Origin of the sequence: Euryhalocaulis caribicus (assembly GCF_000412185.1) — a bacterium.
GTDB lineage: Bacteria > Pseudomonadota > Alphaproteobacteria > Caulobacterales > Maricaulaceae > Euryhalocaulis > Euryhalocaulis caribicus.
Genome location: NZ_ASJA01000011.1, coordinates 1 through 55,734, shown reverse-complemented (window position 1 = coordinate 55,734; position 55,734 = coordinate 1). Strand labels below are relative to the sequence as shown.

Here is a 55,734-nt window from a genome sequence, read left to right as displayed (position 1 = left end):
CGGCGCTGGGCGCAACGGTGCCATCGCCCGGCGCTCCGGCTGCGCCGTCACCGCCACCCGACTGGCGCGAGGCGCCGCTGTTCGTCCCGCGCTCGGTTGACCGCCGGACGGTCGCGTACCGCGCCATAATCAAGCAGACGGATGGCGCCTCTGCTTCCGTGCCGGTGCAGCGCGATACCGAGGATCATTCCCACCCGAAGACCATCTTCATTGCGCAGGATGATACGGGGGCTGACCCATGACGCGTTGCAGTCCTCATCGCAGGATCTCGGGCTCTGGCGTGTCATGTAGGGCGCGAAGGGGAGTCGCAGGAACCACAACCGACCGATGGCAGGATAAAAGGGCGCACTTTGCGTGCCGGTCGGTCGGTTGTTTTTGCAGGTTTTTTTGGCGCGTTCCGCACATTGCCCAGCCTCGCCGCAATGTGCGCGGAGTGCTCAACTTCACGGATTTTCTGTCTTTTCTGCACATTGCGGAGCGATGCCATGGCCGATGATCACGAGTTCCGCGTTCGCCCTGGTCGCATCCGCTCGACCCGTGCGCAGCAGGCGCGTCCCTTCATCGCCCAGGCGCTGGCGGCCGCGAAGAAGGCGGGCGGCGGCGTGTCGCGATCCGGGCGCATCACCTCCGGCAACCGCTCGCGGTTCGGCCACGGCCAGCGCGCCAGCATCCAGGCCAATCGCCTCATCTCCGCGCGCTCGCGCGGCGCGGTCATTAAGGCGCGCGTGGTTCGCCATTCCGCCCGCGCCGCGCCGCTGGGCACCCATATCGACTATCTACGCCGCGACGGCGTCACACGGGACGGGGAGAAGGCGAGCCTGTTCGGGCCGGGAGAGGAAGAAGCCGACGGCAGGGCATTCACCGAACGCTGCGATGACGACCGGCATCATTTCCGCTTCATCGTCTCGCCCGACGACGCGCTGGAGATGTCCGACCTCAGATCCTTCACCAACGATCTGGTCGGGCAGATGGAGAAGGATCTCGGCACCGAACTCGACTGGGTGGCCGTCGATCACTGGAACACCGAACACCCGCATGTCCATCTGATCGTGCGCGGCAAACGCGACGACGGCGAGGACCTCGTCATCGCTCGCGACTATATCAAGGAAGGCATGCGCGACCGGGCGCGCGATCTCATCACCCAGGAGCTAGGCCCGCGCACCGATCTCGATATTCGCCGCACCCTCGAAAGCCAGATCGAGACCGAGCGCTGGACCCAACTCGACCGTCAACTCGTGCGCGACGGCCGGCGCACCGGAATCATCGACCTCGCCCCGCAGCCGGGCGAACAGCCCGACGCATTCCATGCGCTGAAGGTCGGGCGGCTGCGCAAGCTGGAGACGCTGGGCATTGCCGAGCAGGTTGGCCCCGGTCAATGGATGATCGGTGACAGGGCCGAGGCGACGTTGCGCGAACTCGGCGAGCGCGGCGACATCGTCAAGCGCATGCATCGCGCCCTGACCGATCGCGGCATCGAGCGCGCCTCGACGCATTACGTGCTGGCGGCCGAAAGCCTCGACGCGCCCATCGTCGGGCGTCTGGTCGAGCGCGGCCTCGACGACGAGCTCAAGTGCACAGCCTATGCCGTGGTCGATGGCGTTGATGGACGGAGTCACCACATCAAGCTCGCCGATCTCAATGCCGCCGGCGACAGCACGCCGGGCTCGATCGTCGAGCTGCGCGCCTATGACGATTCCCGCGGGAACCGCCGCGTCGCCCTCGCGGTGCGTTCCGATCTCGACATCGAACGCCAAGTGACCGCGTCTGGGGCGACCTGGCTCGACCGGCAGAACATCGCGCGCGAGCCCGCTGCGCTCTCCGAAAGCGGCTTCGGTGCCGAAGTGCGCGGTGCTCTCGACCGGCGGGCGGACCATCTAATCGGGGAAGGCTTCGCCGAGCGGCAGAGTCGGCGCATCGTCTTCAGTCGCAATCTCATTGACACGCTGCGCCGGCGCGAGGTGGACGAAGTCGGCGAGAAGCTGGCGGCGAAGACCGGGCAACCGTTCCAGTACGCCGGGAACGGCGAACACGTCGCCGGCGCCTATCGCCAGCGTCTGACGCTCGCCTCGGGCCGCTTCGCGATGATCGACGACGGTCTCGGCTTCCAACTCGTGCCCTGGACGCCGTCGATGGAGAAACATCTCGGTCGCCACATCTCCGGCGTCGCGCGCGGCGACGGCGGCGTCGACTGGAGCTTCGGCCGCAAGCGGGGGTTGGGGAGGTGAACACAACAAACCGAGCTGTGCCAGCAGTTGAGCAATCGGCGCACCGCGCCCGTTCGGGACCTTGCCGCCTACTCTAAAGTTCTCTCCCTGCTCTCCTGCCTTAGGCTCTCGAGAAACAACGAGAAGGCGCGGGTCGGCTGGCGTCGGCTCGAATAGAAAGCATGATAGCCTGGAAACCGGGGACACCAGTCGGGAAGGACTTCAACAAGACGACCATCTTTAAGGGCGGGCGCGGCGAGGTCCTCAAGCATGTAGGCCAAGCCCATCCCCATGAAGGCTGCCGCCACAAGTGCGTCACCATCGTTGACGATAACGGACGGCGAGACCTTCACTGTCTCCGCATGCCCATCCTTTTCGAACGACCACTGCGACAGGGTGCCTCCGGCATTTCTGTAACCTATGCAGCGATGCGCCGAGAGCTGGCGCGGCGCGCGCGGTGGATCGCAGGTATCCAGATAACCCGCCGCCCCCACGACGACTGCTCTCAGGGGAGGACCCACGGGCACCGCGATCATGTCCATCTCCAGATCCTCGCGCAGACGTATCCCGATGTCGAACCGCTCTGCGACGATATCGACATACCGGTTCTCCACGCTCAGTTCTCCCTCGATCTCGGGATGCGCCGCGATCAGCCGTGAGAAGGCCGGCCAGACGAGCGTATCGGCAGCGTGTTTGCCGCAGGTCACCCGCAGACGTCCGCCAGGTTGCTCGCGCAACTGTTCCAGATCCTCGATCTCTGCATCGATCTCCGCGATCACCGGGGTGAGCGTGTCCAGCAGCCGCTCTCCCGCCGCGGTCGGGGTAAGGCTGCGTGTCGAGCGGGACAACAACCTGATCCCCAGATCGCCCTCGAGACGCTTCACCGTCTGGCTGACGGCGGACTGGGTCACTCCGAGGGTGCGTGCCGCGGCGGTGAAACTGCCCTCAGCGGCGACGCGATGGAAGATGACGAGATCGGAGAACTTACGAGGATCCATTCAGTAGCTCTACTACTTGATCTAATAAATTCCCAAGCACTAATCGCGCACAGCATCGATGAGCTAATATCAGATCGGCAAGCCAAGAGGAGGTTACAGTGACTGAGAAGGTATGGTTCATCACCGGGGCCGGCAGAGGCCTGGGATATCTGCTCGCCCGCGATGCACTGCGCGCTGGCGACAAGGTCGTGGCGACCAGCCAGACCGTAGACGGGCTCGCAGAACGCCTCTCCGCTCCAAATGATAGCCTGCTCGTGCTGCCGCTCGACGTGACCGATGCCCGGGCAGCGTCGGCTGCGCATGACGCGGCCATTGATGCATTCGGGCGGATCGACATATTGGTCAACAACGCCGGTCGCGCGCAGCTCGGATGGTTCGAGACGATCCAGGACGAGGACGTGCGCCGACAGTTCGAGATCAACCTCTTCGGGGCGATGAACGTGGCGCGCGCGGTGCTGCCGACGATGCGCCGGCAGCGCTCGGGCCTCGTGGTCACTATCTCCTCGGTGAACGGCCTCGTCTCAAACCCCGGCGGATCGGTCTACTCGGCGTCCAAGTTCGCGCTCGAAGGCTGGATGGAAGGCGTCGCCGAAGAGATCGCACCGCTCGGTATCCGCTCTCTCATCGTGGAGCCGGGGATGATGCGCACGAACTTTCTCGATCCGTCCACGGCTCGGCAGGGCGCGGAAGACATTGCGGACTATGCTGAGGCGGTGGCCGCTTTCCGAACCTTCATCACGCAAGCGAACGGCGCGCAGCAAAACGACCCCGAGGCGCTCGCGGCCCAGATCATCGCCGAAGCGGCGGTTCCCGACCCTGCGCGGCGACTCCTGTTCGGCGCCGATGCGCACGAATGGGCAAGCGCCAAGTGCCAACAGCTAGCAGCGGAGATCGACGCCTCGAGAGCGCGTAGCTGAGCGCCAGAGGTCGCGGCATTGTCGGCATAGCAGACGATCCCTTTTGTGGGTCTCTTCCCGACTTCACTACGCCGTTGTTTAACCAAGAGCCGCCGTTCCTGCGACCGACGGCGGAACCATCTTGTTGGTCCCGTTCGCGCCCCTCAGCCTACCCGTATTTGCATGGATCTTGAGCTATGTCGGGTACGAAAATCCTATGGGGACAAATCCTCATCGTTTTCACGATCGTCCTCATCACCACTTGGGCGGCGACGCAGTGGACCGCCTGGCGTCTCGGCTTTCAGCCGCAACTCGGCACGCCTTGGTTCGATATATCGGGCTGGCCGATATACTATCCGCCGGCCTTCTTCTGGTGGTGGTATTTCTACGATGCCTATGCGCCGCCGATCTTCATCGAGGGCGCCGTCATCGCAGCGTCCGGCGGCTTCATCGCAATCGCAACCGCAATCCTCATGTCTGTCTGGCGTGCTCGCGAGGCGCAAAGTGTCGATACCTACGGATCAGCGCGTTGGGCGAAACCCGATGAGGTGAACGCCGCCGGCCTGCTCGGTCCCGACGGTGTGGTGCTTGGCAAGCTAAAGGGAGACTATCTACGCCACGACGGCCCCGAGCATGTTCTGTGCTTCGCGCCGACCCGCTCGGGTAAGGGCGTCGGCCTTGTTATACCCTCGCTGCTGACCTGGCCGGGCTCGGCCATCGTCCACGACATCAAGGGCGAGAATTGGCAGCTCACGGCAGGCTTTCGAGCCCGGCACGGCCGCGTGCTCCTGTTCGATCCAACCAACCCCGAGTCCTCCGCCTACAATCCGTTGCTCGAAGTTCGCCGCGGTGAATGGGAAGTCCGCGACGTCCAGAACATCGCCGACATCCTCGTCGATCCTGAAGGCTCGCTGGAAAAGCGCAATCACTGGGAGAAAACCAGCCACGCGCTCCTGGTCGGCGCCATTCTCCATGTCCTCTATGCCGAGAAGGACAAGACGCTCGCCGGCGTCGCAGCCTTCCTGTCCGATCCCAAGCGCCCCATCGAATCCACGCTCGCCGCCATGATGAAGACAGCGCATCTGGGCGAAGCCGGTCCACACCCGGTCATCGCCAGCGCGGCCCGTGAACTCCTCAACAAGTCGGACAACGAGCGCTCCGGTGTCCTCTCCACGGCAATGTCGTTTCTCGGGCTCTACCGCGATCCCGTTGTCGCCAAAGTGACGCGCCGCTGCGATTGGCGCATCGCCGATATGGTCGCCGGCAAGCGCCCGGCGACGCTCTATCTCGTCGTACCGCCCTCCGACATCAATCGCACCAAGCCCCTCATCCGTTTGATCCTCAACCAGATCGGCCGGCGTCTGACCGAAGACCTGCAGGCCAAGACCACGCGGCACAAGCTACTGCTGATGCTGGACGAGTTTCCCGCGCTCGGCCGCCTCGACTTCTTCGAAAGCGCGCTCGCCTTCATGGCAGGCTACGGGCTCAAGAGCTTCCTGATCGCGCAGTCGCTGAACCAGATCGAGAAGGCCTACGGGCCGAACAATTCGATCCTCGACAATTGCCACGTACGGGTGAGTTTCGCGACCAATGACGAACGCACCGCCAAGCGCGTGTCCGATGCGCTCGGCACGGCAACCGAAATGCGGGCGATGAAGAACTATGCCGGACACAGGCTCTCGCCCTGGCTCGGTCATCTTATGGTATCACGCCAGGAAACCGCGCGGCCGCTTCTGACGCCCGGTGAGGTCATGCAGCTTCCGCCGGCAGACGAAATCGTCATGGTCGCCGGCACATCGCCGATCCGCGCCAAGAAGGTTCGCTACTATGAGGACCGGCGTTTCCAGAACCGGATTCTGCCCCCACCGTCCAGAGCAGAGTCTGCCGAGACCGAAAAAGACGAATGGAGCACGCTGCCGTTGCCGCCTAAGCCGACGCTTCACGCCAGTAGCGCTGGCAGCGCTGGCGACGAGGAGGACACCACCGATTCCGAACGGCGGCGCCAGCCGGAGCTTAGCCGCACCCAACCCGTTGAGAAGAAGGAGCCCATCGAAAACGAGTTCGAGATCGATCCCCTCGATGACGATCAGGAAGAAGCCGCGTGCAACAGCCGGATGAACCGCACGATGCAACGGGTGGCGCGGCAGGTCTCGCTCGACCCGAAGGACGGAATGGATCTTTAGCCCATGCCCGGCCGCAGGAAAAAGACACAGATCTCCGTCTATCTCGATCCGGACATAATGACGATGCTCGCGGACTTTGCGGCGCGTCGCGAACAATCGCAGTCGACGATCGCTGAGGCGGCGATCGCGTCCTTCCTCTCGCCGGACGATGCCGAAAGGCGTGAGGCCGTCCTCGCCAAAAGGCTGGATCAGATTGATCGCCGCATGACCCGTCTGGAACGCGATCTTGGGATTTCCGTCGAGACGCTTGCCGTCTTCATTCGGTTCTGGCTGACCACGACGCCGGCCCTGCCTGAACCAGCTGCCCAGGCTGCCCGTGCCAAAGCCGCAGAACGCTACGAGGCGTTCATTACTGCGCTTGGCCGCCGCCTAGCGAAGGGACCGAAGCTCCGGCAGGAGATATCGGAGGACATGCCGGGACACGATACTCCGGCGTCCTTCGGCAGGTCGAGCATGGAGTCAGATATTTAGGTCAGCCCATAAGGCTGCGTGATCGGAGCCTGCGTCTCTCGGCCGTTCCAGTTCCGAATAGGTGTCCCATCGCTTTGGTCGTGACCCCGGCCACATGCCTTTGCGAAATACGCCACCCTTCTCAACCTTTGCCAGGAGCGCGGGCGAGAGGAGCATGTAGTCAATCTTGTTTGAAGCATTGCACAAGCCGTAAGTCCCGCTGTAACCGCCATCGTCGAACGCGTCATGCTCGAAGATGTCAGTTAGCGATGATTCTCCGACGAGGGGAGCCAGTGGACTGCTGTCGGGCGTGTCATTGAAGTCACCTACGACAGCGACGTATTCAACACCTTGATCGATCAAGCTGGTGTAGATCTGAGCGACCCGCTCAGCCTGCAGGCGGCGACGGGCATCCGATGCAGCTTTCCCACCATATCCCTTGCTCTTGAGATGATTGACCATGACGACCAGTCTCGCTCCCGCGGGCGTCGTCACCTCGAACTCCGGACAGTCTCGCGAGAAGATTGTTTGACCATCCGGAGTGCGGTCATCGACATGGCTGCGCATGGACCCGATTGGAAAGCCCTCACGACACATCAGCCCAACGTCAATGCCCCGTTCGTCATTGCCGTCAATGACCATGACGTGTCGAAATGGACTACCATCCACCGCGGGAAGAATCTCTCGATTGAACGCGGAAAGCACTGGTCGACTCTCGGCTTCCACCACGCCCAACACGTCTGCCTCAAGATCGCTCATGACCCGTGCAGTGTTGCGCATGGCGTGCTCGTTGATAGGTTCGTCCCGCAGTTCCAGAGTCCCAACCCAGTCGGCGCGGCCATCAGCAGTAATCTCAACGCCACCCGATTTCGGGCGCTTTAGCAGTCCACCTCTATTTCGGCGCAAAAGGACGAACGGACCGGTGTCGGACTTTTCCATTCCAAGCTCAATGATTAGCTTGGCCATCTTCCCTTTATCTGCCGCGCTGTACGCTACTTGGCCGAGCAAGCCGTTCAATGCGGCAAACCTCTCGAGAACCGGACGACCTTCGGCCCATGTGTCCAGGTTCATCGCCTTCGCACGGTCGAAAAGGTTCTCCACATTGTAGACGGCGAGTCGCATTTCATCCCCGTTCGACAAACAGAATGGAAGTTACAGAGTATAGCAGCATCCCGCACCGCCGTGTCCCTGTCATTGCACGCTACACTACGACGCTGCTAATTCCTTGTTGAATCAGCCCTAAATGCGGCTCTTTTAATCATCCCCGCATGGGGATCGTTTGTTTGTCCCCGTTGGAATCGGGGATCGGATGGCAGCCTCACATCACAATTCGGAAGGGATCGCTCGAGGCGCGCGGATGCTGCGCACCGCGCTCGGTCCGGCCATCGCGGGGTTTCTCGAAGACCCGGGCGTCGTCGAGGTGATGCTGAACCCGGACGGGCGCCTCTGGATCGACCGCCTCTCCGAAGGCCTGTCGGATACGGGCGAGCGGCTGGCACCGGAGGACGGTGAACGCATCATCCGGCTGGTCGCTCACCATGTGGGTGCCGAGGTCCATACGGCGAGCCCGCGCGTCTCGGCAGAGCTGCCCGGAACGGGGGAGCGGTTCGAGGGGCTTCTGCCGCCGGTCGTGGCGGCGCCGGCTTTCGCGATCCGCAAGCCCGCCGTGGCCGTGTTCTCCCTCGATGACTATGTCGTCGCCAGCATAATGACGGCCACGCAGGCATCGGCCCTGCGCGACGGCGTCACCGCGCGCGCCAACATCCTCGTCGCCGGCGGCACCTCCACGGGCAAGACCACGCTCACCAATGCTCTGCTGGCGGAGGTCGCGAAGACCACCGATCGCGTCGTTATCATCGAGGATACGCGCGAGTTGCAATGCGCCGCGCCGAATCTCGTCGCAATGCGGACGAAGGACGGCGTCGCTTCGCTCTCCGATCTCGTCCGCTCGTCCCTGCGCTTGCGGCCAGACCGCATCCCCATCGGCGAGGTCCGCGGTAGCGAGGCGCTCGATCTTCTTAAGGCCTGGGGCACCGGCCATCCCGGTGGCGTCGGCACGATCCATGCCGGCACAGCGCTCGGCGCGCTGCGCCGTCTCGAACAGCTCATTCAGGAAGCCGTCGTCACCGTCCCGCGCGCTCTTATCGCGGAGACGATCGATCTCGTGGCCGTGCTGTCGGGACGCGGCTCCGCGCGCCGCCTCGCAGAGCTCGCCCGCGTCGAGGGCCTCACGCCCGACGGCGATTATCGCCTCGCGGGAGCGATCGCCGCTCCGGACGCACCTCTTCCCACAGCAACCGCAAAGGACAGCTCCCATGAAGCAGATTCTGCATAACACGCGCCAGAGACTGGCGACCGCCGTATTGGTGGCGGTCATCGCCGTAATGATGGCGCCCGCCGCGCATGCCTCCGGCTCCTCTATGCCCTGGGAGGCGCCGCTTCAGTCCATCCTCGAATCCATCGAGGGTCCGGTCGCCAAGATCATCGCCGTAATCATCATTATCATCACCGGCCTGACGCTCGCTTTCGGCGACACGTCCGGCGGGTTCCGGCGCCTGATCCAGATCGTTTTCGGCCTGTCGATCGCCTTCGCGGCGAGTTCCTTCTTCCTCTCCTTCTTCTCCTTCGGCGGCGGGGTGCTGGTCTGATGGCTGGCGCCTCCGACCAGGGCGGAGAACTGCTCGGCTTTTCCGTGCCGGTTCACCGGGCGCTGACCGAACCGATCCTGCTGGGCGGTGCGCCGCGCGCGATCGCCATCATGAACGGCACGCTCGCCGGAGCGGTCGGCCTCGGCCTGCGGCTCTGGCTGGTCGGCATTGCGATCTGGGCAATCGGTCATCTCGTGGCGGTCTGGGCCGCCAAGCGTGACCCGCTCTTCGTCGAGGTCGGTCGCCGCCATCTGCGCATTCCCGCGCATCTGGGAGTCTGAGCGATGCCACGAGCGATCAGATCACTCTTCGTCGAACTCCTTGTCGTGCACCGGCGCATCGGCCAACTCACGCGCGAGCGCTTCGCGATAGGCGACGCAGCCCCGCATGAACTTCGGCCAGGGCGGGACGGCAACGTTCGGATCGATCGGCTCGGGCAACAGTCCCCAGAGCTGGGGATGGTGCCAGCACAGATCGTGGCCGGAATTGTCCCGGTGCGCCCGGATACCGGCCCGCAGTTTCTTCACCTCCGCGATCAGGGCATCGCGGTCCATGTCTTCGAGATCATCATCCATTCGATGCTCCAGTCTGTTTGGTGGCGGGGAGTTCAAGCATGATGAACCTTGCCGAATACCGCAATCGCAACACCCGGCTCGCCGACTATCTGCCCTGGGTGGCGCTGGTCGGCCAAGGCACCGTCCTCAACAAGGACGGCAGCTTTCAGCGCACGGCGCGGTTCCGGGGTCCGGACCTCGACTCCGCAGTTCCCGCAGAGCTCATTGCTGTTGCCGGCAGGCTGAACAATGCTTTCCGCCGTCTCGGTTCGGGCTGGGCGATCTTTGTCGAAGCGCAGCGCCACCCCTCGAACCTCTATCCCGACAGCCACTTTCCTGATGCAGCCTCCGCATTGGTCGATGCCGAGCGCAAGGCGAGCTTCGAGGAAGCCGGGGCGCATTTCGAGTCGAGCTACTTTCTCACTTTCACCTATCTGCCGCCCGCCGAGGATGCCGCACGCGCCGAGAGCTGGCTCTATGAAGGCCGCGAGACCAAGGGCATCGATCCGCATGAGATCCTGACCGGCTTTGCCGACCGCACCGATCGCGTGCTCCGCCTGGTCGACGCCTTCATGCCCGAATGCCGCTGGCTCGATGACGCCGACACGTTGACCTACCTGCACGGTTGCGTCTCGACGAAGCGCCACCGTGTTCGCGTCCCCGAGACGCCAATGTATTTGGACGCGCTACTCGCCGATCAACCACTCGCCGGCGGATTGGAACCACGGCTCGGCGACGAGCATCTGCGCGTCCTGACCATCACAGGTTTCCCGACGGCGACCACGCCCGGTCTGCTCGACGAGCTCAACCGGCTCGCCTTTCCCTATCGCTGGTCGACCCGCGCCATCCTCATGGACAAGACCGAGGCGACCAAGCTGCTGACCCGCATCCGGCGCCAGTGGTTCGCCAAGCGCAAGTCGATCGCTGCGATCCTCAAGGAGGTGATGACCAACGAAGCTTCGGTGCTGGTCGACACCGATGCATCGAACAAGGCCGCCGATGCCGATCTCGCCCTGCAGGAGCTCGGTGCGGACTATGCCGGTGTCGCCTATGTCACCGCGACGGTGACGGTGTGGGACGCCGATCCGCGTGTCGCCGACGAGAAGCTGCGTCTGGTCGAGAAGGTCATCCAGGGCCGCGACTTCACGGCAATGCCGGAGACCATCAACGCCGTCGATGCGTGGCTCGGCTCGCTGCCCGGACATGTCTACGCCAATGTCCGGCAGCCGCCGATCTCCACGCTCAATCTCGCCCACATGATCCCCCTCAGTGCCGTGTGGGCGGGGCCGGAACGGGACGAGCACCTTGCCGCGCCCCCGCTGCTGTTCGGCAAGACCGAGGGCTCGACCCCGTTCCGGTTTTCCCTTCATGTCGGCGATGTCGGGCACATGCTCGTCGTCGGCCCGACCGGCGCGGGCAAGTCCGTCCTGCTGGCCCTGATGGCGCTGCAGTTCCGCCGCTATGCCGGCGCCCAGGTGTTTGCCTTCGACTTCGGCGGCTCGATCCGCGCCGCCGCTCTCGCTATGGGCGGCGACTGGCATGATCTGGGCGGCGGCCTGACCGACGGCGATGACCAGAGCGTTTCGCTGCAACCGCTTTCGCGCCTCGAAGAGGCGGCCGAGCGGGCCTGGGCGGCAGACTGGGTCGCGGCGATCCTGACGCGCGAAGGCGTCGAGATCACACCGGAGGTGAAGGAGCGCCTCTGGACGGCGCTCACTTCGCTCGCGTCGGCCCCTGCCGGGGAACGCACGATCACCGGCTTGGCCGTGTTGCTCCAGTCCAACGATCTCAAACAGGCGCTCAGGCCCTATTGCGTCGGCGGCGCCTACGGACGGCTGCTCGATGCGGAGACCGAGCACCTTGGCGAAGCGACCGTGCAGGCCTTCGAGACCGAGGGGCTGATCGGCACCGGCGCGGCGCCCGCGGTCCTCGCCTATCTCTTCCATCGCATCGAGGACCGGCTCGACGGCTCACCGACGCTCATCATCATCGACGAGGGCTGGCTGGCGCTCGATGACGAGGGATTTGCCGGCCAGCTTCGCGAATGGCTGAAGACGCTGAGGAAGAAGAACGCCTCGGTCGTCTTTGCCACGCAGAGCCTCAGCGATATCGACGGTTCGGCGATCGCGCCGGCCATCATCGAGAGCTGCCAGACACGGTTGCTCCTCCCGAACGAGCGCGCGATCGAGCCGCAGATCACCGCGATCTATCGACGCTTCGGCCTCAATGACCGCCAGATCGAGATCCTCGCGCGGGCCACGCCCAAGCGCGACTATTACTGCCAATCGCGGCGCGGCAACCGGCTGTTCGAGCTCGGCCTCAGCGAAGTGGCGCTGGCGCTCTGCGCCACCTCCGCCAAGACCGACCAGACCGCTATCGCGCGCATCTTTGCCGAACATGGCCGCACGGACTTCCTCGCCGCCTGGCTGCGCGAGCGCGGCGTCGACTGGGCGGCCGATCTCATTCCCGATCTCAGCAATCTCACCCCCCCAGCCCAAGAAGGAGACTGACCATGAAGACACGTAAATCCCGTTCGCGCGCGGCACGATTTGCCGCCGCGCTCATCGCCGCACCGGTGGCGGTCCTGCCGATGGTGCTAGCGCCACCGGCCTCGGCGGCATGGATCGTCTATGATCCCACCAACTATGCGCAGAACGTGCTGCAGGCGGCCCGCGCGCTCGAGCAGATCAACAATCAGATCACACAGCTTCAGAACGAAGCCCAGATGCTCATCAACCAGGCGCGCAATCTCGCCAACCTGCCGTACTCGTCGCTCCAGCAGCTTCAACAGGCCGTCGGCCGCACGCAATCCCTGCTTCAGCAGGCCCAGAACATCGCCTTCGACGTCCAGCAGATCGACCAGGCCTTCCAACAGAAATACGCCAATATCGACATGAGCGCTTCCGAGCAGCAGCTCGTCGCCGATGCCCGCTCGCGCTGGGAAAACACCGTTGGCGGTCTGCAGGACGCGATGCGCGTCCAGGCCGGCGTCGTCGGCAACATCGAGACCAACCGCGCCCAGATGGAAGCGCTGGTGGACCAAAGCCAAGGCGCGACTGGCGCGCTGCAGGCGACCCAGGCCGGCAATCAGCTCCTCGCATTGCAAGCACAGCAACTATCCGACCTCACGGCCGTAATTGCCGCCAATGGCCGCGCCCAGGCGCTGACCGACGCCGAACGCGCCGCCGCTGCCGAACAGGGGCGCGTCCAACGCGAGCGCTTCCTGACGCCCGGCAGCGGCTACCAACCTGGCAACGCGCAGATGTTCAACACAGGCGGCAACTGACGCGGCCAATGGCCGGAAAGGAGGGAGCGATGGAGGGGAAGACGCTGGCGCGGATCGGGGCAATCGTCTTCGTCACCTTCGCCATGACGGCGACAGTGATCGAATTGACGCGCGAGGACGAACCCGCGCGACTGGCTCCCGCGCCAGCGTTTGCGCCCTCCGCCGACCCGCTGCGCGCGGAACAGCGCCGCTGCCAGCAACTCGGTGAGGCCGCTGTTCGCGACGCCGAGTGTCTCGCGGTCTGGGCTGAGACCCGCGACCGTTTCCTCGGCCGCGCACCGTCCGGCGCCACATCCAGAGACGAGGAATAGCGATCCATGGGCGGCACCGGCGTCATCGACAATTTCCTGGGGGTCTTCACCAGCTATATCGACAGCGGCTTCGGTCTGCTCGGCGGCGAGGTCGCCTTCATCGCCACCACGCTGATCGTCATCGACGTGACGCTCGCCGCGCTCTTCTGGTCGTGGGGCGCCGACGACGACATCATCGCACGGCTCGTCAAGAAGACCCTCTTTGTTGGCGTCTTCGCCTACATCATCGGCAACTGGAACAATCTCGCCCGCATCGTCTTCGAGAGCTTCGCCGGCCTCGGCCTGATGGCGTCCGGCACCGGCTTCACCGCCGCCGATCTGATGCGTCCGGGTCGTGTCGCGCAGACCGGGCTCGATGCGGCCCGGCCCCTGCTCGAATCCATCTCAGACTTGATGGGCTGGGTCGCCTTCTTCGAGAACTTCATCCAGATCGCCTGCCTGCTTTTTGCCTGGGCGCTGGTCCTGCTCGCCTTCTTCATCCTTTCGATCCAGCTCTTCATCACCCTGATCGAGTTCAAGCTGACGACACTCGCCGGGTTCGTCCTCATTCCCTTCGGCCTTTTCGGCAAGACCGCCTTCATGGCCGAGCGGGTGCTCGGCAACGTCATCTCCTCGGGCATCAAGGTGCTGGTCCTTGCTGTCATCATCGGCATCGGCTCGACCCTGTTCTCGCAGTTCACCGCCGGCTTCGGCGGCGTTACCCCCACAATCGACGAGGCCATGGCCGTGGTGCTCGCGGCGCTGTCACTGCTTGGCCTCGGAATTTTCGGGCCGGGCATCGCCAACGGCATCGTTTCCGGAGGGCCGCAACTCGGCGCGGGTGCTGCGGTCGGAACCGGGCTTGCCGTGGGTGGCGCTGCCCTGGCGGGTGCCGGTGCCGCGGGTCTCGCAGCGAGAGGCGGCGGCATGGCGCTCTCCGGTACGGCCGCCGCCGCGCGCGGCGGCGCATCGGCCGCAGGTGGAGCCGCAACTGCCTATAGCCTAGGATCGGCCGGTCAGTCCGGCGCTGCCGGCGTTGCTTCCGGTCTCGGCGCGGTGGCGAGCACAGGCGCGAAGGCCGCGACGTCGCCGTTGCGGCGCGCCGCGTCCAGCGCTTCGGGCAGCATGCGACAGAGTTTTCAGTCGGGCGCTCGATCGGCCTTTGAAACCACCGGCGGGACACTGGGCGGCGGAGCCAGCACAGCGGGTTCCACCGCAGCTCCATCCACACCAACCGATGGTGCGCCTGACTGGGCGAAGCGCATGAAGCGCTCGCAGCGTCTCTCCCACGGCGTCCAGGCCGCTGCGCATGCCGTGCGCTCCGGCGACAGCCACGGCGGCGCCAGTTCTGTCAATCTTTCTGAGGGAAATCGCTCATGAGCTTCTTCAAACGATCCACCACCCACTACGGCAAAGCCCCCGAACCGGAGACGCCATATCAACGAGCGGCGCAGGTCTGGGACGAGCGCATCGGCTCGGCGCGCGTGCAGGCCCGCAACTGGCGTTTGATGGCGTTCGGCTGCCTGATCCTCTCCGGTGGCTTCGCAAGCGCCCTGGTCTGGCAATCCACGACCGGCACCGTCGTGCCCTGGGTCGTCGAGGTCGACAATCTCGGTGAGGCGCACGCGGTCGGCCCTGCCGAGGCCAGCTTCGAGCCGAGTGATCCGCAGATCGCATTCCATTTGGCGCACTTCATCGAGCAGGTGCGCGCGATCCCCGCCGACGCGATCATCGTGCGCCAGAACTGGCTGCGCGCTTACGAGTTCACCACCGATCGCGGCGCGCTGGCGCTCAACGACTATGCCCGCGCCAACGACCCGTTCACACGGGTCGGGCGTCAGCAGATCGCCGTGGAGGTCTCCAGCGTCATTCGTGCCTCGCCGAATTCCTTCCGCGTGGCATGGACCGAGCGGCATTACGAGAACGGCCAGCTTTCCGCGACGGAGAGATGGACCGCAATCCTGACCATCGTCATCCAGCCGCCGCGCGACGTCGAGAGGCTGCGCGCCAACCCGCTCGGGATCTACGTCAACGCCATCAACTGGTCGCGGGAGATGGGTCAATGAGCGTAGTTATCCGCAGACCCGCGCTTCCGGTTCTCCGTAAAGCCGCGTTGCCGCTTGTGCTGATTTCCGCATCCGCGCTCGCCGGATGCGCCACCTATCGCCCGCCGGAGATCAGCTATGACAACAGCGTGCCGCCGCTGCCGAGAGTCGAGCGACCCGCGGTCGATGAACGGCCGAGGCCGCTCCACACGCCGCCGGCCTGGACGGTCGCGCGAGGTGGACAGGCATCTTCCACACCAACGGGACAAGTCGAGAATGCCAATGTGGCCGCTCGAGTCGAGCCTCGCCGGGAGGGCTATTACAACGCCATCCAGATCTACCCCTGGAGCGAGGGCGCGCTCTATCAGGTCTATGCCGCGCCCGGCCAGATCACCAACATCGCGCTCGAACCGGGCGAAGCGCTGACCGGCGCCGGGCCGATCGCGGCTGGCGATACCGCTCGCTGGATCATCGGCGACACGGAGAGCGGTTCGGGAACGTCCCGGCGCGTCCATATCCTCGTCAAGCCGACAAGACCCGACATCGTGACCAATCTCGTCATCACCACAGACCGCAGGACCTACATGATCGAGTTGCGGTCGCGCGACGATCCCTACATGCCAGCGGTCGCATGGGCCTATCCACAGCCCCCGGCCACGCAGCGCGCCACGCCCACAACACCGAGGATCCCGGCCGCATCGGCCCGCCACTACCGCTACGGATTGCAGGGTGACAGCCCGCCCTGGCGGCCGGTCTCGGTCTTCGATGACGGGCGACGGGTCTACATCGTCTTCCCCGCCGGGATCGTGCAGGGCGAGATGCCGCCGCTCTTCGTCCTCGGGTCGGATGGCGAGCCGGAAATCGTCAATAGCCGCATCTACCGAAACATCCTGATCGTGGACCGCATCTTCGCGGCGGCCGAACTGCGGCTCGGCAGCGGCGATCGCCAGCAGACCGTCAGGATCGTGCGCACCGACGGGAGGCCCGGATCATGAGTGACATCGACAACACCAGCGAAGCGGAAGTGCCGCTCGACGCGCTGACCGACGATACGACCGACCCGATGCGCCTCCGGGGAACCCCGCCGCGCGTCACGCGGCTCTCGCGCCGCGTTCTCGCCGGCCTCGGTCTGGTCGGAGCGCTCGGGGTCGGCGGCGCCCTGATCTACGCGCTTCAGACGCCCGACAATGGCGCTGGCAGCGACGAACTTTATTCGACCGAGAACCGCAATACCGCCGATGGATTGAACGACCTGCCCAGCGACTACACCGGCCCGGTGCTCGGTCCGCCACTTCCGGGCGATCTCGGCCGTCCGATCCTCGATGCACAGGAGCGTGGACAGCCCGTCCCGCCACCAGCGATCAACGCACCAACCGTCGATCCGGAGGAACAACGACGGCTTGCCGAAGAGGAAGCGGCGCGCACCAGCCGGGTCTTCTTCCAGACCGCACCAGGCGCTGCGCGGGAAACATTGGCACCCAACATCGCAGGGCTTAGTCTCGGCAACCAGCCGGGCGCCGCACAGAACAACGATCTTGCCTTCCTCAACGCTCCGGTGGACCGACGCACCGTGGCGCTCGACCGCGTCATGCCACCGGCCTCACCCTTTGTGCTGCAGGCCGGGTCCGTCATTCCGGCAGCGCTGATTACCGGCATCCGGTCGGACCTTCCCGGCCAGATCACGGCGCAGGTCACCCAGCACACTTACGACAGTCCCACCGGCAGCATGGTGCTAGTCCCGCAGGGCACGCGCATCATCGGCGAGTACAGCAACGACGTCACCTTCGGCGACCGGCGTGTGCTGCTCGTCTGGAACCGGCTGATCTTCCCCAACGGCCGTTCGATCGTTCTCGAACGCCAGCCCGGCGCCGATACCCAAGGCTATGCCGGACTTGAAGACGGGGTCGATTATCACTGGTGGGACCTGGCCAAGGCCGCCGGCCTCTCGACCCTTCTTTCGGTCGGGGCCGAACTCACTCTGGATGACGACGACCGTCTGATTCAGGCCATCCGCAACGGCGCCCAGGATACGGTCAACGACGCCGGCCAGCAGATTGTCCAGCGCCAGTTGGAGGTCGCACCGACGCTGACGATCCGGCCGGGCTTCCCGGTGCGCGTCATCGTCACCCGCGATCTCGTCCTCGAACCCTATGGAGGCTGAGCCATGACCGCAAAGCTGAAGCTCTCATCCGTTCCAGATGACAAACCCGTCAAGCTGAGTGTGGAACTCCCGCCGGACGTGCATCGTGATCTGCTCGACTACGCCGCCGTGATCGCGCGTGAGACGGGACGAGCAGCGCCCGAACCGGCGAAACTGATCGCACCCATGCTGCAGCGCTTCATGGCGACGGATCGTGCGTTCACGAGGGCCCGGAAGACCTTGCGCCAACCTTCGCGATCTCGCGCGCCAGGCTCAGAAACCGCCTGAGCGCCGGGTTGTCGTTGTCACCACGCCATCTCAGGCTAAATGGCAGGCATTCCCACTCGCCTTCGACCTTCATGGGCACGAATGTGACGTCCGGATAATTTACCCCGCACCAATGCTCGCACATCGGACTTACGCCGAACCCGAGGCCTACAAGACTCATTATCCCTTCGCGATCCAAGCCATGGTGTTGAATGCGCGCCTGACGTCCAAGATCACTGACACGTCTGAGAATGTGGTCGGATACTTCAGGTCCCGGTTCGTCAATGCTGACCACGAAATTCGCGTCGAACAGGTCGCTCCATTGGAGACTGGCCTTCTTAGCCAACGTGTGAAATTTCGCCACCGCCAGGAAGACCGGTTCCTCAGTGAACAGCATGGAATCGCCGTCAGCCAAATTTGGTGTGCCTGACGCAAAGACCAGGTCGAGCGTTCGATGGTTAAGTTGCGTCATTAACTCGCCCCGGTCCGCCCTGGAGAAGGTCAACTCAATTTGCGGATAGCGACCAACGAAACTTGTAACCAATTCACGCATTGGCCCTTGCGACAAGGACGCTAGTACGCCGAGGCGAAGGTGCCCGTTGCGTCCTTCGCCGGCAACGCGTGCGGAGCAAATCGCTATCCGCAGATCGTTGACTAGAGCTCGCGCCCGCTCGCTGAAATCCCAGCCGGCACCGGTAAGCCGCACCCCGGCTTGACTGCGCTCGAAAAGCGATACGCCAAGTCCGTCTTCCAATCTCTGAATTCTTCGGGTGACGGCCGACTGACCAATGCCGAGCCCGTAGCTCGCCTTGCGAATACCACCCGCCTGGGACACGGCAAGGAAGACACGGAGATCCTGCACCGAAATGTGCTTGCACTGATCGGGCAAAGAGGGGAGCAAATCCCTGATCGGTGTGGGAAAGTCGTTCATTGCCATTGCGATACTTTAACGGGCTGACGAAATCCGATTGCGTCACTCCGTCCCGATCACCTTTCCAGCGCGTCCAAGATGTAGTCGTTCAAAACTTGGCCCGGCAACTTGCTTTCCTCGGACTGGTTGTAACGGCCAGCCGTGATGACGACGACGAGATCGAGAGCCGGGACGATGAAGAGCCGCTGACCCCGTTGCCGAAAACTGCCAGTTGTGCTGCGAAGCCCCGCTTGTAGGTCGGTCGCGCTTTACCGCGGGCAATGTAGGCGGTAAGGTTTGGAAACTCGTCCAGCATGTCCGACGAGTTGCGCAGCCTCAGCAGCACTGACACCCGACTCATCGAGCCATTCTGCATCCCCAAGCGAGGCGGAAAGCTGGCCAGCCGGGAGCAGATGCGGTTGTCGAGGATCGGCGGACAAAGGGATATCTCACCCCTCCAGCGGCGCCGGTGATCACGACGGTTCGTTCGGATCTTATCGGCTTGTCTCCTTGTCTTGTGCACTTGTGGAACAATTAAGCTACCTCGCGGCGTGTTTGACGACGAGAGATGATTCCACTACATCGTTGCTTGTTTACTTTGCATTGCTGGAAAGGTAACGTTCAGGCGACCAAACGGAACCATACGCGGGACGGAAACTGCGTTCCAAAAATGGGATAATGGGCGATGATCACCTCAATGATCTGCGCGTCTTCGAGCGGGTTGCTGCGCTCGGCGGGTTCTCGCGGGCGGCGGAAGCCCTGGGCATGCCGAAGTCCAGCGCCAGCCGTGCGGTCGCCCGTCTCGAGGAAGCGCTCGGTGTCCGTCTGTTTCAGAGAACGACACGCCAGATCAGCCTGACCTCAGCCGGAGAGATCCTGTTCGGGCGCTGGCGGAGGCGATCGCGCAGTACCGCGCGTTCGTCGAGGAGGCCAACGGCCAACAGCCGGGCGACCCGAAGATGCTCGCCGAGCGGATCGTAGCGCTTGCCGCGCAGGACGAGGCGCCAGCGCGACTCATTTTCGGGGATGACGCTCGGCAGTGGACCGCTGCCAGAATTGACACATTGCGCCAGGAGATCGCCCAATCCTCCGATCGAAGCTGGCGGACAGCCGATTGCGTCCACCAAAGCATTTCGATCTGAAACTGAATCGCGGGGGATTCCCTTGAAGGGTCAGATGTGATTCATCGTGTAGTCCCGTTCGAGCAGGATCGCCCGCAATTGGTTCAAGAGTGCCTTGCGGGCTGCGACGAGTCGCGAGCGGACGCGGTGCAGCGACTGAAAATCGAGCCGGTCCTGGCTCTTCAACTCGACGAACCGCATGGTCGGCCGTGTTGCTCCTTCCGCAATCCCCTCGGCATCGTGGTGTCGTTCTTCTGGGCCCGGACATAGGGCCTGACATATCCCGGCGACATCAGCCGAACCGTGTGCCCCTTCGCGGCGAAGAGACGACCGGTATGGTGCGACCCGCAGCACGCTTCCATCGCGACCGTACAGGGCGCCAGCGTGTCCGCAAGGTCAACCAGGGACGCCCGTCTGACGCGCCGGCGCAGGGTGACCTGTCCCTCCGCATCCAGGCCGACAATGCTGTTCAGGTTCTTGCCCCGGTCGATCCCAAGGGCCACGATGAACCCCATCGAACAGACATTCTCAAAGCTAAAAGCACACGTTCGACGGATCGGAGCCAGGACCTTTACAGAGGTCTTCGAGGCTATCGGAGCGATCTGCGATCTCTACGACCCAGCAGAGTGCTGGAACTACTTCAACGCTGCCGGATTTGACGCAGGTTGAAATCGAAATGCCTTACCCCGTCACAGCGATGGCTTTCGACGTGTGCCAACTGCGAAATGCGATCGCTGCTGCCGATCAAGGGAGCTTCCATAGGGCTGCGTGAGCGCTCGACATTGAGCAATCGATCCTCAGTCGGAACATCCTCAAATCCTGTTGAAATGCTCCAGGCCACTGCCGAAGTTGCACCAAGGGTTCTTTTTCGCTTCGGATTCACCGTCCGTTCAGGGGATCCTCCAGCCATGCTGCACCGCTCCTGTTGGCCTCGCGCATGTAGTCGACGAACGCGCGGACAGACGGGGACACTTCCCGCCCGCTAGGGAAGAGCAGGCTCACCGGCAATGGCGGCAAGGACCAATCGGGCAGGAGGCGTTCCAGATATCCGCTCAAAATCGCTTCGCCGCAGAGATAGGCCGAGAGCGCCCCGATACCCGCGCCTCCGAGTACGAGCTTTGAGATCGTCAGAGCATCGTTGACGACGACAAGCGCGTCCGGTTCCAACTTCTCCGTTCTGCCGTCGCGCGTGAGTTGCCACGGCCGTGGGCGGCCGCCGGGACCCGGCATGACGATGGCCTGGTGCTCGGCGAGATCATTTGGTGCGTTCGGGCGCCCATGCCCGTCGATATAGGCAGGCGCCGCGCAGAGATATTGTGGCAGCGTGCCCAGCCGTGTCGCGACCATGCTGGAATCCGACAGCGCGCCGATGCGGATCGCAACATCGATTCGCTCGGAGACGAGTTCGGCGTTGCGGCTGGTCAGGTCGATGGACACCCGGACGTCGGGATAGCGCGTCAGGAATCCGGGAAGCTGATCTGCGAGAACGTTTATGCCGAAGCCGATACCTGCGCTGATCGCCAGCGCGCCGCGGGGTGCTTCCGCCAGATCGGCGGTCAGTGCGAGCGCGTCCTCCAGCCCCGCGAGCATTGTCCGGCTGCGCTCGAACAGGATGTCTCCGGCCGAGGTCAGACTGATCTGGCGTGTCGTCCGTTGAAACAGCCGAACGCCGAGCGCTTCCTCGAGCCGGGCCACCGCACGGCTGGCGCTGGATTTCGGCATGCCCAAGGCTTCCGCCGCGCGCGAGAATCCGCCGAGCGCAGCAACCCGCTCGAAGATGCGCAGGTCATTGAGGTCGATCATCGCTCATTGTTCCGCTGAGGGAACACAGTTTCTGTTTCGTGCATGGTTCCGTTTGGTCGCTTGGACATTACCTTTTCAGCAGAACAACGCAACCCCAGTAACGATGTGGTGGAATCACCCCTCGTCGCCGGCGTTCGGAGCGGCGCAACTTTATTGTTCCATTGTTGCACCAGAAGAGGAGAGAAGCCTATGAGAACCGAACGAACAATCGTGATCACCGGCGCCGCCGGAGGGATGGGATATCCCTTTGTCCGCCGCTTCCTCGACAATGACGATACCGTAGTCGCGACCGACACGAGCGCCGATGCGCTGGACAGGCTGTCCGCCGAGATGGCGAGCGACCGGCTTTTCGTGAAGCCGGCCGACATAGCCAAGGCGGAGGACTGCGACACGGTGGCCGATCTTGCGCGTGAGACCACCGGGCGCGTCGACGTACTCGTCAATGCTGCCGGCTTCTTCCCGGTCCAAGGCTTTCTCGAGATGAGCGTCGAGGACTGGCGCAAAATCGTCGACATCAACCTCACCGGAACCGCCCTGATGTGCCGCGCCGTGCTGCCGCTGATGACCGGGCGCGGCTGGGGCCGGATCGTCACCATCGGCTCGGCCTCGGTCAACGAAGGTGTTCCCGGCCAGACCCATTATGTCTCTGCCAAGGCCGGTCTCATCGGCCTGACCCGCAGCCTCGCGCGCGAATTCGGCGGCGAGGGCATCACCGTCAATCTGATCGCGCCGGGCGTCACCATAACGCCGGCCGCCGCGAAGGCGCTGCCTAGGGAAATCCAGGAGGCGCAGATCGAAAGACGCGCCATCAAGCGCGAAGAGAAAGCCGAGGATCTCGTCGGCGCCACCTTCTTCTTCGCCTCCCCCGACGCCGACTTCGTCACCGGCCAGACGCTGGTGGTCGATGGCGGCCTTCACATGGACTGACAGGAGACTCCGATATGACCGATCTTTTCACACCGATGGACCTGCATGGTCTGCAACTTCCCAACCGCATCTGGATGTCCGCGATGACGCGTACCCGGGCGGAGTTGGACGGCACGTCGAACCAGCTCATGGCCGACTATTACGCGCAGCGCGCCGATGCCGGCCTGATCGTCACCGAATGCACGGCCGTTTCCCGGCAGGGGCGCGGCGTTGTCGGCGGGCCCGAAATCTGGACCGATGCGCATATCGCCGGCTGGCGCGGCGTGACCGACGCCGTCCATGCCGCCGACGGACGGATCTACTGCCAGCTCTGGCATGCCGGCCGGGTCTCGCATCCCGACATGCGGGGCGGCGAATTGCCCGTTGCGCCGTCGCCGCTGCCGGCCGAAGGCAAGTTCAAGTTTCCCGACCGCGAGGTCGATTTCCCGGTCCCGCGCGAACTTGCCGCCGACGAGATCCCGCCGATCATCGCGGACTTTGCGCAAGGGACCCGCAATGCCCGCGAGGCCGGGTTCGACGGAGTCGAGCTCCACGCGGCCAATGGTTATCTGCACGACCAGTTCCTGCAGGACATCACCAACAAGCGCACAGATGACTGGGGCGGTTCGGTCGAGAACCGCGCGCGGCTGATCCTGGAGACCGTCGACGCGATGGCGGCGGCCTGGTCGATGGAGCGGGTCGGCGTGCGGCTCGGGCCCTCGATCTCGCTCTACGGCATGGGCGACAGCGATCCGCTCACCACTTTCGGCCATGTGGTGCGCGAACTCGACAAGCGGCAGGTCGGCTGCCTGACGATGCTGGAGCCGAATGCGAAGGACCTGGAAAAGGGCGTCGCCATCGAAAACGTCGCCGAGACCTTCCGTCCGATGACGACGGTGCCCTTCATCGTCAACACCGGCTTCGACAAGGCGAAAGGCATGCGGACGATCGAGGCCGGTCATGCCGACGCGGTCGCTTATGGTGTGCCCTTTCTCGCCAATCCGGACCTCGTCGGACGGCTCAAGCAGGACGCCGAACTCAACAAGCCCGATCCGGCCACTTTCTACGGCCGCGGGCCGGACGGCTACACCGACTATCCGGCGCTGAATAGATGAAGGCCGGCACGTCGGGACGCGTCGAAAGGAACGAAGACGCCGGACCTATTCGGCGCCTTCGTGCTCAGGTTTCAAGGGCCGGACATCTCCCGAGCGGACATGCCCGGCCCCGATTTTTAAGTCACTCGGTCCCGGGGCCGCCGTAGCTTTCCATTTCCTCCAGAAGCTCCTTCAGCCCCGGAACGTCTTCGATCCGGTCGGCGTGAATTCGGGCGATGGCGGCCTGCGCTTCCTGCTTGTCCTCGGCATCGGTGATGTCGAAGGACACCATGTTCTGAACCAACGGCAGGCCGTTCCGGTCGATCTGGAGATGCAGGGGGTCGTACATATAGGTTCGAAAGGCCTCGTAGCCGACAAGCACATAGGTGGCGCCGATGTCGTAGTCCTCGGACAAGTCGGGGCCGACAACGAAGCTCTGGACGACGTCCAGCCCTTCCCCGAGTTCGACCATCAGGTCGAGCACGGCCTGAACCGCCTCCGGGTCGGCGTCGTCGCGCAGGTCCATGCGGACCGAATGATAGATGGTCGGTCCCGTCTCCTGAGCCATGACGGCCATTGGCCCGGTCAGGACCGAGACCAGCAGGGCGGATGGAAGCGCCCGGCGGGCAATTGTCATAAGAATAGGATTCATGATGTTCTCCTTGATGGTGTGCCCGAAGGGCGGTGAAAGATGGGAAGAAACCGGTGACCGATCTGCGCGACGTCGACCTAAACCTGCTGGTGGTGCTCGACCGGCTTCTGGAAGAACGAAAGGTCGTCACCGCCGCCGAACGGCTGGGCATCAGCCAGCCATCGGCTTCGGCGGCGCTCGAACGGTGCCGGGTGCTCTTTGGCGACCAGCTCCTCGTCCGCGCCGGCCGGGGCATGACGCCCACGGCGCGCGGTTTGGCCCTGCAGGCGCCGATCCGGCGGTTGCTGCACGAATTCAAGGGTCTGATCGAGGACACGCCGCCCCAGGCGCGGGACAGCAAGAGGACCGTCCGCCTCGTTTCCAGCGATGTTCCCGCCCTCATGCTTCTGACTCTGATCTGGAACCGCCTGCGGGACACCGCTCCGGGGATCGACCTCTGCCTGATGACCTGGCTCGAAAGCGAGGACGTGGTCGATGCGCTGGCCCGCGACCGTGCGGACCTGGCGATCACGGTTCTGCCGCAGGCCGGGCATGGGTTCCGCCGGGTGGAGCTGTTCACCGAGACCTATTCGGTGGTCATGCGGCGCGATCACCCGGCGGCCGACGGCTTCGACCTCGACCGCTGGCTGGCACATCCGCATATTCTGGTGTCTGCCACCGGCGCGCGGCGCAGCCCCCTCGACGACAAGCTGGCGCTGCTCGGCCGGACGCGCCGGGTGGGCATGACCGTACCGAGCTTCCTGATGGTGCCGCAGATCCTGGCGTCCACCGATCTGATCGCGATGTTGCCGCGAAGATGCATGTTCGAGGAGGCGGACCTCGTCTATCTTCCACCACCGATCGCGGTCGAGGGCTTCCCCCTCCATCTCGCCTGGGCCACCCGGGCCGAGGCCGATCCGGCGGTCATGCACGTCGCCGAGCGCATCCGCGAATTCGCCGTCGACCTCGCCGAATGACGGCTCAGGCCGCATGGCGGAACGCCCCGCCATGGTCAGTCAGGAAGGCGCGCAGATCCCGGGCGGCATGTCCGGTCACCGCCGCGACCGTGCCGGTCACCTCCGCCGCCTCGCCCCGAACATAGTGCGCATAGTCCTCGGCCAGCCCGTCGGCCTGCCAGAGGTCCATCCCCATGGCCTTTGCGGCCTCCGCCAGTGCCTCTGGCGGCATGTCGGTATATTTGACCTGGGTTCCGACCACGCGGGACAACTCCGAGGCGATCTCGTCATGCGTCGGGGCCGCGGGACCGGTCAACGTGTAGGTCTGTCCATGATGTTTCGCCGGCTCGGTCAGCGCGGCGACGGCGACATCGGCGATGTCGCGCACGTCGATCAGACTGACGCGGGCGGACCCGGCGGCGCCCGGAAGCGTTCCCTCGGCGATCATGCCCGCGAAACCCAGCAGCCCTTGCATGTAGAGATTGGGCCGTAGCAACGTCCAGGAAGGCAACCGCTCCCGGATGCGCGCCTCGACCGCCGCGTGATAGCGCAGGAACCGGACCGGCGAGCCCTCGTCCGCGGCGAATTGCGACAGCTTGACCAGATGCGGCAGGCCGGCTTTTTCCGCAGCGTCCACGAACCGCTGCTGCCGCGCCTCCGCCTCGGCGGAGGACGGGGTCACCAAGAATGCGGCCGTGACGCCCTTTAGCGCTCCGGCCAGACTAGCGGGATCGTCGAAGTCGGCTTCGACGAGTTCCGAACCCGGATAGGTCGGGAGGGCGACGCCGTCGCTGTCCCGAACCATATGGCGGGCGGGTATGCCAGCGGCGGCAAAACGCTCCGCGATGAGGCTACCATTGGTACCGGTCGCACCGGTGATGAGGATCATGGCGCTCTCCTTTCTGCGTCGAGATTGACGCGAGAGTAGGAGCGCTGATCGGCGGGAGCGATGGGGCGGGGGCTATTTCAAACTATAGCTTTGATCTATATTATCTTGGCAATTGATAGGTGGATCGGATTCCTAAGAAAGCTAAGCGAGAGACGTTTTGCCTTTTTGTCGCCGCGTACGGAGCAAAAATCCCGCCGTGTGAACATTTGCCGGAACCCGCCCATCTCCTCAGCCATCGGCATTTGTACAAAGCACGCATCTCACCTCGGGGAAGCTCTTAAGAAATTGATTTTTATATGAAAATGGCGCACCCATCAGGATTCGAACCTGAGACCTCTACCTTCGGAGGGTAGCGCTCTATCCAGCTGAGCTATGGGTGCTTACCGTGTCGCAACTGCTTACGCAGTGCTTACGTGAGATTTTCGCGAGTTTAGAGATCAGAACGAGGGCCTCGCAACGCCTTGTTTCTACGGACTCTTTTTGCCTCCTATAAGTTACCCAAGCCCTTGACAACCGGCTTCGGAGGGCAGCGCTCTATCCAGCTGAGCTATAGGCGCCTAATGAAGCGTCGCGGAACCTAGTCGGCTCCGCCGCTCGCCGCAATGCCGCTTTGCGCCTGACGGGCGCCAGCAGGGACCGATTTGGATGACCGCCAGACTTGAACCCCCGGAGGGGCCGGTTCCCGCGAACTGGCACGAGACCTTCTTCGACGGCCTGATGAACGCCTTCTGGATGGGCGCGGTGCCGGAGGAGCAGACCGACGCCGAGGCCGAATTCCTGATGAAACAGCTCCGGCTGGCACCGCGCGCGCGGGTGCTGGACCTTGGCTGCGGCGCCGGACGGATGTGTCTGGCGCTGGCGGCGCGGGGATGCGCGGCGACCGGGCTGGACATTTCCGATAATTTCCTTGGCAGGGCGCGCGCGGCCGCCCCTGAAGGCGCGGACCTGACCTGGCTGAAACAGTCTCTGGCCGATCCGGACCTGCCCGCCGCCGCGTTCGACGGCGCCTTCATGCTGGGCAATTCCTTTCCCTATATGCCGCCCGAGGACACCGCGCGAATGCTCATCGCCATCGGGCGCGCCCTGACGCCGGGAGGCCGGCTGTGCCTGAACACCGCCGCGGCGGCGGAATGCTTCTGGCCGCATTTCGAGGCGGAGGGCGATTATACCGCAGGCGGCGTGCGCCTGCGCATCGCGCACCGTTTCGACCCGGTCGAAGGCGCGGTTCTGACCCGGTTCGAAGCCAGCGACGGCGAAACGGCCGAGACCCGCGACGGCGTGCAATACATCCATACGATCCGCGAAATCGCCGGCCTGCTGGCCCAGGCCGGCCTCACGGTCACCGGCCTTTTTGCGAAAGCCGACGGCGCGGTCTGGGAGCCGGGCGACCCGCACGTCTATATCATTGCGGAGAAATCCGCCTGACCTCAGCCGCCGCCCTGCTGCCTGTACATTTCCGATAGCGGTTTGAACGGGCGCAGGGAGAACAGCGCCTCCACCGGCAGTTCGAAAAACTCGGCCAGCTTCAGCGCCAGCTCCAGCGAGGGGTTGTAATCGCCCCGCTCCAGATAGCCGATGGTCTGGAAGTTCACCCCCACCGCGTCGGCCAGTTCCTTGCGGGACAGGCCGCGTTCGGCGCGCATCATGGAGATGCGGTTATAGGTGGCGCTCATCCCTGCCGCCCCGCGCCGGCGGCCGCCTCGCCCATGTCGCGCTCCAGCGGTTTCATCGTGACGCCCAGGAACAGGGTCGGCAGGAAGGCGCCGATATAGAGCGCGCTCAGAAATTGCAGGAACATGGCGTAGCCGGCCTGGGCGATCTCCACCGGGTCTGTCGTCTCTTCAAACAGGAAGACGTCCCAGTTCATGCCGACCACAGCGCTGCACGCGAACAGCACCACGATATAGCCCGCCGTATAGGCCAGGCGCGCCTTGTCGCGCTGAAACTCGTCGCCGCAGCGCGATTTGACGCCCATATTCAGGGCGCGCTGGATGAAGTCGCCACGGAAATGGAAGATCAGGCCGTAAGCGATCAGGAACGCCCAGGATCCGGCGATGATCAGCATGCCCGCCGTCCGGTCCTCCGCATAGAAAGCGGTGAACGCGCCGAAGATATGAAACGCGATCCCGAATAAGGGGAATAGCCGCGCGAGCCAGAGGCCGGTGGATGTCATTGGTTTCGCTCCTCAAAATCGCCATCTATGCGTGACAAATAAAATGGCACTTGCATCGTTATGTTGTATATGTATAACATAATGTCAGTGGGATCAAGCGCTCGATATCGAGCATGGGAGTAAATTTTATGCGTAAGGCAGTTTTGGGCGCGATCGGCGCGGCCGCGACAATCATCATGGGCGGCGCGGCGCATGCCGAACCCGCCATCTGGAAAGCCAGCGACGCAGACAGCGAAATCTGGCTGTTCGGGTCGGTGCATCTTCTGAACGAGGATTCGGTCTGGCGGACCGATATTCTGGAGACGGCGCTGAGCGAGGCCGATCTGTTCTATTACGAAGTGCCGCTGGACGCCGAAGCGCAGGCGGAAATCCAGGCGCTGGTGCAACAGCGCGGCCTGAACGGCGAAGGCGAGACCCTGAACGGCTATCTGACCGATGAGCAGGCCGCCCTTCTGGAGGAGATCGCCCCCAGCGTCGGCCTCACCGCCGCGCAGATGCAGCCGATGAAGCCCTGGCTGGCCAATCTGACGCTGGGCGTCATGGCCATCCAGAAGGCCGGCTACAATCCGCAATCGGGCGTGGAGATGAAGCTGATCGCCGAGACGCCGGACGCGCGCGAGCGTTTCCTGGAGACCCCGGAGGAGCAGATCATGATCCTGTCCGGCGGGAGCGACGAAGTACAGGCGGGCGCCCTTCAGGCCACGCTTGAGCAGCTGCGCGACGATCCCGACCTGTTCGACCGCATGGTCGCGGCCTGGGAAAACGGCGACGCCGAGGCGCTGGACACGCTGATGGTGGATTCGATGAAAGACGTCGACCCGGCCATCTATGAAGCCCTGATCGTGCGCCGCAACGCGGCCTGGGTGGAAGACATCAAGGCGCTGATGGAGGGCGATGAAGACGCCCTTGTCACGGTCGGCGCCGGCCACCTGGTGGGCGAGGGCGGCGTCCCGGCGCTGCTGCAGGCCGAGGGCTATACCGTCGAACGGGTGCAATAGCCCGCTTTCCCTTCCCGACCCCTGACACAGGGCGGAGCCGCAAAACGCGCTCCGCCCTTTCTTTTTTGACAGTTCAGACCCGCCCGCGCCTTCATTCCGCCGCCGGGCGCGATACATTAGGCGGTTCATGGATAGCGCCGCCTATATTCTCCTGCTCGGCTCCGGCCTTGTGGTCCTCGCCATCGCCGCCGCCGCGGCGACCGGGCGGATCGGCGCGCCCATCCTGCTGGTCTTTCTGGCGCTCGGCATGCTGGCCGGGGAGGAAGGACCGGGCGGAATCGCCTTCGAAAATTACGAGCTGGCCTATCTGTTCGGCGGGCTGGCGCTGGCCATCATCCTGTTTGACGGCGGCGCCCGCACCAGCCGCCGCATTTTCCGGTTGGCCGCCAAGCCGGCCGGGGCGCTGGCGACGGTCGGCGTCGCCCTGACCGCCGGACTGACCGGCGCGTTCGCCGCATGGCTGTTCGGCTTCGGCTGGGTGGAAGCGGGCCTGCTGGGCGCCATTGTCGCCTCCACAGATGCGGCGGCGGTCTTCTCTCTGCTGGGCGGGCGGGGCTTGCGCGTCGCCCCGCGCGTGGCGGCGACGCTGGAGGCCGAATCCGGCCTCAACGACCCCATCGCGGTGTTTCTGGTTCTGGCCTTCGTTTCCGTCCTCACGGGCACGGCGCCGGACACCTGGTATGGCTGGGTGCTGTCGGTCAGCTGGCAGGCGGCGGGCGGCGCGGTGATCGGCATGGCGTCCGGCTGGCTGATTCTGGCCGCGCAGAAGCGCCTGAACATGGCCCGGGGCCTGTACCCCATCTTCGCGCTGGCCGGCGGCATCGCCGCGTTCGGCTTTGCCCAGTCGCTCTCCGCTTCCGGCTTTCTGGCGGTCTATCTGGCGGGCGTGGTCTACGGCAATGGCGACCGGCGGGAGGCGGACGCCGTCGCCTCCGCGCTGGACGGGTTCGCTTGGCTGGCCCAGATCGGCATGTTCCTGATGCTGGGCATGCTGGTCTTCCCCAGCCACCTGATCGCCGTGGCGCCCGGCGCGCTGGCCATCGCCGCCTTCCTGATTCTGGTCGCCCGCCCGCTTGCGGTTTTCCTGTCGCTGATCCCGTTCCGCTTCCTGCCGAGGGAGCGCGCCTTCGTTTCCTGGACCGGGCTGCGCGGCGCGGTGCCGATCTTCCTCGGCGTCATTCCGGTTCTGGCCGGGGTGGAAAACGCCAACCTGTATTTCTCCATCGCCTTTGCCGTGGTTCTCGTCTCCCTGCTGGTGCAGGGCTGGACCATCCCGCTGGCCGCCCGCCTGACCGGGGTGATCGAGGACCGCCCCGGATCGGAAGAGCGCCGCCAGCGCGCGGTCTGGCGCTCTCCCCGCACATGGGCGGGGCTGGCCGCGGCCAGCGCGGCCATGGTTTCAACGGTCTGGATCGCCCGCGTCGCCGAACCGACCGGACCGGTGACCATCGCTCCCGCGAGCGTGGACGAATTACGCGCCGCGCTTTCCGCCGACGGCCCCGGCGGGGCGGAGCTGGTGGCTGATTTCCCGCCGGACTTCGACCAGATAGAGGACGTCGACACCCGCAAGCGCCTGTTTCTGCAAACGCTGGAGCCGCTGATCCGCGCCGGGAATGCGCAGGTTCTGGACGACCGCGCCGCCATCGAGAACTGGATGAGCGCGGAGCTGGAGGGCCGCCGTCTGACCCTCTCCGAACAGGCCCATCGCGACCTGCTGGCCCGGCGTTACAACACCCCCTATTCCGACCTAGAGGAAATGCTGCGCCGCGCCGATGTCATCCCGCCCTCGCTGGCCATGGCGCAGGCCGTGCTGGCCACGGGCTGGGGCACGTCCGACGCGGTGCTTCAGCGTAACGCCCTGTTCGGCCGCCGCCCGGACACGCCCGAAACGGGCGAGGAACGCCCCATGCAGTTCGAGACGCTGTACGATTCCGTCTGGGATTACATGCGGGCGCTCAATTCCCGGCCCGAATATTCGGCGCTGCGCGAAGCGCGGGAGTCCGTGCGCTCATCCAATGTCTATCCGCGCGGCGACGCCATGGCCCGCTATATCGGCCCCTACGCCCAAAGCGGCGAAGCCTATGTGGCGCAGGTTCAGGCGGTCATCGAATCCAACGAGCTGACGCGTTTCGATCAGCCGGCGGAATCTTCGGAAGAGTCTCCGCCGTCGCTGGATTCGCCCCGGCTATAGGTCAGGGCCATGAAGACGTCTTCCAGGTCGGCTTCCTCGGTGCGCAGATCCTCGATTGTCAGGCCGCCCGACTTGGCCTTCTCGATCAGCTCGGTCACGGACTGCTTGCCGAAGCGGTAGGTGATGGCCAGGCTCCCGTCCTCGCGGATTTCCGCGTCGTGCCCGGCCAGCGAGTCCGGCACGGCGTTCAGCGGCTCCACCGGCTGGATGACCAGCGTCTTGCGGTCGACGCGCTTGAGGATCTGGTTCTTCGGCTCGTGGGCCACGACCTCGCCCTCATGGATGATGGCGATATCGTCGCAAAGCTCCTCGGCCTCTTCGAGGTAATGGGTGGTCAGGACGATGGTCGCGCCCTGCTCATGCAGGCGGCGGACATTCTCCCACAGCTGGCGGCGCAGCTCGATATCCACGCCCGCCGTCGGCTCGTCCAGCACCAGCACGGGCGGCGAATGGACCAGCGCCTTGGCGACCAGCAGCCGCCGCTTCATGCCGCCCGAAAGCTGCCGCACATAGGCGTCGCGCTTGTCGGCCAGCCCCACCATGTCGAGAATTTCCATCGACCGCCGCTCGGATTTCGGCACGCCGTAATAGCCGGCCTGGAACTCCAGACTCTCAAACGGCGAGAAGAACGGGTCCATGTTGATTTCCTGCGGCACCACGCCGATCGCGGCGCGCGCATCGCGCGGCGCAACGTCAATGTCGCGGCCCCAGATGATCGCCTGCCCGGCCGTCTTCTTCACCAGCCCGGCGAAAATATTGATGAAGGTGGATTTTCCCGCCCCGTTCGGCCCCAGCAGGCCAAAGATCGACCCGCGCCTGATCTGCAGATCCACGCCCTTCAGCGCCCGTTTGGGCGGGGCTTTCTTGTTGCCGCGATAGGTTTTCTCGAGGCCATAGGCCTCAAGCGCGAATTCCGGCTGCGGTTCGTTCATGAAATGGAGGACCTTGAAATTGACCGATTGAAACGCCCCGCATAACTATGGGCCGCGGCCAGCGCTTTCAATGCGCGCGCACCGAAATGCAATCGCCGGATGACGCCATGCCCGAGACAGAGAACAGCTTCGAGAACGTCATGAACCCGCCGGAAGTGGTGGCGGTCGAGACCGAGCGCGTCTCCTGCGACGGCGGCGGCGGCGCGCTGGGCCACCCCCGCGTCTGGTACGAAATGGGCGACGAAGACTTCGTCGAATGCGGCTATTGCGACCGCCGCTTTGTGCGGAAGGGCAGCCCCGCCGACCCGGGAGCGTGATCCCGTTCCTGGCAGAAGCGTTTCGCATTCTCGCATGCGCTTTCACTGCCAGCCTTATTGGCGCGCTGGGACTGATAATCCAGTGGAATCTGGGCGCGCCCTTTGGACTCTACGATGCCTACATGACTGTCGTATCGTCGATCATTGGCGCATTCATTCTCATGATCTTCGCGGCGCCTATCGCATGCCTGAGCGCCATACTTGTTCGTAAACTCCACGCGGCCGGCGTTCGATCTCTCTGGCGTTACGTGCTGGCGGGCGCCGCCATTGGAGTTCTGGGTTTCGTCCTTAGTGCGGAACTGCCTGTCCTGATTGTCTCCGGCTTGCATCTAGGTCTCACGGTCACGGACTTCAGACCCGCCATATTGGCGGGGTGCCTCTTCATCAGCGCTTTTGCAGGCGCCGCTGGCGTTGTTCTCTACATGCTTCTTTGGCGTGGCTTTAAGGCTTTCAAAGCCACCTAAATCACCACGCGATCTTTCCCCGCTGGGCTGGTGGCTCTAAACCTTCGCCCATGGCTTCAGACTCAAAGATTTCCGCGGACTCCCACCTCTATCTGGTGGACGGGTCCGGCTATATTTTCCGCGCGTTTCACGCCCTCCCGCCCCTGACACGCAAGTCGGACGGCGCGCCCATCGGGGCGGTGCACGGCTTTACGGGCATGATGATGAAGCTGCTGCGGGAGATGAAGGCGGGCGACGCGCCGACCCATTTCGCGGTGATCTTCGACGCCTCCGAAAAGACCTTCCGGAAGGATCTTTACGCCGACTACAAGGCCAACCGCCCGCCCCCGCCGGAAGACCTGGTCCCGCAATTCCCGCTGATCCGGGACGCGGTGAAGGCGTTCGGCCAGCCCTGTATCGAGCTGGGCGGCTATGAGGCCGACGACATCATCGCCACCTATGCCCGCCAGGCCGAGGCCGCGGGCGCGAAGGTGACCATCGTCAGTTCCGACAAGGATCTGATGCAGCTCGTCTCCGACAATATCGGACTCTACGACACCATGAAGGACGCCCGCATCGGCGCCGATGAGGTGGTCAAGAAATTCGGCGTCGGCCCTGACAAGGTCGTGGAAGTTCAATCTCTTATCGGCGACACCTCGGACAATATTCCGGGCGTGCCGGGCATCGGGGTGAAAACGGCCGCGCAGCTGATCGGCGATTATGGCGATCTGGAAACGCTTCTGGCCCGCGTCGAGGAAATCAAGCAGCCCAAGCGCCGCGAGAGCCTGATCGAGCACGCCGAGGCGGCCCGTATCTCCCACGTTCTGGCGACCCTGAAGACCGATCTTGAGCTGGAACTGACCCTGGAGGACCTGTCGGTGAAAGCGCCGGAGCCGGACGCCCTGCTGAACTTCATGGATTTGATGGAGTTCCGCACGCTGCGCCGCCGCGCGGAGGCCGATTTCGCCGCCGACGGCGCCGATATCGAGGTGGTCGACGACCCCGCCGCGGCCGATTTCGAGCCGGACAAGTATGAGTGCGTCACCACGATGGACGCGCTGGAGGGCTGGATAGACCGTTGCCGCGCCGCCGGCGTGATGGGCGTGGACACCGAAACCGACGCGCTGGATTCCGCCGGCGCGGGCCTGTGCGGCGTCTCGCTGGCCGTCGGCCCGAACCAGGCCTGCTATATTCCGCTTGCGCATCTGGGCGGGGATCTGGCCGAGGGCGGGGGCAAGGCGCCCGACCAGCTGAAGCTGGAGGACGCGCTGGCCGCGCTGAAACCCCTTCTGGAGGACCCGGACGTCCTGAAAGTCGGCCAGAATCTGATCTATGACATCGCCGTGCTGCGTCGCTATGGCGTGGAAATCACGCCTTATGACGACACCATGCTGATCTCCTACGCGCAGGAGGGCGGCCTGTTCGCGCACGGCATGGACGCTTTGAGCCAGCGCCATCTCGGCCACACGCCGATTCCGTTCAAGGAAGTCTGCGGCACGGGCAAGAACCAGAAGAGTTTCGACCAGATACAGCTTGAACCGGCGACCAAGTACGCCGCCGAAGACGCCGATGTGACCCTGCGCCTGTGGCATGTCCTGAAACCGCAACTGGCCGCCAACGGGGTCACGGCGGTCTATGAGCGGCTGGAACGCCCGCTTCCGCCGATTATCGCGCAGATGGAGCTGCACGGCATCAAGGTGGACCGCAACGCGCTGTCCCGCCTGTCGGGCGATTTCGCCCAGCGCATGGCCGAGCACGAGGCGAAAGCGCACGAAATTGCGGGCCGTTCGTTCAATCTCGGCTCCCCCAAACAGATCGGGGAGATCATGTTTGGCGAGCTGGGCCTGCCAGGCGGAAAGAAAACCAAGACCGGCGCGTGGTCCACGGACGCGCAGGTTCTGGAGGATCTGGCCGCGGCGGGCCACGAATTGCCCACCTCGCTGCTGGAATGGCGGCAATATTCCAAGCTGAAATCCACCTATTCGGATGCGCTGGGCGCCGCGATCAACCCGAAAACGGGCCGGGTTCACACCTCTTTCCACCTCGCCTCCACCGCGACGGGGCGCATTTCCTCGTCCGATCCGAACCTTCAGAACATCCCGGTGCGCACGGAAGCCGGCCGGAAAATCCGCGAAGCCTTCGTGCCGGAGGACGGAAACGTGCTGGTTTCCGCCGACTATTCGCAGATCGAGCTGCGGATTCTGGCCCAGATGGCCGGCATCGACGCCCTGAAAACCGCCTTCCGGGAGGGTCAGGACATCCATGCCATGACAGCGTCGGAGATGTTCGGCACGCCCGTCGAGGGCATGGATCCGGTGATCCGGCGGCAAGCCAAGGCGATCAATTTCGGCATCATCTACGGCATTTCCGCCTTCGGTCTGGCCCGGAATCTGGGCATCGGCCGCGGCGAGGCGCAGGATTATATCGACGCCTATTTCGAGAAATTCCCCGGAATCCAGCGCTACATGGACGAGACCAAGGATCTGGCGCGGCGTCAGGGCTTCGTTTCCACCCTGTTCGGGCGGAAGGTTCACATCCAGAACATCAAGGATTCCAACTTCAACAAGCGCGGCGGGGCCGAGCGTCAGGCCATCAACGCCCCCATTCAGGGCACCGCCGCCGACGTCATCCGCCGCGCCATGATCCGCCTGCCCGACGCCATCTCGGCGAAGAAGCTGGACGCGAAAATGCTCCTCCAGGTGCATGACGAACTGGTCTTCGAGGTCCCGGAATCCCAGGCCGACGACCTGATCGCGCTGACCAAAGATGTCATGGTCAACGCCCCCGAGCCGGTCCTCAAACTCGACGCGCCGCTGGTCGTGGACGCCGGAAAGGGCATGACCTGGGACGAGGCGCATTGATCTCCGTCCGCCCCGAGACGCCCGCCGATCACGCCGCCATCCGCGCCATCAACGAAGCCGCGTTCGAGCAGCCCGACGAGGCCGATCTGGTCGACAGGCTGCGTGAAAACGGCGACGTCGTCGCCTCCCTGATCGCGGAGGAAGAGGAAGAGGCGATCGGTCATATCCTGTTCTCCCGCCTGACGATGAGCGGATCGGGCGAGACCCCGTCGCTCGCCGCCCTCGCCCCGATGGCGGTGGTTCCGGACTGGCAGGGCAAGAAGGCGGGCACGCTATTGGTTGCCGCCGGCCTTGGCGAATGCCGGGCGCGCGGCGTGGAGGCCGTCATCGTCCTCGGTCACGCCGATTACTATCCCCGCTTCGGCTTCTCCGCCTCCCTCGCCGCTGGCCTCGACGCCCCCTTCTCCGGCGAGTCCTTCATGGCGCTGGAACTGGAGCCCGGCGCCCTCGCCAGGGCGCAAGGCAAGCTGATCTACCCGGCCGCGTTCGGGGTCTAGCTCCCACCCTCGCCCCCTTAATGGGGGTAGAGGGCAATGAAGTCCCAAATACTCGCAGAGGATTTGGATGACTGAATGGGAGAGGGGGTGGTCTCAAAAATTATCGCCAAGCCCGGCAACATCCCCCTCTCCCTTTCGCGCAACACCAATCCGTTGCCGGATTGGGCGCTCAAAACCCTCTCCCCCTCTCGGGAGCGAGGGTGCGCTGTGCCGCCCCCCACCGCAAAAACCGGGCTGTTCCGACTCGGTGAAACGTCTAAGGAGACGCTTTGAGGCGAGGAGCGGCCAATGGCGCAGGCGAAAGAGATGACAGCCCTGGAATGGGGACTGTTGCTGGGGCTGTCGGTCGTCTGGGGCGGGTCGTTCTTCTTTATCGAGATCGCGGTGGGTGAGCTGCCGCCCTTCACCATCGTCGCCACACGCCTGATTCTGGCGGCGCTGGCGCTGCATGTCTTTCTGCGCCTGACCGGACGGCGCATGCCGTCGGAGCCTAAAGTCTGGGCGGCGTTTGCGCTGATGGGGCTGATGAACAACGCCATTCCGTTCAGTCTTCTGGTCTGGGGCCAGACGCAGATCGCCTCCGGCCTTGCCTCCATCCTCAACGCGACCACGCCGCTCTTCGCCATCGCCGCGGCGCATTTCCTGACCGATGACGAACGCCTGACGCCGCGCCGTCTGGCCGGTGCGCTGCTGGGGCTGGCGGGGGTGGCGGCGCTGATCGGCGGCGACGCCATGCGCGCCCTGCACGCCGATATCTGGGCGCAGATCGCCTGTCTTGGCGCGGCGCTGTCCTATGCGCTGGCGGGCATTTTCGGGCGCCGCTTCCGCCGCATGGGCGTCGCGCCCATGGCCACCGCCACCGGGCAGGTCACCATGTCCAGCCTGATCCTGATCCCGCTTGTCCTTGTCCTCGACGCGCCCTGGACCCTGCCCCTGCCGTCGGCCGGCGTCATCGCCTGCCTCGCCGCGCTGGGGCTGGTTTCCACGGCGCTGGCCTATGTCTTCTATTTCCGGATTCTCTCCACCGCGGGCGCGACGAACCTGATGCTGGTGACGCTGCTGGTCCCGGTCACCGCGATCCTGCTGGGCGCGCTGTTCCTCGAAGAGACTATGGCGGCCAACCAACTGGCCGGGCTGGCGCTGATCGCGCTGGGTCTGGCCGCGATTGACGGCCGCCCCGTGCGTATGATCGGCAGCTGGGCGCGGCGGCGAAAGCGGGCCTAGGCGGCGATTTCGCCCAGCATGTCGCGGATTTCGGTCAGGCGCTGCGGGTCGCTCTGGCCCGATTTCATCGCCTCGCGCAGCAGCGCCTGCGCCCGGGCGCTGGCCTCGGCCTGACAGCGGCCCTGCGGCAGCACGTTGCGGGTGGCCAGCCGCAGCAGCGACTCCGCCTTTTCCAGCGCCGGCGCGTCGCGCTTTTCCAGCGCCGCGATCAGCTTGCTGGTCTCCAGTATGCCCATGCCCAGCCGGTCGAGCTGGTCTGTAATCTCGTCGCGGTCCTCATCGCAGAAGCCGCTATTGAACGCCTTGCGCTGCAACGCGGTCAGCTGCGCCAGCCGCTCCATCGGCTTGCCGGGGCCGCGCACGAATTCGGCCTCGGTCTGGTGAGAGCCGAGGCGGCCGCGAATATAGGCCGCCAGCTTGCGCTTGGTCGGCGCGCCCGCAATGGCGGTTTCCAGCCGCATCAGGCGGTCCAGCGCATCCACGGCGGTGTCGGCGGTGGCCAGCGCCTCCTCGATCACTTCCGGCGCGACCATGCGCCCCGAACGATAGATGAAGGCCTCCGCCGTGCGCTCCACCGGGAAATCGGCCCCGGCCAGCGCGATCAGGCGGTCGGCCAGCGCGCGGGAGAGTTTCACCTCCCCCCACACATCGTCCGGCTTCAGGCGCACCGGGCGGCAGAGATCGTCCAGAACGCGGCGGGCCAGCGCGGCGCGGGCGCCGGGGAATTCCTTGGCCGCGAAATATTTCGACAGCCGCCGCGCCCCGGCGGTCAGATTGTCCGGATGGGCGGGCTTGGTCGTGATCACATCAACCAGCGCGTCCAGAATATCGCCCAGATCCTCCGGGTCCTGCGCCAGCGAATCCGCGGCCGCATTGACGCTCAGAAGCTCGGTCAGGAAATCGTCGATATCCGGGTATAGCGCCTCGGCGACCTCCGGCTCGGTCAGCTGGTCGGCGATATCCAGAAGCGCGGTCAGCTTTCCTGCCCAGCCCTTCGCGCCCTTGATGCCGCTGGCGATCAGGGCGCAGCGGCGATAGCTGGATGCCTTGACCAGCCTGGCGGCCAGGGCGGCGACTTCGCCGGCGCCGGAGACTTTGGGCAGGCGGCCCTGCCGGCCGTCCTCGACCACCCGGCTGAAGGCTTTTTCCGACAGCTCGTTCAGGCGTTTGACGAAATGCTGCACGCTGGAATCATATTCCTGCGCCTGCGCGATGGCGGTTTTCTGGATGGCGTGCTGCACCGTGGTGCCCGCCGATTCCAGCTTCTCGGCCAGGTCCGGCCGGTGCATCAGCTCCAGCGTCAGCACGGTTTCCCGCGCCAGCCATTCCTCCAGAACGCGGGCGATCGTGCGGCGAGAATGCACCGTCCACAGATCCTCGGCCAGAGAGCAGGGCGGCTCGGCCGTGCGTGAATCGCGGCCGGCGTGAACCGATTGTTCGACCTCGCCCAGCGTGAAAACCGTCACCGCGTCAAAGGCGCGGTCGCCCCCGTCATAGGTTTCTTTCTCGACGCGAACCGCGCCTTCGTTATGCTGGGCGTGGAGCTTTTTGGCGGTCTCGATGGCGGTTTCGCGCGAATCGAAGGCCTGATACAGCGCCCAGGCGCCTTTCCGGCGCCGCATCAGATAGACTTCGTAATGAATTTCGCGCTGCCCCACGACGTTTCCGCCCTCCCGACCATATTTCAGCCATGCTGTTTAGGTCGGTTATGCTTGCAAAAGAGTGAAAAACCGCCCCGCCCGCCTCGCTTTAACGGATGATTTGAACCGATGACGAAAATCGCCCTGGTCGACGACGACGAGAACATCCTCACCTCCGTCTCCCTTTTCCTGAAGAATGAGGGATACGACGTCGCCAGTTTTCACGAGGGCGCGTCCGCGCTGGACGCGCTGAAGGATTCGCCGCCCGATCTGGCCATCCTGGACATCAAGATGCCGCGCATGGACGGGCTGGAGCTGCTGCGCAAGCTGCGTCAGAACTCCGACGTTCCAGTGATCTTCCTGACCTCCAAAGATGACGAGTTCGACGAGGCCATCGGCCTCAATCTCGGCGCCGACGACTATATCACCAAGCCGTTCTCCCAACGCCTGCTGGGCGAGCGCATCAAGGCCGTTCTGCGCCGGGTGCGGCCCGGCAATGACGGGCCGGAGGAAGACGGCGGCGACAAGAAGAAGATCGTGCACGGGCGGCTGACGCTGGACCCCAACCGCCACGCCTGCTTCTGGGAGGGCGAACCGATCCGCCTGACGGTCACCGAATTCCTGATCCTGCAGGCGCTGGCCTCGCGGCCCGGATATGTGAAAAGCCGGGACCAGCTGATGGACGCGGCCTATGATGACCAGATCTATGTCGACGACCGCACCATCGATAGCCACATCAAGCGAATCCGCAAAAAATTCCGCACCGTCGACAAGACCTTCGACGCGATCGAAACCCTCTATGGCGTCGGATATCGTTACAAGGATAGCTGACCGCGCGCAGCGGCGGCGCAAGCCGCACCGCCCGGGCCGGCCCCTCGCCTTTTCCGCGCTGACGCGGATGATCCTGCTGTTCAATCTGGCGGGCCTGATCATCCTTATCGTCGGCGCCCTCGTCCTGAACGAGATGCGCGAGGGCCTGATCGAGGCGCGCGTCGCCTCCCTGCGCGGTCAGGGGGAGCTGATCGCCAATGTGCTGATCGAGGACGCGACGCGGGGCGAGCCCATCGCCCAGCTGGACACCGACGAGGCGCGGCAGGTCCTGACCCAGCTCTATATCCCGGAATTCGCCCGCGTCCGCCTGTTCACCACCGAGGGCGCGCTGGTCGCCGATTCATGGCGGCTCTCCGACCGCGTGCGCGTGCGCGACCTCCCGCCCATTGGCGAGGGCGGCGGGTTCGACCTGGACGCCGGACGTCTGGAGGAAGCGTTCGAGGGGGCGCTGCGCAGCACGGTCGATCCGCTGCGCGAACGCCGCCTGACCCGCGACCTGACGCTGGAAGAGGAAGCCGCCACCGCCATCGCGCGGGGCGAGGCCGTGGCCGCCGAGCGCATCAATGAGGACGGGGAACGGGTTATCTCCGTCTCCCTGCCCGTGCAGCGCGTGCGCGCGGTTCTGGGCGTGCTGACGCTGGAAGCGACGGACGTGGACGCCATCGTTTCGGCCGAGCGTCGGGCGCTGCTGCCCTTCATCCTGTTCGCCATCGTGGTGACCATCCTCACCTCGCTGCTGCTGACCCTGTTCATCGCCCAGCCGCTGCGCCGTCTGGCCGTTGCCGCCGATCAGGTGCGCCACGCCGGGCCGCGCCGCGCCGCCATCCCGGACCTGTCGCACCGCCGCGACGATATCGGCGATCTCTCGACCTCCCTGAAGGCGATGACCGAGGCGCTCTATGACCGCATCGACGCGATCGAGCGTTTCGCCGCCGATGTCAGCCACGAGATCAAGAATCCCCTGACCTCCATCCGCAGCGCGGTGGAGACCCTGCCCAATACGAAAGACCCGGAATCGCGCGAAAAACTGCTGGCCGTGCTGGTCAGCGATGTCGGGCGGCTGGACCGGCTGATCACCGATATCTCCCGCGCCTCCCGGCTGGACGCGGAGCTGGCGCGCGAACGCGGCGAGCCGGTGGACCTTCAGGCCATGCTGGCCGATATCGCCGATCTCTATGAAGCCGTGCGCAAGGATGGCGAGGCCAGGATCGTGTTCCACCGCGCGGAGGAGGAGTCAGTCTTCGTCACCGCGCTGGAGGGCCTGCTGGGTCAGGTTTTCCGCAACCTGCTGGATAATGCCCGCACCTTCTCCCCCGCGGGCGGGCAGGTGACGATGACGCTGGACGCCCATGCCGCCATGGACGGCGGCCCCGCCGCGAAAGTGACGGTGGAGGACCAGGGGCCGGGCATCCCGCCGGAAAACCTGGAGACCGTGTTCGAGCGATTCTACACAGAGCGCCCGCCCGGCGCGGTGTTCGGCGCCCATTCCGGCCTTGGCCTGTCCATCGCCCGCCAGATCGTGGAAAGCCATGGCGGGATCATCGCCGCAGAAAACATGGAAGACGGCGAAGGCGGCGTGCGCGGCGCCCGATTCACGGTGCTTCTGCCGCTGCACACAGCGCTTTGAACTTTTCCTGACCGATTTAAGAGTCTTAGATGACAATTCCGGTTCTTCGCGGGGGACGTGAATAACGGAACGGTTGGGGGAAACGCGTTTAAAATGATCGGGCTTGTTGTCGTCTCGCATGGCCGTCTGGCCGAGGAGCTTGTCTCCGCGCTGGAGCATGTCGTGGGCGATCAGGACAAGGTCCGCGCCGTATGTATCGGCGCCGATGACGACATGGAAAAGCGCCGCGACGATATCCGCAGCGCCGCGCAGGCCGTCGATGACGGCGAAGGCGTGATCCTGCTGACCGACATGTTCGGCGGCACCCCGTCCAACCTGTCCATCTCGCTTCTGGACAAGGGCCGCATCGAAGTGGTCGCGGGCGTGAACCTGCCCATGCTGATCAAGCTGTCGGAGGCCCGCCGCACCCAGACCATCGACGAGGCCGCGCAGTCGGCGCAGGAGGCCGGGCGGCGCTATATCGCCGTGGCGTCCCAGGTGCTCGACGGCGGCGATGGCTGAAGCCAGCCAGCGCGTTCAGGTGACCAATGTGCGCGGCCTGCATGCGCGGGCCAGCGCGAAATTCGTGCAACTGGCCGCCGAGTTCCAGTCATCGGTCCATGTCCGCCGCGGCGGGGAGACCGCGCCGGCGGACTCCATCATGGAATTGCTGATGCTTCAGGCCGGGCCGGGCGCGGAGATCGAAATCTCCGCCGACGGCCCCGACGCGCCGGACGCGGTCAAGGTGCTGGCCGCGCTGGTCGAGGCCCGCTTCGGCGAGGACCGCTAGGGGCCTAGCGGCCGGGCGGGCGGTCGATGCCCGTCAGCTCCCGGTTTTCCATCCGCCGCATATAGCCGCCGATCGGCGCGTCCTCGCTCAGCTCCGAAAACTGGATCACGCCGTCCGCGCCGGCATAGCGCCGAGCAAAGTCTTCCAGCGTGGCGTTGAATTCATCGCGCGTGATGCGGGAGTCGGCGTTGGAGTCGAAATCGAACCGGCCGGGCCGCGCCGTTTCGCTGCCCGAGACCCGCTCGCTCCAGCGCGCATGCTCGATAAGGCCGATCGTCCCGTCATCATCGGTATCGATCGTGTCGAAGCTGCGCTCCAGCCCGGCGGACAGCTCGTCCGGCGTGATCTGGAAATCATAATTGGCGTCGAACGTCGCGAACAGCAGCGCGGCCGGCTTCATCACCCGTCCGGACTCCAGCTGGTCGGGGCCGATCCTCTGGCTTTCGCGCGGACTGGAGCCGCAGGCGGCCAGCGCTATCGCCGTCACGGCAAGGGCAAACGCGGAAGATCGTGTCATGAAGGCTCCCCGGGGACTGGTGAATCGCAATCAGCTTGCACGATTATCGGCGTTATTTCCGTCGCCGTCACTGCAAACGCCCCTGCAATCATATAAAGATATCTTTATATGACGGTTGCAGCCCCGCCGCCCCGCCGCTATATCGCAAGGCGTCAGAGTTTGGTCCGGCGGCCTCCCCCGATTTGTTTGTTGCTGCGGACTTCAAAAGAGTTTTTAGCCAATACGAGGATTAACCGCTCCATGGCTCAAGCCAACGATTACGCTGTGAAAGACATCTCCCTGGCCGAATATGGCCGCAAGGAGATTGAAATCGCCGAAACCGAGATGCCGGGCCTGATGGCCACGCGCGAGGAATACGCCTCCAGCCAGCCGCTGAAGGGCGCGCGCATCGCCGGTTCCCTGCACATGACCATTCAGACCGCCGTGCTGATCGAGACGCTGGAAGCGCTCGGCGCGAAGGTTCGCTGGGCGTCCTGCAACATCTACTCCACGCAGGACCACGCCGCCGCGGCCGTCGCCAAGGAAGGCGTTCCGGTTTTCGCCCATAAAGGCGAGACTCTGGAAGAATACTGGGACTTCATGGACAAGATCTTCGACTGGCCGGAAGGCGAGCCGTGCAACATGATCCTGGACGATGGCGGCGACGCCACGATGTACATCCTGCTGGGCGCCAAGGCCGAGGAAGACGAAAGCGTGTTGGGCGAGCCGGGCTCCGAAGAGGAGAAATACCTGCAGGCCCAGATCCGCAAGCGCCTGAAATCCTCCCCGGGCTGGTTCGCGGAAGTGAAGAAACACATCCAGGGCGTCTCCGAGGAAACCACGACCGGCGTTCTGCGCCTGTACCAGATGGCCAAGCGCGGCGAGCTGCCGTTCCCGGCCATCAACGTCAACGACTCGGTCACCAAGTCGAAGTTCGACAACAAGTATGGCTGTAAGGAATCGCTGGTCGACGGCATCCGCCGCGCCACCGACGTGATGATGGCCGGCAAGGTCGCCTGCGTCGCCGGTTATGGCGATGTCGGCAAAGGCTCCGCCGCCTCGCTGAAAGGCGCCGGCGCCCGCGTGAAGGTCACCGAGATCGACCCGATCTGCGCCCTGCAGGCCGCCATGGACGGCTTCGAGGTCGTGACCATGGAAGAGGCCTGCGAGTCCGCCGACATCTTCGTCACCGCGACGGGCAACAAGGACGTCCTGACCGTCGATCACATGCGCAAGATGAAAGACATGGCGATCGTCGGCAATATCGGCCACTTCGATAACGAAATTCAGGTCGAAGGCCTGAAGAACTTCAAGTGGACCGAGATCAAGCCGCAGGTCGACATGATCGAGAAGCCCGACGGCAAGCGCATCCTGCTGCTGTCGCAGGGCCGCCTGCTGAACCTGGGCAACGCCACCGGCCACCCCAGCTTCGTGATGTCCGCCAGCTTCACCAACCAGGTGCTGGCCCAGATCGAACTGTTCACCCGGGGCGATGAGTACAAGAACGACGTTTACGTCCTGCCCAAGCATCTGGACGAGAAAGTCGCGGCGCTGCACCTGGGCAAGCTGAACGCCCATCTGACCGAGCTTTCCGACGAACAGGCCGAATATATCGGCGTCGAAAAGAACGGCCCCTACAAGGGCGAGGCTTACCGCTACTAGGATCTCCGCGATCCATAGCCTTTGAAAAGGGCGGCCTTCACGGGCCGCCCTTTTTTATTCTGCTTGACGCTGCACCGCAGCGATTTATATTTAACCACAGGGTTATTTATCAATTCAATCAAGGGGAAACATGACCGACGACCGTCTCAGCCTGACCTTTTCGGCCCTGGCCGATCCCACGCGCCGCGCCATTCTCGCGCGGCTTGCGACGGGCGAGACTTCGGTTACCGAACTGGCCGAACCGTTCGAGATGAGCCTGCCCGCCGTTTCCAAGCATCTGAAAGTGCTTGAGCGCGCCGGCCTGATCGAGCGCGGCCGCGAAGCGCAATGGCGCCCCTGCCGCCTTCAGGCCGCCCCGTTAAAGGATGTCGATAGCTGGCTCGCCCGCTATCGGCGTTTTTGGGAGGAAAGCTTCGACCGGCTCGACGCCTATCTGAAAAACACAAAAGACGCGGAAAATGACTCCAAGGATAATTGAAAGCGCGCTCTGCCTGATCCTGGTGGCCGCCTGCTCCAACGAAAAAGACGTCTTCGCTCAGAATGCTCCCGAGGCTGCCGAACCCGGCATGACGACCGGCATGGCGGCGCTGCAGAGCGATGCCCCGGCGGGCGAGTACAAGCTGGACAAGGCGCACGCCAGCCTGGTGTTCACGGTCAGTCATCTGGGCCTGTCTGATTACACGGCCCGCTTCACGGGGTGGGACGCCATTCTGCAATTCGAGCCGGACAACCCGGAAACCATGCAGGTCCGCGCCGAAATTGATCCGCGTTCTCTGGAAACCCATTATCCGGGCGACGATCTGGACTTTAACGCCACCATCGCCGGGGAAGACTGGCTGGACGCCGGCGCGTTCCCGCAAATGCGGTTTCAGTCCACCGGCGTCGAGCAAACCGGCCCGGCCGCGGCGACCCTGACGGGCGATCTGACCCTGCACGGCGTTACGCAACCCGTGACGATGGATGTGGAATTCAACGGCGGCTATGCCGGGAACGCGATGGATCCGGCCGGGTCCCGCATCGGCTTCTCGGCCCATGGCGCTCTGAAGCGTTCGGATTTCGGGGTCAGTCTTGGCGTACCGGAGCCGGGCTCCAGCATGGGCGTCAGCGACAGGGTGATGTTCGAGATCGAGGCGGAGTTCACGCGCGGCGCGCAGCAGGACTAGCCGCCGCCCAAGCCTATTTTGCCGGTCTCGGGACCGGACTGTTAACGGGCGGCAGGGTCACCGTGACCGCGCTGGCCGGCCGCAATGCGCGCTGCGGCGCAAATCCGACTCCGCCACACCCGGGACAATCCATATTGTCCTTGCCGGCGGCGACGCCATGACCGTGACATTGTTCACAAACAACCAGCATTTAAGCCCTCCTCCCCCAAATGAGCGGGCCATTGGCGGCAAGGCTCAACATACGCCCCTTTGCGGCGATCCGCGATAACAGAGATCAATTTTCCGGAAGGACTCATTCATTATACACGCATGTGTTCGGTTGATGCATGTTAAGTGATTGGACGGGCTAAAAGCGGTGATACTGCGCAAAATTATTTCCGCTGCTAACTCAGGTTATGGGCGGATCGCGCGAGCCGTCCCACAAGACCGGAATGAATTCGCCCAGTTCATTCGACACCGGCGTCCTCGTCCGGCGTTTATCTTCCTATTCGCCTCTTTCGGACGCCGACGTCGCCGCGCTGAAGCGCGCCGACCGGTCTCCGGTCAGCTATTCCCGGCAGGATGATATAATCCGTCCGGGCGACGCTCCGCCTTTGCTTTTCATAGAAAGCGGATGGGCGCTGCGCTACCTGCCGATGACCGACGGGGACCAGCAGGTCGTGCAGGTTCTGCTGCCCGGCGACATCGTGGACCGCGCGGCCTTCCTGCCCGGCGCCCGCACGATCACCGCGGTCAAATGCGCCACGGATATCCGCGCCTGCGCCCTGTGCCCGCGCGCCATGCATGAGGCCGTCTCCGAACGGCCCAATGTCGCCAGGGCGCTATGGCTGGGCGTGATGCTGGACGAGAACCGCCTGCTGGAACACGTCGCGCGCCTGGGACGGCGTTCCTCGGCGGAGGCGCTGGCGCATCTGCTGCTGGAGTTGCGCCATCTTCACAAGCGGATCGGCGCGATGGAGGGGGAGACCCTGACCGTGCCGCTGGCCCAGCCCGATATCGGTGACCTGCTGGGCATTACGCCGGTTCATGTCTCGCGCACGATCTCGTCGCTGCGCCATGCCGGCCTGATCGAGATGGACCGGCCGACATTGCGCTTTCTGGACGTAAAACGGATGAGCCTGTTCTGCGGTTTCGACCCGGCCTATCTGGAGGCCGGGCCCGGCCCCGCCTAGCCTTTCGCCCGCTCGATCGCTTCGACAATCAGGGCTTTGGCGCGCGCCGCGTCGTCCCAGCCGTGGCATTTCACCCATTTGCCTTCTTCCAGATCCTTGTAGTGCTCGAAGAAGTGCTCGATCTGGCGGGTGACCATGGGGGCCAGGTCCGTGTGCTCTTTCACGCGGTCATAATAGGGGGAGATGTGACTGGCCGGCACGGCGATGATCTTCTCGTCCATCCCCGCCTCGTCCTCCATCAGCATCACGCCGACCGGGCGGCAGGCCAGAACGGCGCCGGGCATGATGCCGCGCTGATTGGCGATCAGGATGTCCACCGGATCGCCGTCCTCTGACAGCGTATGCGGGATAAAGCCGTAATTCCCCGGATAGCGCATGGAGGTGTAGAGGAAGCGGTCCACCATCATGGTGCCCGCCGCCTTGTCCATCTCGTACTTGACCGGCTCGCCGCCCACCGGAACCTCGATGATGGCGTTGACCTCTTCCGGCGGATTCTTGCCGATGGAAATGGCGTCTATGCGCATGGGATTATCCTTGCTGGCTCTGTCGCGGCGCAAAAACCGCAGTTCGGAATGCGGTGCAAGCGAAGCGCTGCGTATCGCGTTCCGGAATTACATCTGGCGTCCCTTCTCCCCTGTGGAGGGGAGAAGGTGTCCGAAGGACGGATGAGGGGAGGCGTGGAAGGAAACGCTCTGTCCTGCGAACCGCCCTCTCACCCTTTCGGCTTTTCCAAATCAGGAGATTTGGACCCTCAAGCCCTCTCCCCCTCTCGGGGGCGAGGGGAGGAAAGTCAGGCGGCCCTGGTTTTCTCGGCGCGTTTGCGTTCGTGCGGGTCCAGATGGACCTTGCGCAGGCGGACCGATTCCGGGGTCACCTCGACCAGCTCGGTGTCCTCGATATAGGCCAGCGCCTTTTCCAGCGTCATGCGGATCGGCGGGGTCAGCGTGACCGCGTCGTCCTTGCCGGAGGCGCGCACGTTCGTCAGCTTCTTGCCTTTGAGGACATTGACCTCAAGATCGTTGCCGCGCGTGTGCTCGCCGATGATCATGCCTTCATAGACCTTGTCGCCCGGCTTGATCATCATCGGCCCGCGATCTTCCAGATTGAACAGCGCATAGGCCACCGCCTCGCCCTGCGCCATGGAGATCAGAACGCCCGTGCGGCGCCCCTGAATCTCGCCCTTGTGGGCGTCATATTTCAGGAAGACGCGGTTCATGATCGCCGTGCCGCGCGTATCGGACAGCAGCTCGCCCTGATAACCGATCAGGCCGCGCGTCGGCGCGTGGAAGACCAGGCGCTGGCGCCCGCCGCCGGAGGGAACCATTTCGATCAGGTCCGCCTTGCGCTCGGACAGCTTCTGCACCACCGCGCCGGAATGCTCTTCGTCGACGTCGATGACGACTTCCTCGATCGGCTCCAGCAGCGCGCCGCTCTCGTCCTTCTTCACCACGACCTTGGGGCGCGAAACGCCCAGCTCGAAGCCCTCGCGGCGCATCGTCTCGATCAGCACGGCCAGTTGCAGCTCGCCCCGGCCGGCGACCTCGAAGGCGTCCTTCTCGCCGGTCTCGGTGACTTCCAGCGCCACATTGCCCTCCGCCTCGCGGAACAGGCGGTCGCGGATCATGCGGGAGGTGACCTTCTTGCCCTCGGTCCCGGCCAGCGGCGAGTCGTTCACGCGGAACGTCATGGCCAGCGTCGGCGGGTCGATGGGGTCGGCGGCGATGGGCGTTTCGACGGTGGTGTCGGCCAGCGTGTCGGCGACCGTCGCCTCGTTCAGGCCGGCGATGGCGACAATGTCGCCCGCGCGCGCCTCGTCCACCGGCGTGCGCTCCAGCCCGCGGAAGGCCAGAACCTTGGAGACGCGCCCGCGCTCCACCACCCGGCCGTCGCGCGCCAGCGCGTTGACGTTCATGTTCGGCTTCACCGTGCCCGAGGCGATGCGCCCGGTCAGGATGCGGCCCAGATACGGATCGGCCTCGATGGTCGTGGCCAGCATCCGGAACGGTCCGTCCTCGGTCTTGGGCTCGGAGACATGCTCGACGATCTTCTCGAACAGCGGCGAGACATCGTCCTGCGGCCCGTCCGGCGCGTCGGCCATCCAGCCCTGCTTGGCCGAACCGTAGAGAATCGGGAAGTCCAGCTGGTCCTCGTCGGCGCCCAGCGCGGCGAACAGGTCGAACACCTCGTCCACCACGGCGTCGGGACGCGCCTCGTCCTTGTCGATCTTGTTCAGCGCCACGATGGGGCGCAGGCCCACTTTCAGCGCCTTGGACAGCACGAACTTGGTCTGCGGCATCGGCCCTTCGGCCGCGTCGACCAGCAGCACCGCACCGTCCACCATGGACAGGATGCGCTCCACTTCCCCGCCGAAATCGGCGTGGCCGGGCGTATCCACGATGTTCAGGCGAACATCGTTCCAGGCGACAGACGTCACCTTGGCGAGGATCGTAATGCCGCGCTCGCGCTCCAGCGCGTTGCGATCCATCGCGCGTTCATCGACGCGCTGATTGTCGCGAAACGCGCCGGACTGGCGCAGGAGTTCGTCCACCAGGGTGGTTTTCCCGTGGTCGACGTGGGCGATAATAGCGATATTTCTCAAAGACCGGCTCATGGGGCGCGCATATAGGGGTATTGCACTGCAATAGAAAGCCGCGTCCGCTGTTGGCGCGGTCGCTGCCCTGATTGTGCTTGCTTATATTTAGTCACTTCACTAAATAATGCAGGCTATGAATTCGGTCTTCAAAGCGCTGTCCCATCCGGTTCGCCGCGCCGTGTTGCGCATGTTGCGGGACGGGCCGCGCACGGCGGGGGAGCTGGCCGGGGCGTTCGACGTGTCCAAGCCGACCATGTCCGGCCATTTCACCGTGCTGAAGGACGCCGGGCTGATCATGGCCGAGCGCGAGGGCACCACCATTCATTACCGCCTCAACACCTCGGTCGCGGAAGACGCGGCCGCCCTGCTGCTGGATCTGGCCGGCGGCGGGAAAGACGGAGACACATCATGATCCGCACAGGCCTGATTTTCACCGCCATATTCTTCGCCGCCGCCACGGCGCTTTCGGCCCTTGGCTGGATGCACGCTCCGGCGGGCGAACCCCTGCCCGTGCATTTCGGTCCCGACGGACAGCCCGACCGCTATGGCGGGAAATGGGAGGCCTTCGCCATCATCCCGCCGATCATTCTGGGCATCGGCCTCATCTGCGCCGTGCTTCCGAGCATCGATCCGCGCGGAAAGAACCTGCAACGCTCCGCCACGCCCTATCTGATCAGCTGGATCGGCGGCATGGCCGTGGCGACGCTGGCGCAGGCGGCGATCACCTTTTCCATTCTTTACGGCCTGGACCCGTCCGGCGGCCCGGTCATGATCCGGGGCATCCTGCTGGCCACCGCGCTTCTTTTCCTGCTGCTGGGCAATGTCCTGCCCAAGGCGCGGCCAAACTTCTTTCTGGGCGTGCGCACGCCCTGGACCCTGACCAGCGATCTGAGCTGGCAGAAGACCCACCGCCTGGTCGGCCGCCTGTGGGTCGCTGTGGGCCTGATCGGGGTTCCGCTGGCCCTGTTCGCCCCGGTGCAGACCGCGCTCTGGCTGATTGTCGGCGGCTCTGTCGGCGCGGCGATCATCGCGGTCGTCTATTCCTTCCTCGTCTGGCGGGGCGCGCCGGACCGCAATCCGGGGCCGCAGCCGGAATAGAGGTGGAAAAGCCTCTCCAAACGCTCCGCCGGACGCGCTAGACATCGCTCCATGAAACGCCTCGCCTCCATCCTGATCTGCGCCCTTCTCTCCGCCTGCGCCATCGCGCCCATCGGCCCGAGGGGCGATTTCACGCCGCGCAGCGACTATCCGCACCCGCTGCGCACCCAGTCCTATGCCGAGCCCGGCCAGTGCCGTGGCGGCTCCAAGCTCTCCGCCGTCGAAACGCCCAAGCCGGACTATCCGCGCCGCGCCTGGAAACACGGCGTGCAGGGCTGGGTGATCGTGGAGCTGGATGTCGGGCTGGACGGGCGGACGGAGAATGTCGCCGTCCTGCGCGAGGCCCCGGCCGGCTGGTTCAACGGCGTGACGGTGAGCGCGGTCGAGGACTGGCGCTTCCTGCCCCCGCAATCGGGGCGGCTGACCGATTGCCTGGTCCGCATCGATTTCAAGCTGGGCCAGGTGATGATCGCCGGCTAGGCGGCAGCGTCTGTTTTCGCGTTTTGGTTAGCCAAACGTAAACGCCTCGCGCGCGAGATTCCCATCCGTTACATTGGTGATTCGCCAATTCGCGAAGGGGTGGATCGAAGGCGTGGATCCTGCGGTTCAACAATATGCAACGCTGATCGTCACGGTCGGGGCGGTGTGTTTCGCCGTTGCGGCGGCGCTGTGGGCGTGGCGGCTGACGCAGGGCGCGCGCGCCGGGCACAGGCGCTGGAAGACCCGCACCTCCATGCTGGAAGCGCGGCTGGACCGGGCGGAGGGCGTCTTCAACGCCCATCCGGGCGTCATCCTGACCTGGAGCGAGGAAGACGTGGACGCGGAGGCCGACTGGGGCGAGCCGCGCCTGTTCGGCTCCCCGTCGGCGATGACCGCCCTGCTGAACTTCGCCGGCGCCACGGCCGGACCCAGCCCCGCCGCCTCCATTCTTGACGGCATCGCCGACTATGAAGCGCGCGAGGCCTCCGGCGACCACGTCACGCTGCGCAAGCGCCTGCGCCAGCTGCGCGAGACGGGCCGCGCCTTCTCCATGACGATATCCGGCCCCGAAGGCCGCTTCCTTGACGCCGATGGCCGTCCGGCCGGCGCGCAGGCCGTGCTGTGGCTGACCGACTCCACCGTGCGCAGCCTCGACGAATCCGACGCCGCCGGAAAGCGCGAGGAGTCCCTGCGCACGCTGGGCGACGACCCGCTGGTTTTCCTTGAAACGCTGGACAAGTCCCCGCTGCCCGCATGGCGCATGAGCGCGGCGGGCAAGCTGCTCTGGGCCAACGCCGCCTATCTGGCCGCGGTGGAGGAGCCGAGCCTCGACTCCGCGGTGAAGAACGACGTCATGCTCCACCCGGACCTGGCGGACCTCGCCCGCGCCGCGGTCGAGGCGGGCGAGCCGGTGGAGGAAACACGCCGCGCGGTGATCGCGGGCGACCGCTGTGTCCTCGGCCTCTGCCTCTATCCGGTCTCCGGCGGCGTTTCCGGCGTCGCGGTGGATGTCAGCGGAGAGATGAACGCCAAGGAGGCGCTGTCCCGCCATGTCCGCGCCCATGACGAGACGCTGGACCACATGGCTGAGGCGGTGGCGATCTTCGGCAAGTCCCGCCGAATGGTGTTTCACAACCGCGCCTTCTCCGAGATGTTCAGCCTGGACGAAGCCTGGCTGGACGACGGCCCGACGCACGGCGAGATTCTGGACCGCCTGCGCGAGGCCCGCCGCCTGCCCGAACAGGCCGATTTTGCCGAGTGGAAAGCCGGCGAGCTGAAATATTACGAGGATTTCCCGGAAGAGGCGCCGGAGGAAATTTGGCCGCTTCCCGACGGCCGCACCCTGCGCGTGGTGCGCCAGCAGCATCCGCTGGGCGGGGTGATCCTGCTGTTCGACAATGTCACGCAGGAAGTTGTGCTCAGCGCCCAGTACAAGACCGCGCTGACCGTGCGGAAGGCCACGCTGGACAATCTGATGGAGGGCGTCGCGGTGTTCGGCTCGGCCGGGGAGCTGCGCCTGCACAACGCCGCCTTCGACCGCATGTGGAACATCAAGGACGGCCAGCTGGACGACAGCGCCGCGTTCGAGGATGTGGCCGAAATCTGCCGCCCCCTCTTTCACAAGAACGCGGTGTGGGAGGAGATCAAGGGCCGGGTCACCGACCCCTCGCCTGAATCCCGCGTCGGCTCGGTGGGCGAGATGGAGCGCGCGGACGGCTCCACCCTTACCTGGATGTCCCAGCCCCTGCCGGACGGCGCCACCGTGCTGGCCTTTGCCGACATCACCGCCATCAAGCGGGAGGAAAAGATCCTGCGCCAGCATAACGAGGCGCTGCAGGAAGCCGACCGCCAGAAAACCGATTTCGTGCGCCATGTCTCCTATCAGCTGAAGACCCCGCTCACGACCATCTCCGGCTATGCGGAGATGCTGAAATCCAACATCTCGGGCGAGCTGAACGAGCGCCAGCAGGAATTTCTCGGCGCTATCGAGACCGCCTCCCAGCAGCTGGACAAGCTGATCAAGGACATCCTCGACATCGCCGCCATCGACGCCGGCGCGCTGGAGCTGGACCTGGGCGATGTGCATCTGGAGGAAACCCTGCAAAGCGCGCTGGAAACCGCCGAGGGCCGCGCGCTGGAAGGCCACGTCAAGCTGGCGCTGGACGCGCGCGGGGATCTGGGCGCGATCCGCGCGGACGAGACGCGCGTGAAGCAGATCCTGTTCAACCTCATCAATAACGCAATCCGCCACACCCCCGAAGGCGGCGAAGTCACGCTGGGCTGTGAGCGGGAGGACGGCGCCGCGCGCATCTGGGTGGAAGACACCGGCGCGGGGCTGGAGCCGGAAAAACAGGCCAAGGTGTTCGACCGCTTCAATTCCGGGCGCGGCGGCGGCGCGGGCCTTGGCCTGGCGCTGGTCCGCGAATTCGCCGCCATGCATGGCGGCTGGGTGGAGTTCGAGAGCGAGCAGGGCAAAGGCGCCTGCGTCACGGTCTGGCTGCCCGAAAACGCCAGGGCCCAAGCCGCCCCGCCGGAACTGGCGCTCAGCGAAAACGCGGCCGAATAACACGCATCATAGCCGCGCCGCGCTGCGCGGGGCATAATGAAATTAGCCGCGCCTTAACCGTGATGACGGCATGGCCTTGCCTGAAACGGTATGTTCCGGACCTGAAAAATCATGGCCTCTCGCCGCAAGCCGAAAAACAAACCCGCCAGCCGCAAGAAGGCCGCGCCCAAGCGCGGCACGCCGTGGCTGCGCTGGGCGGGCATCGCCATCCTGTGGCTGGCCGTTATCGGTGCGGGCACCGTCGCCTGGTTCGCGCATGACCTGCCCGACACCTCCGCGCTCTGGGACGTGGAGGATTCCTCCAGCGTCACCTTCCTTGACCGTGAAGGCCGGCTGATCGCCCGGCGCGGGGCGGTCTATGGCCCACCGGTCCGGCTGGATTCCCTGCCCGACCACCTTCCCGGCGCGGTGATGGCGGTGGAAGACCGGCGCTTTTATGCGCATCCGGGCATCGACCCCATCGGCCTGTCGCGCGCCGCTTATGCGAACTTCCGCGCCGGCTACGTGGTGCAGGGCGGCTCCACCATCACCCAGCAGCTGGCCAAGAACCTGTTCCTGACCAATGAGCGCACGATCCGGCGCAAGGCGCAGGAAATGCTGCTGGCGTTGTGGCTGGAGCGCAAATTCACCAAGGACGAGATCTTCGCCCTTTATCTCAACCGCGTCTATTTCGGCGGCGGCGCCTGGGGGATCGAGGCCGCCTCGCAGCGCTATTTCTCCAAACCGGCCAGCGAGGTCACGCTGGGCGAATCCGCCCTCCTGGCGGGCCTCCTGAAAGCGCCCTCCCGCTATAATCCGTCCTCCGACGTCGCCCGGGCGGAGGCCCGCGCCACCGTCGTGCTGGACGTCATGGTCGAGGCCGGAAAGATCACGCCGGAACAGCGGGAAACCGCATTCGACGCGCCCATCGTCGTCTCTCGCGCCAGCGCGGTGGAAAGCGCGCAATATTTCATGGACTGGGTCGATACCGAGGTCCGCCAGCTGGTGGGCGAGGTCAATGCCGACCTGATCGTCGAGACCACGATGGACCTGCCCATGCAGCGCATGGCCGGGCGCACCCTGCGCGAAGGCCTGAAACAGGAAGCCATCGACAAGGGCGCCGAACAGGGCGCGCTGATCGCGCTGGGGCCGCAGGGCGAGGTTCTGGCGCTGGCCGGGGGCCGCGACTACACGGCCAGCCAGTTCAACCGCGCCGTCATGGCGCACCGCCAGCCCGGCTCGGCCTTCAAGCCTTTCGTCTATCTCACCGCGATGGAAGCGGGCCTGTCGCCCTGGACCACCCGCATGGACGCCCCGGTGCGCGTCGGCGACTGGGAGCCGGGCAATTATGGCGAACGCTATTACGGCGAGGTGGCGCTGAAGACCGGCCTGGAAAAATCCCTCAACACCGTCGCCGTGCGCCTGACCGAGGAACTGGGCCGCGAAAAGGTCGCCCGCACCGCCCAGCGCATGGGCATCGTCTCCCGCCTCGCCCCCACCCGCTCGCTGGCGCTGGGCGCGCAGGAGGTCACGCCGATGGAGCTGGCCGCCGCCTACGCCCCCTTCGCAAACGGCGGCATGGGCGTCATCCCGCACGGCATCACGCGCATCCGCACCATGGGCGGGCAGGTTCTCTATGAACGCCGCGGCTCCGGCCCGGGGCGGGTGGTGCAGCCCGATCCGCTGGCGCACATGAATTTCATGCTGGAATCGGTCGTCGAACAGGGCACGGGCCGCGCCGCCCGCCTGCC

General features: G+C 64.8%; 55 protein-coding genes, 1 tRNA gene and 2 pseudogenes (1 of these 58 only partly in view). 41 read left to right on the top strand and 17 right to left on the bottom strand.

Annotated elements, in window-relative coordinates; translation table 11 throughout:
* Together L338_RS10165 and L338_RS10160 are read left to right on the top strand one after the other, a co-directional pair.
* Window positions 1–242 carry the 3' end of a lytic transglycosylase domain-containing protein gene (locus L338_RS10165; protein WP_022698275.1) on the top strand. 526 nt of this gene lie to the left of the window's left edge, so the window shows 242 of its 768 coding nt (coding positions 527–768); the start codon falls outside the window, past its left edge; it ends in the stop codon at window positions 240–242.
* Window positions 243–485: 243 nt separating this feature from the next.
* Window positions 486–2,225 carry a relaxase/mobilization nuclease domain-containing protein gene (locus tag L338_RS10160; RefSeq protein ID WP_022698274.1) on the top strand — a complete coding sequence of 580 codons (1,740 nt, stop codon included), beginning with the start codon at window positions 486–488 and terminating at the stop codon, window positions 2,223–2,225.
* 68 nt (window positions 2,226–2,293) lie between these two features.
* Here the strand turns inward: L338_RS10160 and L338_RS10155 are convergent, their stop codons facing one another.
* Window positions 2,294–3,202 (bottom strand): LysR family transcriptional regulator, encoded by a 909-nt coding sequence (locus L338_RS10155; protein ID WP_022698273.1) that lies wholly within the window; start codon window positions 3,200–3,202, stop codon window positions 2,294–2,296.
* A 98-nt stretch (window positions 3,203–3,300) separates the two neighbouring features.
* Between L338_RS10155 and L338_RS10150 the strand changes: the two genes are divergently transcribed.
* The 3 genes from L338_RS10150 to L338_RS10140 all read left to right on the top strand — a co-directional run bounded on the left by L338_RS10150 (window position 3,301) and on the right by L338_RS10140 (window position 6,752).
* A complete protein-coding gene (locus L338_RS10150) occupies window positions 3,301–4,119 on the top strand; it encodes an SDR family oxidoreductase (protein ID WP_022698272.1) in 819 nt (272 codons plus the stop codon).
* A 176-nt stretch (window positions 4,120–4,295) separates the two neighbouring features.
* On the top strand, window positions 4,296–6,281 hold the full coding sequence (locus L338_RS10145) for a conjugal transfer protein TraG (RefSeq protein ID WP_027068446.1): 1,986 nt from the start codon (window positions 4,296–4,298) through the stop codon (window positions 6,279–6,281).
* A 3-nt stretch (window positions 6,282–6,284) separates the two neighbouring features.
* On the top strand, window positions 6,285–6,752 hold the full coding sequence (locus L338_RS10140) for a CopG family transcriptional regulator (RefSeq protein WP_022698269.1): 468 nt from the start codon (window positions 6,285–6,287) through the stop codon (window positions 6,750–6,752).
* Here the strand turns inward: L338_RS10140 and L338_RS10135 are convergent.
* Window positions 6,741–7,853: an endonuclease/exonuclease/phosphatase family protein gene (locus L338_RS10135; protein ID WP_022698268.1), complete on the bottom strand. Its 1,113-nt coding sequence runs from the start codon at window positions 7,851–7,853 to the stop codon at window positions 6,741–6,743. The genes L338_RS10140 and L338_RS10135 overlap by 12 nt on opposite strands.
* Window positions 7,854–8,040: 187 nt before the next feature.
* On the opposite strand from L338_RS10135, the gene trbB reads away from it, so the two are divergent.
* Genes trbB through L338_RS10120 form a run of 3 tightly spaced genes read left to right on the top strand, consistent with a single transcriptional unit; the run spans window position 8,041 to window position 9,660 of the window.
* Window positions 8,041–9,066 carry a P-type conjugative transfer ATPase TrbB gene (gene trbB / locus L338_RS10130; protein ID WP_022698267.1) on the top strand — a complete coding sequence of 342 codons (1,026 nt, stop codon included), beginning with the start codon at window positions 8,041–8,043 and terminating at the stop codon, window positions 9,064–9,066.
* Window positions 9,047–9,379 carry a TrbC/VirB2 family type IV secretion system protein gene (locus L338_RS10125; RefSeq protein ID WP_022698266.1) on the top strand — a complete coding sequence of 111 codons (333 nt, stop codon included), beginning with the start codon at window positions 9,047–9,049 and terminating at the stop codon, window positions 9,377–9,379. Before trbB ends, L338_RS10125 begins: the two co-directional genes overlap by 20 nt.
* Window positions 9,379–9,660 (top strand): VirB3 family type IV secretion system protein, encoded by a 282-nt coding sequence (locus L338_RS10120; protein ID WP_022698265.1) that lies wholly within the window; start codon window positions 9,379–9,381, stop codon window positions 9,658–9,660. Before L338_RS10125 ends, L338_RS10120 begins: the two co-directional genes overlap by 1 nt.
* A gap of 21 nt (window positions 9,661–9,681) precedes the next feature.
* Here the strand turns inward: L338_RS10120 and L338_RS10115 are convergent, their stop codons facing one another.
* Window positions 9,682–9,954: a hypothetical protein gene (locus tag L338_RS10115; RefSeq protein WP_022698264.1), complete on the bottom strand. Its 273-nt coding sequence runs from the start codon at window positions 9,952–9,954 to the stop codon at window positions 9,682–9,684.
* A 38-nt stretch (window positions 9,955–9,992) separates the two neighbouring features.
* On the opposite strand from L338_RS10115, the gene trbE reads away from it, so the two are divergent.
* From trbE to L338_RS17080, 8 genes are read left to right on the top strand one after another with little or no spacing between them, the layout of a single operon-like run.
* Window positions 9,993–12,443 carry a conjugal transfer protein TrbE gene (trbE, locus tag L338_RS10110; RefSeq protein ID WP_022698263.1) on the top strand — a complete coding sequence of 817 codons (2,451 nt, stop codon included), beginning with the start codon at window positions 9,993–9,995 and terminating at the stop codon, window positions 12,441–12,443.
* A 2-nt stretch (window positions 12,444–12,445) separates the two neighbouring features.
* Window positions 12,446–13,219, top strand: coding sequence for a P-type conjugative transfer protein TrbJ (gene trbJ / locus L338_RS10105; protein WP_022698262.1), 774 nt, complete (start codon window positions 12,446–12,448; stop codon window positions 13,217–13,219).
* Between the two features lie 29 nt (window positions 13,220–13,248).
* The gene (gene trbK-alt, locus L338_RS10100; protein ID WP_022698261.1) at window positions 13,249–13,530 is read left to right on the top strand and encodes a putative entry exclusion protein TrbK-alt; all 282 of its coding nucleotides are present in this window, start codon (window positions 13,249–13,251) and stop codon (window positions 13,528–13,530) included.
* A gap of 6 nt (window positions 13,531–13,536) precedes the next feature.
* Window positions 13,537–14,889 (top strand): P-type conjugative transfer protein TrbL, encoded by a 1,353-nt coding sequence (trbL, locus tag L338_RS10095; protein WP_022698260.1) that lies wholly within the window; start codon window positions 13,537–13,539, stop codon window positions 14,887–14,889.
* A complete protein-coding gene (gene trbF, locus L338_RS10090) occupies window positions 14,886–15,575 on the top strand; it encodes a conjugal transfer protein TrbF (protein WP_022698259.1) in 690 nt (229 codons plus the stop codon). Before trbL ends, trbF begins: the two co-directional genes overlap by 4 nt.
* A complete protein-coding gene (gene trbG / locus L338_RS10085) occupies window positions 15,572–16,549 on the top strand; it encodes a P-type conjugative transfer protein TrbG (protein WP_022698258.1) in 978 nt (325 codons plus the stop codon). The genes trbF and trbG overlap by 4 nt, the downstream gene beginning before the upstream one ends.
* Window positions 16,546–17,715, top strand: coding sequence for a TraB/TrbI/VirB10 family type IV secretion system protein (locus L338_RS10080; protein WP_022698257.1), 1,170 nt, complete (start codon window positions 16,546–16,548; stop codon window positions 17,713–17,715). Before trbG ends, L338_RS10080 begins: the two co-directional genes overlap by 4 nt.
* A 3-nt stretch (window positions 17,716–17,718) precedes the next feature.
* Window positions 17,719–17,982, top strand: coding sequence for a DUF2274 domain-containing protein (locus L338_RS17080; RefSeq protein WP_081639581.1), 264 nt, complete (start codon window positions 17,719–17,721; stop codon window positions 17,980–17,982).
* Here L338_RS17080 and L338_RS10075 read toward each other — a convergent pair.
* Window positions 17,915–18,898, bottom strand: a complete 984-nt coding sequence (locus L338_RS10075; protein ID WP_022698256.1) for a LysR family transcriptional regulator — start codon at window positions 18,896–18,898, stop codon at window positions 17,915–17,917. The genes L338_RS17080 and L338_RS10075 overlap by 68 nt on opposite strands.
* 651 nt (window positions 18,899–19,549) lie before the next feature.
* On the opposite strand from L338_RS10075, the pseudogene L338_RS18235 reads away from it, so the two are divergent.
* Window positions 19,550–19,684 (top strand): annotated as a pseudogene (locus L338_RS18235) (helix-turn-helix domain-containing protein); the annotation flags it as partial.
* A 17-nt stretch (window positions 19,685–19,701) separates the two neighbouring features.
* On the opposite strand, the gene L338_RS17970 reads toward L338_RS18235, so the two are convergent.
* The 3 genes and pseudogenes from L338_RS17970 to L338_RS10060 form a co-directional block, all read right to left on the bottom strand.
* Entirely contained in the window at window positions 19,702–19,956 is a 255-nt protein-coding gene (locus L338_RS17970) for a hypothetical protein (protein WP_241762259.1), read from the bottom strand.
* A 111-nt stretch (window positions 19,957–20,067) separates the two neighbouring features.
* Window positions 20,068–20,507 (bottom strand): annotated as a pseudogene (locus L338_RS10065) (IS110 family transposase); the annotation flags it as partial.
* A gap of 364 nt (window positions 20,508–20,871) precedes the next feature.
* Window positions 20,872–21,795 (bottom strand): LysR family transcriptional regulator, encoded by a 924-nt coding sequence (locus L338_RS10060; protein WP_022698253.1) that lies wholly within the window; start codon window positions 21,793–21,795, stop codon window positions 20,872–20,874.
* Between the two features lie 189 nt (window positions 21,796–21,984).
* Between L338_RS10060 and L338_RS10055 the strand changes: the two genes are divergently transcribed.
* The gene (locus tag L338_RS10055; protein ID WP_022698252.1) at window positions 21,985–22,722 is read left to right on the top strand and encodes an SDR family NAD(P)-dependent oxidoreductase; all 738 of its coding nucleotides are present in this window, start codon (window positions 21,985–21,987) and stop codon (window positions 22,720–22,722) included.
* Between the two features lie 14 nt (window positions 22,723–22,736).
* A complete protein-coding gene (locus tag L338_RS10050; RefSeq protein WP_022698251.1) occupies window positions 22,737–23,816 on the top strand; it encodes an alkene reductase in 1,080 nt (359 codons plus the stop codon).
* Between the two features lie 121 nt (window positions 23,817–23,937).
* Here the strand turns inward: L338_RS10050 and L338_RS10045 are convergent, their stop codons facing one another.
* Window positions 23,938–24,447, bottom strand: coding sequence for a Dabb family protein (locus L338_RS10045; RefSeq protein ID WP_081639578.1), 510 nt, complete (start codon window positions 24,445–24,447; stop codon window positions 23,938–23,940).
* Window positions 24,448–24,500: 53 nt separating this feature from the next.
* On the opposite strand from L338_RS10045, the gene L338_RS10040 reads away from it, so the two are divergent.
* Entirely contained in the window at window positions 24,501–25,403 is a 903-nt protein-coding gene (locus tag L338_RS10040; protein WP_033311081.1) for a LysR family transcriptional regulator, read from the top strand.
* Window positions 25,404–25,407: 4 nt separating this feature from the next.
* Here L338_RS10040 and L338_RS10035 read toward each other — a convergent pair whose 3' ends face one another.
* Entirely contained in the window at window positions 25,408–26,271 is an 864-nt protein-coding gene (locus tag L338_RS10035; RefSeq protein ID WP_022698248.1) for an SDR family oxidoreductase, read from the bottom strand.
* A 303-nt stretch (window positions 26,272–26,574) separates the two neighbouring features.
* Window positions 26,575–26,651: transfer RNA gene (locus L338_RS10030), tRNA-Arg, on the bottom strand.
* 265 nt (window positions 26,652–26,916) lie between these two features.
* On the opposite strand from L338_RS10030, the gene L338_RS10025 reads away from it, so the two are divergent.
* Window positions 26,917–27,696 (top strand): class I SAM-dependent methyltransferase, encoded by a 780-nt coding sequence (locus tag L338_RS10025; protein WP_022698247.1) that lies wholly within the window; start codon window positions 26,917–26,919, stop codon window positions 27,694–27,696.
* A gap of 2 nt (window positions 27,697–27,698) precedes the next feature.
* Here L338_RS10025 and L338_RS10020 read toward each other — a convergent pair whose 3' ends face one another.
* On the bottom strand, window positions 27,699–27,944 hold the full coding sequence (locus L338_RS10020; protein ID WP_022698246.1) for a helix-turn-helix transcriptional regulator: 246 nt from the start codon (window positions 27,942–27,944) through the stop codon (window positions 27,699–27,701).
* Window positions 27,941–28,444 carry a hypothetical protein gene (locus L338_RS10015; RefSeq protein WP_022698245.1) on the bottom strand — a complete coding sequence of 168 codons (504 nt, stop codon included), beginning with the start codon at window positions 28,442–28,444 and terminating at the stop codon, window positions 27,941–27,943. The genes L338_RS10020 and L338_RS10015 overlap by 4 nt, the downstream gene beginning before the upstream one ends.
* A 128-nt stretch (window positions 28,445–28,572) precedes the next feature.
* Here L338_RS10015 and L338_RS10010 point away from each other — a divergent pair, with 128 nt between their 5' ends.
* Window positions 28,573–29,442, top strand: a complete 870-nt coding sequence (locus L338_RS10010) for a TraB/GumN family protein (protein WP_161624623.1) — start codon at window positions 28,573–28,575, stop codon at window positions 29,440–29,442.
* A 127-nt stretch (window positions 29,443–29,569) separates the two neighbouring features.
* Window positions 29,570–31,633, top strand: coding sequence for a potassium/proton antiporter (locus L338_RS16575; RefSeq protein ID WP_022698243.1), 2,064 nt, complete (start codon window positions 29,570–29,572; stop codon window positions 31,631–31,633).
* Here the strand turns inward: L338_RS16575 and L338_RS10000 are convergent.
* A complete protein-coding gene (locus L338_RS10000) occupies window positions 31,576–32,565 on the bottom strand; it encodes an ABC transporter ATP-binding protein (protein WP_022698242.1) in 990 nt (329 codons plus the stop codon). The two genes, L338_RS16575 and L338_RS10000, sit on opposite strands and share 58 nt — an antisense overlap.
* 140 nt (window positions 32,566–32,705) lie before the next feature.
* Between L338_RS10000 and L338_RS09995 the strand changes: the two genes are divergently transcribed.
* From L338_RS09995 to L338_RS09975, 5 genes are all read left to right on the top strand, one after another.
* A complete protein-coding gene (locus tag L338_RS09995; RefSeq protein WP_206740823.1) occupies window positions 32,706–32,882 on the top strand; it encodes a zinc-finger domain-containing protein in 177 nt (58 codons plus the stop codon).
* On the top strand, window positions 32,879–33,346 hold the full coding sequence (locus L338_RS09990) for a hypothetical protein (RefSeq protein ID WP_022698240.1): 468 nt from the start codon (window positions 32,879–32,881) through the stop codon (window positions 33,344–33,346). Before L338_RS09995 ends, L338_RS09990 begins: the two co-directional genes overlap by 4 nt.
* Before the next feature lie 50 nt (window positions 33,347–33,396).
* On the top strand, window positions 33,397–36,186 hold the full coding sequence (polA, locus tag L338_RS09985; protein WP_022698239.1) for a DNA polymerase I: 2,790 nt from the start codon (window positions 33,397–33,399) through the stop codon (window positions 36,184–36,186).
* Window positions 36,183–36,683 (top strand): GNAT family N-acetyltransferase, encoded by a 501-nt coding sequence (locus L338_RS09980; RefSeq protein WP_022698238.1) that lies wholly within the window; start codon window positions 36,183–36,185, stop codon window positions 36,681–36,683. Before polA ends, L338_RS09980 begins: the two co-directional genes overlap by 4 nt.
* 288 nt (window positions 36,684–36,971) lie before the next feature.
* The gene (locus tag L338_RS09975) at window positions 36,972–37,907 is read left to right on the top strand and encodes a DMT family transporter (protein WP_022698237.1); all 936 of its coding nucleotides are present in this window, start codon (window positions 36,972–36,974) and stop codon (window positions 37,905–37,907) included.
* Here the strand turns inward: L338_RS09975 and L338_RS09970 are convergent.
* The gene (locus tag L338_RS09970) at window positions 37,904–39,565 is read right to left on the bottom strand and encodes a hypothetical protein (RefSeq protein WP_022698236.1); all 1,662 of its coding nucleotides are present in this window, start codon (window positions 39,563–39,565) and stop codon (window positions 37,904–37,906) included. The genes L338_RS09975 and L338_RS09970 overlap by 4 nt on opposite strands.
* A gap of 111 nt (window positions 39,566–39,676) precedes the next feature.
* Here L338_RS09970 and L338_RS09965 point away from each other — a divergent pair, with 111 nt between their 5' ends.
* The 4 genes from L338_RS09965 (at window position 39,677) to L338_RS09950 (ending at window position 42,774) form a co-directional block, all read left to right on the top strand.
* Window positions 39,677–40,378 carry a response regulator transcription factor gene (locus L338_RS09965; RefSeq protein ID WP_022698235.1) on the top strand — a complete coding sequence of 234 codons (702 nt, stop codon included), beginning with the start codon at window positions 39,677–39,679 and terminating at the stop codon, window positions 40,376–40,378.
* The gene (locus tag L338_RS09960) at window positions 40,347–42,005 is read left to right on the top strand and encodes a stimulus-sensing domain-containing protein (protein ID WP_022698234.1); all 1,659 of its coding nucleotides are present in this window, start codon (window positions 40,347–40,349) and stop codon (window positions 42,003–42,005) included. Before L338_RS09965 ends, L338_RS09960 begins: the two co-directional genes overlap by 32 nt.
* A 93-nt stretch (window positions 42,006–42,098) precedes the next feature.
* Window positions 42,099–42,506, top strand: a complete 408-nt coding sequence (locus tag L338_RS09955; RefSeq protein WP_022698233.1) for a PTS sugar transporter subunit IIA — start codon at window positions 42,099–42,101, stop codon at window positions 42,504–42,506.
* Entirely contained in the window at window positions 42,499–42,774 is a 276-nt protein-coding gene (locus L338_RS09950; RefSeq protein ID WP_022698232.1) for an HPr family phosphocarrier protein, read from the top strand. The genes L338_RS09955 and L338_RS09950 overlap by 8 nt, the downstream gene beginning before the upstream one ends.
* A 4-nt stretch (window positions 42,775–42,778) precedes the next feature.
* Here L338_RS09950 and L338_RS16570 read toward each other — a convergent pair whose 3' ends face one another.
* Window positions 42,779–43,291 carry a hypothetical protein gene (locus L338_RS16570; RefSeq protein ID WP_022698231.1) on the bottom strand — a complete coding sequence of 171 codons (513 nt, stop codon included), beginning with the start codon at window positions 43,289–43,291 and terminating at the stop codon, window positions 42,779–42,781.
* Window positions 43,292–43,531: 240 nt separating this feature from the next.
* Here L338_RS16570 and ahcY point away from each other — a divergent pair, with 240 nt between their 5' ends.
* The 4 genes from ahcY (at window position 43,532) to L338_RS09925 (ending at window position 47,267) form a co-directional block, all read left to right on the top strand.
* A complete protein-coding gene (gene ahcY / locus L338_RS09940) occupies window positions 43,532–44,932 on the top strand; it encodes an adenosylhomocysteinase (RefSeq protein ID WP_022698230.1) in 1,401 nt (466 codons plus the stop codon).
* A 130-nt stretch (window positions 44,933–45,062) separates the two neighbouring features.
* Window positions 45,063–45,410, top strand: a complete 348-nt coding sequence (locus tag L338_RS09935; protein ID WP_022698229.1) for an ArsR/SmtB family transcription factor — start codon at window positions 45,063–45,065, stop codon at window positions 45,408–45,410.
* The gene (locus L338_RS09930) at window positions 45,391–46,095 is read left to right on the top strand and encodes a YceI family protein (RefSeq protein ID WP_027068441.1); all 705 of its coding nucleotides are present in this window, start codon (window positions 45,391–45,393) and stop codon (window positions 46,093–46,095) included. Before L338_RS09935 ends, L338_RS09930 begins: the two co-directional genes overlap by 20 nt.
* Before the next feature lie 431 nt (window positions 46,096–46,526).
* Window positions 46,527–47,267 carry a Crp/Fnr family transcriptional regulator gene (locus L338_RS09925; protein ID WP_022698227.1) on the top strand — a complete coding sequence of 247 codons (741 nt, stop codon included), beginning with the start codon at window positions 46,527–46,529 and terminating at the stop codon, window positions 47,265–47,267.
* Here the strand turns inward: L338_RS09925 and ppa are convergent.
* Both ppa and typA read right to left on the bottom strand, forming a co-directional pair.
* Window positions 47,264–47,791 carry an inorganic diphosphatase gene (gene ppa, locus L338_RS09920; protein ID WP_022698226.1) on the bottom strand — a complete coding sequence of 176 codons (528 nt, stop codon included), beginning with the start codon at window positions 47,789–47,791 and terminating at the stop codon, window positions 47,264–47,266. The genes L338_RS09925 and ppa overlap by 4 nt on opposite strands.
* A gap of 266 nt (window positions 47,792–48,057) precedes the next feature.
* Complete coding sequence (gene typA, locus L338_RS09915) at window positions 48,058–49,878, bottom strand: translational GTPase TypA (RefSeq protein WP_022698225.1); 1,821 nt, start codon at window positions 49,876–49,878, stop codon at window positions 48,058–48,060.
* 115 nt (window positions 49,879–49,993) lie between these two features.
* Here typA and L338_RS09910 point away from each other — a divergent pair, with 115 nt between their 5' ends.
* The 5 genes from L338_RS09910 to L338_RS09890 form a co-directional block, all read left to right on the top strand.
* Window positions 49,994–50,272, top strand: a complete 279-nt coding sequence (locus L338_RS09910; protein WP_022698224.1) for an autorepressor SdpR family transcription factor — start codon at window positions 49,994–49,996, stop codon at window positions 50,270–50,272.
* Window positions 50,269–50,958, top strand: coding sequence for an SdpI family protein (locus L338_RS09905; RefSeq protein ID WP_022698223.1), 690 nt, complete (start codon window positions 50,269–50,271; stop codon window positions 50,956–50,958). The genes L338_RS09910 and L338_RS09905 overlap by 4 nt, the downstream gene beginning before the upstream one ends.
* Window positions 50,959–51,009: 51 nt before the next feature.
* Entirely contained in the window at window positions 51,010–51,438 is a 429-nt protein-coding gene (locus L338_RS09900; RefSeq protein ID WP_022698222.1) for an energy transducer TonB, read from the top strand.
* A gap of 112 nt (window positions 51,439–51,550) precedes the next feature.
* On the top strand, window positions 51,551–54,004 hold the full coding sequence (locus L338_RS09895) for a sensor histidine kinase (protein ID WP_027068439.1): 2,454 nt from the start codon (window positions 51,551–51,553) through the stop codon (window positions 54,002–54,004).
* A 111-nt stretch (window positions 54,005–54,115) separates the two neighbouring features.
* On the top strand, window positions 54,116–55,734 hold a 1,619-nt coding region (locus L338_RS09890; protein ID WP_022698220.1), incomplete at its 3' end, for a transglycosylase domain-containing protein.

What these genes read in the sequence shown, in the direction of transcription:
- L338_RS10160 (WP_022698274.1), top strand. Translation starts at nt 486, where the DNA reads ATGGCCGATGATCACGAGTTCCGCGTTCGCCCTGGTCGCATCCGCTCG.
- L338_RS10155 (WP_022698273.1), bottom strand. Translation starts at nt 3,202, where the DNA reads ATGGATCCTCGTAAGTTCTCCGATCTCGTCATCTTCCATCGCGTCGCC.
- L338_RS10145 (WP_027068446.1), top strand. Translation starts at nt 4,296, where the DNA reads ATGTCGGGTACGAAAATCCTATGGGGACAAATCCTCATCGTTTTCACG.
- L338_RS10140 (WP_022698269.1), top strand. Translation starts at nt 6,285, where the DNA reads ATGCCCGGCCGCAGGAAAAAGACACAGATCTCCGTCTATCTCGATCCG.
- L338_RS10135 (WP_022698268.1), bottom strand. Translation starts at nt 7,853, where the DNA reads ATGCGACTCGCCGTCTACAATGTGGAGAACCTTTTCGACCGTGCGAAG.
- trbB (WP_022698267.1), top strand. Translation starts at nt 8,041, where the DNA reads ATGGCAGCCTCACATCACAATTCGGAAGGGATCGCTCGAGGCGCGCGG.
- L338_RS10125 (WP_022698266.1), top strand. Translation starts at nt 9,047, where the DNA reads ATGAAGCAGATTCTGCATAACACGCGCCAGAGACTGGCGACCGCCGTA.
- L338_RS10120 (WP_022698265.1), top strand. Translation starts at nt 9,379, where the DNA reads ATGGCTGGCGCCTCCGACCAGGGCGGAGAACTGCTCGGCTTTTCCGTG.
- L338_RS10115 (WP_022698264.1), bottom strand. Translation starts at nt 9,954, where the DNA reads ATGGATGATGATCTCGAAGACATGGACCGCGATGCCCTGATCGCGGAG.
- trbE (WP_022698263.1), top strand. Translation starts at nt 9,993, where the DNA reads ATGATGAACCTTGCCGAATACCGCAATCGCAACACCCGGCTCGCCGAC.
- trbJ (WP_022698262.1), top strand. Translation starts at nt 12,446, where the DNA reads ATGAAGACACGTAAATCCCGTTCGCGCGCGGCACGATTTGCCGCCGCG.
- trbK-alt (WP_022698261.1), top strand. Translation starts at nt 13,249, where the DNA reads ATGGAGGGGAAGACGCTGGCGCGGATCGGGGCAATCGTCTTCGTCACC.
- trbL (WP_022698260.1), top strand. Translation starts at nt 13,537, where the DNA reads ATGGGCGGCACCGGCGTCATCGACAATTTCCTGGGGGTCTTCACCAGC.
- trbF (WP_022698259.1), top strand. Translation starts at nt 14,886, where the DNA reads ATGAGCTTCTTCAAACGATCCACCACCCACTACGGCAAAGCCCCCGAA.
- trbG (WP_022698258.1), top strand. Translation starts at nt 15,572, where the DNA reads ATGAGCGTAGTTATCCGCAGACCCGCGCTTCCGGTTCTCCGTAAAGCC.
- L338_RS10080 (WP_022698257.1), top strand. Translation starts at nt 16,546, where the DNA reads ATGAGTGACATCGACAACACCAGCGAAGCGGAAGTGCCGCTCGACGCG.
- L338_RS17080 (WP_081639581.1), top strand. Translation starts at nt 17,719, where the DNA reads ATGACCGCAAAGCTGAAGCTCTCATCCGTTCCAGATGACAAACCCGTC.
- L338_RS10075 (WP_022698256.1), bottom strand. Translation starts at nt 18,898, where the DNA reads ATGGCAATGAACGACTTTCCCACACCGATCAGGGATTTGCTCCCCTCT.
- L338_RS10060 (WP_022698253.1), bottom strand. Translation starts at nt 21,795, where the DNA reads ATGATCGACCTCAATGACCTGCGCATCTTCGAGCGGGTTGCTGCGCTC.
- L338_RS10055 (WP_022698252.1), top strand. Translation starts at nt 21,985, where the DNA reads ATGAGAACCGAACGAACAATCGTGATCACCGGCGCCGCCGGAGGGATG.
- L338_RS10050 (WP_022698251.1), top strand. Translation starts at nt 22,737, where the DNA reads ATGACCGATCTTTTCACACCGATGGACCTGCATGGTCTGCAACTTCCC.
- L338_RS10045 (WP_081639578.1), bottom strand. Translation starts at nt 24,447, where the DNA reads ATGAATCCTATTCTTATGACAATTGCCCGCCGGGCGCTTCCATCCGCC.
- L338_RS10035 (WP_022698248.1), bottom strand. Translation starts at nt 26,271, where the DNA reads ATGATCCTCATCACCGGTGCGACCGGTACCAATGGTAGCCTCATCGCG.
- L338_RS10025 (WP_022698247.1), top strand. Translation starts at nt 26,917, where the DNA reads ATGACCGCCAGACTTGAACCCCCGGAGGGGCCGGTTCCCGCGAACTGG.
- L338_RS10020 (WP_022698246.1), bottom strand. Translation starts at nt 27,944, where the DNA reads ATGAGCGCCACCTATAACCGCATCTCCATGATGCGCGCCGAACGCGGC.
- L338_RS10015 (WP_022698245.1), bottom strand. Translation starts at nt 28,444, where the DNA reads ATGACATCCACCGGCCTCTGGCTCGCGCGGCTATTCCCCTTATTCGGG.
- L338_RS10010 (WP_161624623.1), top strand. Translation starts at nt 28,573, where the DNA reads ATGCGTAAGGCAGTTTTGGGCGCGATCGGCGCGGCCGCGACAATCATC.
- L338_RS16575 (WP_022698243.1), top strand. Translation starts at nt 29,570, where the DNA reads ATGGATAGCGCCGCCTATATTCTCCTGCTCGGCTCCGGCCTTGTGGTC.
- L338_RS10000 (WP_022698242.1), bottom strand. Translation starts at nt 32,565, where the DNA reads ATGAACGAACCGCAGCCGGAATTCGCGCTTGAGGCCTATGGCCTCGAG.
- L338_RS09995 (WP_206740823.1), top strand. Translation starts at nt 32,706, where the DNA reads ATGAACCCGCCGGAAGTGGTGGCGGTCGAGACCGAGCGCGTCTCCTGC.
- polA (WP_022698239.1), top strand. Translation starts at nt 33,397, where the DNA reads ATGGCTTCAGACTCAAAGATTTCCGCGGACTCCCACCTCTATCTGGTG.
- L338_RS09975 (WP_022698237.1), top strand. Translation starts at nt 36,972, where the DNA reads ATGGCGCAGGCGAAAGAGATGACAGCCCTGGAATGGGGACTGTTGCTG.
- L338_RS09965 (WP_022698235.1), top strand. Translation starts at nt 39,677, where the DNA reads ATGACGAAAATCGCCCTGGTCGACGACGACGAGAACATCCTCACCTCC.
- L338_RS09960 (WP_022698234.1), top strand. Translation starts at nt 40,347, where the DNA reads ATGGCGTCGGATATCGTTACAAGGATAGCTGACCGCGCGCAGCGGCGG.
- L338_RS09955 (WP_022698233.1), top strand. Translation starts at nt 42,099, where the DNA reads ATGATCGGGCTTGTTGTCGTCTCGCATGGCCGTCTGGCCGAGGAGCTT.
- L338_RS09950 (WP_022698232.1), top strand. Translation starts at nt 42,499, where the DNA reads ATGGCTGAAGCCAGCCAGCGCGTTCAGGTGACCAATGTGCGCGGCCTG.
- L338_RS16570 (WP_022698231.1), bottom strand. Translation starts at nt 43,291, where the DNA reads ATGACACGATCTTCCGCGTTTGCCCTTGCCGTGACGGCGATAGCGCTG.
- ahcY (WP_022698230.1), top strand. Translation starts at nt 43,532, where the DNA reads ATGGCTCAAGCCAACGATTACGCTGTGAAAGACATCTCCCTGGCCGAA.
- L338_RS09935 (WP_022698229.1), top strand. Translation starts at nt 45,063, where the DNA reads ATGACCGACGACCGTCTCAGCCTGACCTTTTCGGCCCTGGCCGATCCC.
- L338_RS09930 (WP_027068441.1), top strand. Translation starts at nt 45,391, where the DNA reads ATGACTCCAAGGATAATTGAAAGCGCGCTCTGCCTGATCCTGGTGGCC.
- L338_RS09925 (WP_022698227.1), top strand. Translation starts at nt 46,527, where the DNA reads ATGAATTCGCCCAGTTCATTCGACACCGGCGTCCTCGTCCGGCGTTTA.
- ppa (WP_022698226.1), bottom strand. Translation starts at nt 47,791, where the DNA reads ATGCGCATAGACGCCATTTCCATCGGCAAGAATCCGCCGGAAGAGGTC.
- typA (WP_022698225.1), bottom strand. Translation starts at nt 49,878, where the DNA reads ATGAGCCGGTCTTTGAGAAATATCGCTATTATCGCCCACGTCGACCAC.
- L338_RS09910 (WP_022698224.1), top strand. Translation starts at nt 49,994, where the DNA reads ATGAATTCGGTCTTCAAAGCGCTGTCCCATCCGGTTCGCCGCGCCGTG.
- L338_RS09905 (WP_022698223.1), top strand. Translation starts at nt 50,269, where the DNA reads ATGATCCGCACAGGCCTGATTTTCACCGCCATATTCTTCGCCGCCGCC.
- L338_RS09900 (WP_022698222.1), top strand. Translation starts at nt 51,010, where the DNA reads ATGAAACGCCTCGCCTCCATCCTGATCTGCGCCCTTCTCTCCGCCTGC.